This is a genomic window from Paenibacillus polymyxa M1 (genome assembly GCF_000237325.1).
GTDB lineage: Bacteria > Bacillota > Bacilli > Paenibacillales > Paenibacillaceae > Paenibacillus > Paenibacillus polymyxa_C.
In genome coordinates, this window is record NC_017542.1 from 2,683,187 (window position 1) to 2,740,857 (window position 57,671).

Here is a 57,671-nt window from a genome sequence, read left to right on the forward strand (position 1 = left end):
GATAAACTAGCTTATATGCACATGAAATAATGATTAAGAGTAGGTGTCTCATAATAAAATATATTGTAATAGACCCAAAAGGGAAGATGTGTATTTTGGTGTGAAATCCGGGACTGATAAGGAAGACCAAAGCGGAAAACTACTACTTGACACAATAAAATACATACTCTAAAAACTCCGATTTTGTCTTTCCTAAGTTCAGTTTTTTACGCAACAGACATGAGGTTGAAAAATATTTGATGTAAAGCACGCCCCATAGAGTACACACAGGGTAGTCTAAATGACATACTCTACTATGTACTCTATGGGGCATAATTATATCTGTCATTATCCATTTTAAAGATCAGGCGGTTTAATATATTTATAGAGGAGATATGCCTTCCAGCATCTTACAGCCCTTCTCTTGGCAGACAACTATTCCCCGAATGGCAAGCTCTCTTTAAGCGCCCACAGGTCATCATAGCTGGAAATACGGTAATCTGCCTTGGATAAATCCTGCTGGCCCGAGCCTGGGTTGTGTAAACCAATGCAGCGCATACCAGCACTCTTGGCTGCATGAACACCATTTCGTGAATCCTCAATAACAATACAATGGTCCGGGGCTATGCCAAGTAGTTCGGCGGCATATAGGAAGATGTCTGGTGCCGGTTTACCCTGGGATACCTCTTCTCCAGTGATTCGAATATCAAAGTAACGGCCAAGTCCCGTTTTTTCCATAATGAGATCAATCAGCGACCGCGGAGAGGAAGAGGCTACTGCAATCGGAATTCCTTTTTCCCGTAACCAGTCCAGCCACCGTTCCAGTCCGTCGATCGCCATCAGGCCCTCATATGCTGTTATGGTCTGCATCACATTTTTTCGGTGATAGGCAAGTGCCTCTTCCAATGTATTAGTAAGTTGATGCCTGTCCAGCACTTGACGCCACATGGATTCGAGTGTCACTCCAACATAGGTGTGATGCTCTTCTTCCGTCATGGGTGCACCGAAATGGGCAAAGGAGCTGCGTTCAACCTCAAAATAAATCGGTTCGCTGTCTACCAACACCCCATCCATGTCGAAAATGACCGCTTTGACCGGAACGGACGCTGATAGGTCTCCTGTGCATTCATGATTCGTCGGTGTAACATGATGAATGCTCGTCATGTCCATTCTCCCCCTTGTTAGTAGCTAATTTAGTTGCCGGAGCCATTCGATTGCAGCACAATCTTGATCGCCTGAGACGAAGGCTGAAGTGTCCGCTCGCTGATATTACATCCAAGTGTCTTAAAGGCTTCATGGTAGTCATCAAGCGGATACGAGTGGGTAATGATTTTTTTGGCGGGAATGATTTGCTGCTCAATCAGATAATGCGCCGTGGAGAACGTGCCCAGAGAATCAATCGAGCCGATGATTTTAAGGCTACGGTCAACGACCTCTTTCGGATTAAACGAGCTTATCCCATCTCTCAGCCCCACCAGCATCAAATACCCGCCGCTCGCAAGCTGGCTTAGTACCTCGGTGCCGACCACGCCTGTGGTATCCACAATCATGTCCACCTGATTCTTTGCCGGAGCCAGCCTATGAATGGCCGCCTCCAGCGTGGCATGCGCGGACCACCGTTCGGGGGCAATAGAATCCGCAATGGCGAGCCGTTCCTCCGAGATGTCAACAAGGCAACCAGTCACGCCTTTCGAAGCAAGAGCATAGCTGTACAGAATCCCGATCGGACCTGCGCCTATAATAACAGTGGTGAAGTTCGGCAGCAGGTTAATCTGGTTGATCCCGGTCAGCATACAGCTCAGCGGTTCGGTCAGCGTCGCTTCTTCGTAGCTGATATGATCCTTCAGCTTGTACAAAAAACGGTCCTCAGTCACATAATAATCGGTGAACGTACCGTCGGCGCTGACTCCGGTCTCTGTTACGGATTTGTGTGTACAATGATTTTGTCTTCCTGTCCGGCACATTTCACATTGACCGCAGTAATATGTTGGATCAATCACCACCCGGTCCCCAGGCTTGAGTGAACTGACGGCTGATCCAACAGCGACAACATCCCCGGCTGACTCGTGACCCAAGATCGTGGACGGCACGGCATGATATTTGCCACTAATGATACCTAGATCCGTACCGCATACGCCTGTCGCCCGAATCCGGACGAGTACATCGTTATCCTTTTTAATCTCCGGGATCGGTCTTTCCTCAAGTGCGACATCCCAAGCTGATTTGTATACTAGTGCAAGCATGAATAATTCCTCCTTTTGCCTATTGGGCAGATCGTTAGTGAAGAGTAGAAAGAACGGCATCAAGCCGTTTAACAATTTCGACAATCTCATCTTCTGTAGCCGTGAGAGAAGGTCTCACTTTGACCACATTGCCATAACCGTAACGGGAACCTCTGAGAATTAATTGCTGTTCCTCAAATGCACGATCGATAATTCCATTGCTTTTCACTGCATTCGGGGCATCGTCCTCATCTACAATTTCCAGTCCCCACATTAGTCCGACGCCACGAGCCTCACCAATGCAATCATGCTTGTCGGCCATCTCCGTCAGCAGGGATCCAAGCAGGTCTCCTTTGGACCGGACGGCTTCCAGAAAACCGGGTTCGGTTACAACCTCCAGCGTGGATTTGGCTGCCGTGACCGAGATCAGATTGCTGCCCGAGGTAAAGGAATGCTCGTGCTTCTCCAGGACATCAAGACGAGACTGCATCAAGACCGCTGCAACCGGGACACCGATGCCACCCAGACCTTTGGCGAGTGTAATGATATCCGGTTGGATGTCAAACAGCTCACTTGCGAACATGTAACCTGTCCGTCCAATTCCGGTCTGCACTTCGTCAGCAATCAGAATCATTCCGTGCTCGTCGCATAGCTGACGGAGACGCTTGAAATATCCTGGAGGCGGGATGATATTACCTCCGTTGCCCAGAATGGGTTCGATAATCATGCAGGCCACAGACCCAGAGCTTGCATACTCAATGGCGTCTGATATGGCGTCAATACAATGATGACCACACTTGTCTGGTGAAGAATTAAAGGGACAGCGATAGCAGTAGGGGGCAGGCACATGCAGAGAGTTTGCTGCAGTTGAGTTAGGAAAGTTTTTCCGGCGGAAGGCATTGCCGGAAATGCCTGTTGCGAATTGGGTTTGTCCATGATGTGACAGATGCAAGCTGATGATATCAGTAGCTCCGGTATATTTCTGGGCCAGTTTCACAGCACATTCGTTCGCTGTGGAGCCGGTAATATCTCTCATCCACCCAGCGTCGATACCGTTCGGGGCGTACTGGATTAGATGATCTAGGACTTCTTCGACATAAGGCTCTGTAAAAGACGAAGACATGTGAGCAAGATTGCCGACCTGCTCCTGTACTTTTGCGACGACATGAGGGTGGTTATAACCGAGCGACAAGTTGAAGGTGCCGGATACGCCATCCAAATACTCCTTGCCCGAATCGTCAATCAGAGTAATGCCTTTACCATATCTGAAACGTTCTTTGGTTAACGTATGCACGATATTTCCCCTCCATATCAGAATATACATTCTTATTAAGTCATCTTATAAAAGTGTACCACCCTATTAGAGCATCACGCGGCTGAACTCACCTCCCCAAAATAAGAAGTTTATCTTCCTTGCCCTCATGGGCAAGGGAGCACAATCTGGTGCTTCTGCGATTTCACAGATATGAGAGATAACCGCAGTAACAGAATCAGCCCGAAAAGCAAAAATGCGATAGGCCTCACCTCCCCTAAGAACTAAGCGATGTCATCCTTCCTTGCTCTGATGGGCAAGTGAATCAACTACTCGGCTACCCCGATTGTTCCACAGATGCGTGAGAATAAGTGCCAGCAGCAAAATCAGAGTAAACCCTCCTAAAATCCAGAGGCTAGCCGCCACCGGCCATTCGCTCATGCTCCAGCCTATAACATATTGAAGCACCGATCCGCCAATTCCGCCTGACGCAATCAGAATGCTGGTCGTCCGTTCGGTCATTCCTGGAATCATTACGTTGGCGTAGACAAGCGCGATACAGAAGAGGCCAGACATGAATATGCCTGCACCAAAAATGAGAAGGTATGTAGCCCATTGGCTGGATATAAATACCATAGCGACTAAGAAACAGAAAGTTCCGATTGCACTCCATAGTAGGAAAGGAATATATCCTGCTGACTCTGCAATCCTTCCTGAGAACATACGACCGATGATCATTGCAATCCAAAGTACGCTGACACCTAGCGAGGCTACAGATCCCTGAAGTTGTAGCGTTTCAGTCAGAATAGAAGGTAGGAAATTCATGAGCCCCAGTTCAAGACCCATATAAACAAAGAAGAATATAATGAAGATTCCTAGCAATACACGATGCTGTCCTGAGTAACGGGCTTGTTCAACTGAACGTTCAGTAGTGCGGATGTCTGCTTGGGTAAGGTGAGAGGAAGCGGAAACTGGCATGGTAAGCCAAAATAGCAGTAGGATAAAAGTGAGAAGGGAGATGGTGTAAAAGGTTAGATTCCATATTCCAAACCAGATATACAGGCTAACGATCGCAGGCATAAGCAGTGCACCAAGTGCAAAATAGACATCCAGCTTGGACATGGCTACGGCTTTTTGTTCTTCCGTGAACTCAATTGTAAACGCTCCGATAGATGATTCAATAATGCCTGAGCCGAAGCCAATCCAGATGGCCATTGCGATGACCCAATTCCATGAGGGCAGTACACCCAAGATAGTACATGCGATGACAATACTCCCCAAGGCAATAGCAAGCATGGACTTGCGGCCCATATGTAGAGCCATGAAGGGAGTGAGCAGAACGCCGACAAGAAAGCCGAAAAACTGCAAGAACAGCAGTAATCCACCATCGCTGTACCCCCGTCCATAGTGAGGCAGCAAAGTCGGCAGTAATGCCCCCAGCACAACGCTGGTGACACCGATTAACAGATAGAAAGCACAACTTAAAGCGAAAAGTCTCTTCAAGGCCTGTCCCTCCATAAGGTCATATTTTTTTATATGAGCATTGTTTTTACTAGAATATACCATTACTCTGGAAAAGTATATATACAATTCCACAGAAATTGTAAAAATAAATCAATAGACTCTTAATAATATGCGTCATGCTCCTTATCAACGTGATACACATCAGTTTTATCTTGAAGGCACTATATACTTTCGTACAATTGACTTTGATTTAGAAGTTGGTCCATCCTTCAAATGAACGGTTGATTAAAAACATTGGAGGGATCTTTCATGCGTTTGGGAGGAAAAGTTGCGGTCGTTATGAGAATTACAAATCCCCCTGACCAAAGTTTCGTAGCAGGGGGATTGCTTTAATATAAGTTCTAATTCACATACTTCTCTATCGTACTTCGGACTGCTCCGGGACCTGCCAGCATTTCATGAAACATGGCTTCAATCTTGTCGCCCAGACCAATCTCATATAATCGGACGCCGAACAGTTTTTCATCCTCAAGGAGGTAGCGAATTTCGGAGGTCTGATCGCCTAGCTTCGTATTCTGTAAATATCCCTGTAATGTATCCAGTAACGGGTCCGGACTGAGTGTGAAGGGAGCTCCTTGATCATCCAGTCCCAGCAAATAGCGACACCAAATCGCAATGGTCAAGGGAATAGCAGTCAAGTTGGCAGGATCAAGACCTGCTGTGCTAACATAAGACTTTATGGTTTCCCCAAAACGGATGCTCATCTTTTGAGATGTATCTGTTGCAATCCGCTGTGGTGCATCCGGAATATAGGGATTGGCGAAGCGTTCCTGCAATACCTCGTCAATGAATGCTTTCGGTTGGATAATTCCGGGATCAACCACAACAGGCAAGCCTTCCTTGTAGCCGATGGTTTCCACCAGACGACGCAAGGTGTGATCCTTCATTTCATCTGCAATGAGTTGATACCCTAGTAGACACCCGGAGAGGGCCAGCGCTGTATGTAGCGGATTGAGACAGGTAGTCACTTTCATCTTCTCCACTTTGTTCACCGTATCCCGATCCGTGAAGATGATGCCAGCTTCCTCTAGGGCAGGTCTCCCGTTTGTAAACTTGTCTTCAATGACCAAATACTCGCTAACCTCAGCATTGACAAAGGGGGCCGTATACGTATGCCTGGTGGTAACGATCATCTCCATGTCGACCAACCCCAGCTCCCGAAGAGCAGACTGTACCTGTAAGGAAGGGCGGGGGGTGATTTTATCAATCATAGTCAGCGGGAAGGTTATTTTCTCCTCATTCTGCAGATAGTCTACAAACCCATTCTCAACTAGACCTCTGTGATTCCACTCCTTGGCGATAGTAATCATACTATCCATTAACAGATCGCCGTTATGGGAGCAATTATCCATGCTTACAAAGGTCATTGGAAGCTGCCCCTTCAGATAACGCTGATAGACAAGCGAAGTAGCTATGCTCATCACATGCACCGGCTGTTCAGGACCATTCGCTAAATCCCTCTCTACAACAGCCAGATACTTACCGTCGGGCCCGGTGAGGACGTATCCTTTTTCCGTGACAGTATAGCTGGCCATCTGCAGAGTCGGATTTTCAAATATTTCAATCAGACGGAGGTAGTCGTCCGGACGATTCTTTTCTGCTACGAGGCTCTCAACGACGCTTGCGATCATACTTTTGTGAAATTTTCCGTCTGCACTCATCAACACCAGTAAGGTTAGATTGTCGTAAGGCTTATAAGTTTTGTCGATCATTTCAAAATCAAAGGCTTCGGCCGCAATTATACCTGTATCCGCTTTCAAACTATTCAGCAGCTGCTGCTGTGCATTGGCTACGAACCCCCGAAAAATATTGCCTGCGCCGAAATGCACCCATTGCGGTCTAACTCGGGTATTATGGGCTACAAGCTCCAAATCATATTTTGGCAGTTCAATACCTGCTGCTTCCCAGGCCGTCCTGTCTAAAAGGCTTTTCCGGTTAAGCTGGAGCATCTATTTCACTCCCTTGTTGTTTTGAGCCAGACTATCCCAGACACCCAGCAAGTACATAACTCCCAGTGCACGGTCATACAAACCGTAGCCTGGCCGACAATTCTTTTCTTCTCCCCATAGATGTCTGCCATGGTCTGGGCGCACATATCCCTGATAGCCGTTCTCGTGATAAGCTCTAACTACTTCCGGTACATTGACGCTTCCGTCCTTTCCACGGTGTGACACTTCAATAAAGTCGCCATTTTCGAACACCTTAACATTACGGATATGCGCAAAATGAATACGATCATGAAATTCCCGAATCATAGCCGGCAAATCATTCTCAAGATTAGTCCCCAGTGAGCCTGTGCAGAAGGTTAGACCATTATATGGACTGTTCACTGCATTTAAGATACGCCGGATGGTCTCACGACTCCGAACAATTCTCGGTAACCCGAAGATGGGCCATGCCGGATCATCAGGATGAATGGCCATCTTGATGTCAACCTCCTCGCAGACGGGGATAATGCGCTCAAGAAAATACTTTAGATTGTCAAACAGCTTGTCTTCAGTGACTTCCGCATAAGCAGCAAATAGTTCATCTAGTCTCGCCAACCGCTCCGGTTCCCAGCCTGGCATCGTGAACTTCCCTGCTCCCTTGAGAATCCGATCCACCATTTGGCGGGGATTATCGGTAATGGCAGCCTTTTCATAAAACAGAGCGTTAGATCCATCAGGTAGTTCTTTATACAACTCTGTTCTGGTCCAGTCAAAGATAGGCATAAAGTTATAGCAAATCACCTTGACTCCCACCTTGGCTAATTTGCGAATGGTGTCAATATAAATGTCAATGTATTGATCGCGGGATGGGAGGCCGATTTTGATATCATCGTGGACATTTACACTTTCTACGACCGCCGTACTAAAGCCCTTGCTTGTGATCTGCTCAGCTACCTTCTCAATTCGTTCCATTTCCCATACTTCACCCGCTACCTTATCATGTAAAGACCAGACAATACCCATAACTCCCGGAATTTGCCGGATATGATCCAGTGTAATATTGTCGTTGCCTTCTCCATACCATCTCCAGGTCATGTTCATAAAGATACCCTCCCTGATTTTATTGGCAATCTTGTATACAAGATTGGTTTGATCATAAAGTACAAAGTTTGCCCTTGTCAATGACAATTTTAGAGGGGTTCAACACATCAAAATGTTTTATAATAAGTCTAGATTTATAAAGTGAAGGCAGGAATGATATGTTTACAAAGGAAGAAATCAAGCAGCTTTTGAAAAATGATATTTTGTCGATGATCTTAAAGCCTGGTACTCTGCTCAGCGAGACGACCTTGTCAGAACGCTTCCAGTTGTCCAGAACTCCGCTGCGCGATGTATTGAAGCAGCTTGCACTAGAATCTTATATTGATATTTATCCCAAAAAGGGGAACGTTGTCTCTTATATCGATCTGGAGTCCGTAGAACAAATGAGCTACCTGAGAAGCGCAGTGGAAAAAGAGATTATGAAGGAGCTTTCTACGCAATTTGCATTAAGCGATATACAGAAGCTGAGCGAAATTCTGGACAGACAGAGGGCTGTCATTGATGAAGATCATGCTACGGATCAATTTCTCATTTTGGACGATCAGTTCCACCAAACTATGTTCCAATTGGTAGGCCGAGAATTTCTTTGGCAGCTAATTCAGCAATCAAATGTTCATTATATCAGATATCGCAAGCTGCATATGCTGCAAGCAGGGAAGCTGATGGAAATCTGGCATGAGCACCAAACCATGCTTGAATATATGTTGAATCAGGAAACGAGCAAAATGGATGATCTGGTTCACCATCATCTCAGAAAGGATATACATTCTCTCGAATTTCTCCGGCAGTTCGCTGACTATATCAAGAAATAATGCTGGTGTGTGTTATTCATTTTTTGCTTATGAGTTTAGTTGTTTGCCGTCAAGTGGTGGTTGGAATTGAAGGATTTTCATAGGAATTCGAGATCTTGTATACAAGATAGGGCGTTGTTGACACACTAAGCCCCTTGCCGCTTCGCAATTGTAAAATAGAAGGGCAAGGGCTGGAAAATGAAGATTCTATACCCCCGAATAGGCCATGAAACCACCATCGATAGGAATGACTGCACCTGTCACAAAACCGGAAGCGGTTTCATCGACCAGCCAAAGTAGCGTTCCGAGGAGGTCTTCAGGTTCACCGAAACGGCGCATTGGGGTGTGGGCAATAATCTTGGCCGAGCGCTCGGTAAGCGAGCCGTCCTCGTTGGTGAGCAATTGTCGGTTCTGCTCTGTCAGGAAAAATCCGGGGGCAATGGCATTCACCCGAATGCCGGATTCGGCTAGATGTACGGCCAGCCACTGGGTGAAGTTGTTGATGGCGGCCTTGGCAGCGCTGTAGGCGGGAACCTTGGTCATCGGGCTGGGAGCGCTCATGGAGGATATGTTAAGGACCACAGCGCCGGGTCGCCCGATCATGCTTTTGGAAAAAATCTGTGTTGGGATTAAAGTCCCGATAAAATTTAAATCAAGTACATTGCGGAAGCCAGGCACACTGAGATCGAAAAAGGTAGTGATTCCAGGCTGGTTCAGATCTTCAGGATGAAACGTCTCCAGACTCGTATTCGCACTGGGGTGGTTGCCGCCTGCTCCATTGATTAGAATATCGCACGGACCGAGCAGGCGGCGGACCCTCTCCTCAGCCTGCTTCACGCTTTCGACATCGGTCACATCGCAGGCAACCGCGATGGATTCTCCGCCGCTTTCACAAATTTCCTTTGCTATCAATTCGCCCTTATCAGCAGTACGGTTCAAAATGGCGACCTTGGCACCCTGGCGGGCAAGCTCCTTGGCCATGGAGCTGCACAACACGCCGGAACCGCCGGTTACCACAACTGTTTTTCCGGACAAAGCCGGATGCAGGGGAAGACTAGTCAATTTACATTCCTCTTTTCGTTGGAAGATAAGCCCGTATTACGCTTATACGCGTCCTACAAGCTGTCATGAATTTTAGTCTAAAACGATAACAGATGATCTTATCTAGCTTTCTTTCTAAATTCGCTAGGTGTCATGAATATCGTTTGTTTAAAGATCTTACAAAAATACATGGACGAGTTGAAGCCACATTCGTTACCAATCTCGAGTATCGTTAACTTTGTATTGATCAGCAAGTTGCAAGCATGTTGAATCTTAATATTATTTAAATATTGAATAACCGTAAGTCCCGTGACTTCTTTAAAACGATGACACAAATAATATTTGGACATGTAAAACGACTTTGCAATATCTTCGATTTTAGTGATTTTGTTATAGTTTTGGTTGATGTACGACAGAATAGGTCCAAAGTTAGCATACTTGGAAGACTGCTGCTCCACGGTTTGGGAATCCTTATTATTATTTAATAGTGATAACAGTTCAGCTAAAAGTATAAAAATACGATCACTCTCACCCGAGACGTTTTCTTTCTCCAGGGATTTCAATAGCCTTTTCACTTTCGCAACCACTTCTTGGTTCAAAGAGATGATGATTTCTGTATCAAAGCAGCCTAATAAAGATTTTATCGCCCGCTCCGTAAAATATAATCGCAAGAAACGCTCCGTGAAATAGACACATGTTCTGGCACAGCCTTGATTTTGGTAGCTTCTATGGAACAAATTTGGTTTGAACAGTGCAACATCATGCAGCTCAATGTCATAGATGGAGTCCTGGATCAAAATCTGATGGTACCCTTTTTCTAGAAAATAAAGTTCATATGCATCGTGATAATGAAAATTGGTCATGTTGTGGTCTGCATCATGGACGACATACTCGATTGAAAATAGGGGATGCATATGACTTACATCAGCAATCATCGCTCAACCTCCATCCTATAGCAATATAATATAACAAATCGATAATTCGGCAACATATTAAAAGATTATTGCTTGGTATTCAGGTATAGTTTAGCTACCAGATTTTCTTCCGAATGGACCACATGAGGAGGTTAGACACTTGAAATCACACCAAGGAACCCAGAATGAATTTGAACTGTTGAAAAGAAATCACACGGTGCCTGTTTTTGTTTCCGAAACGGAAAACAGCGCGGTGCATTTTGCCTTTTGCAATCTTATGCGAGATATTGATTGGGTTTGCGGTTGTAAGCTATTGCGAGCAAAAGAAATGGATCAAAGCAGCATCGTGATCGGCACGATCACAGACAATGAGCCGTTACTCGCTTATCTGCAAGAAAAAGGAGTATCGCTGAAAAAACTAGCGCTGGAGGATGGCTCATATCGGTGGGAAGCGTTTCTTCAGGAAGTCATTGACGGTGTCTTATATATCATAGGAACCGACAGGCGCGGTACCATCTTCGGAATCTATGACTTGTGCGAGGCAATGGGTGTGTCTCCGTGGTATTACTGGGCGGATGTACCGGTGAAAACCTACGATGTACTTTGTCTGCCTTTGGACTACTCCAAAGTAGATTGGCCAGCGGTTCAGTACCGGGGAATTTTCCTGAATGATGAGGAAGAGCTTGATGACTGGGCCAAGATTCATACGCAAGATGGCACCATCGGGCCTGCCGCGTATCAATCTATTTTCGAACTTTTACTTCGACTGAAGGCCAATTTCATCTGGCCTGCCATGCATGTGAATTATTTTAATGAGAATCCCGAAAATGGAGCACTCGCTGAAAAAATGGGGATTGTTGTAGGCACGTCGCATTGCGATATGTTGCTTCGCAGCAACCAGAATGAATGGGAGCCATGGCTTGCAGCCAAGGGTTATGACGACGCCTCATACGATTATTCCATCGAAGGCCGAAATCGCGAGATTCTACAGGAGTATTGGCGGGAAAGTGTCGAGAAGAATAAAAATTACGAAGTGTGTTATACGGTTGGCATGCGTGGAATCCATGATTCGGGATTTTATACGCAGGCCATTGATGAGGACAATTCCATGACTAAGGAAGAACGGGCAGAAGCCAAGTGTTCTCTGCTAGGAAAGGTCATACAAGATCAAAAGCAAATTCTCAAGGACGTGATCGGCGAATCAAAAAAAAATGCTTCATTACAGACATTTATCCCGTACAAAGAAGTACTAGAGCTATATGACCGAGGTCTTGATATACCTGAAGGTGTGACTCTCATTTGGGCAAACGATAACTTTGGGCATATGCGCCGATACCCGAATGAGAAGGAACGTCAACGCAGTGGAGGCAACGGTTTGTATTATCACAACTCTTACTGGGCAGCTCCAGGAACGGGGATGAGCTATCTCTTTATCAATTCAATTCCATTGGCCCATACAGAAAATGAATTGAAAAAATCGTATGAATCGGGAATTCGAAAATTGTGGATTCTGAATGTTGGCGGGTTGAAGCCCCTTGAACAGGATATGGAATTCTTTTTGCGATCTGGCTGGGAAGCCGGCAAAGAGGAAGGAATGACCAAGAATGCATCCCAATTCGTTGAATCTTGGATAAACGCCAATTTTTCCGGCAACCACGGACCTGAAGTTGCGGAATTATATGAGACATTTGCACAGGTCACTAACGTACGAAAGATCGAACATATGCAATCCAATGTGTTTTCACAAACTGTATTAGGTGATGAAGCAGGGCGTAGATTAATGCGGCTGGAGGATATTTTTCGTCGAGGCAATGCCATAATGTACAGCCTTCCGGTCCAGGAGCGGGCTGCATTTTTCCAGATGTTTCTCATGAAAATTCACGCGTCATATTATACCAACCATGAGTTTTATTTTGCCGACAGAAGCACGCTTTCTTACGAGCGCGGAAACATGCAGGCTGCTGACCGATATGTGGAGCTTTCGATAAAAATGGCGGACTACAAGCGAAGAATGCTTCATTTCTATAATGCAAAAATGAGTGAAGGCAAGTGGAATGGAATCCTCACACCGGAAAGCTTTCCACCACCGCCTACCGCCTTGTATCCTGCGCGAAAGCCCGCATTGAAAATTGCTCAGGGTGGCATGAGAATCGACCTTTGGAATGAAGAAACCACACTGCGCTTTTCCATCCATGGTCAAAAACAAAAATGGTTTGAGATTGGAAACCAGGGGAACGGGACTATTCCATTCACGATTGAGGTAATGGAAGGCGAAGATTGGATCATTCTTTCCGAAAGTGAAGGATTGATCCAAACGGAGAAAAGAATTCTTGTCTCGATCATTGATCCGCATCAGCATGCTGGAAAGACTGGACAACTGACCGTCCGAAACCATAAAGATATGACTTCTGTTCCAATAAAGGTGCAAGTTGAGGAAGGTGTAAATGTTCCTGAAACGTTTTACGGACATATAGAGGCAGACGGGTATGTGTCTATCCCAGCAGCCTCCTACGACCATAATGTTCCCGGTGCAGATTCGACAGATAAGTCTGGTTGGGTAGTCATACCGGGGATGGGAAGATATGAAGGAGCCGCGATGATGGCCTGGAACGGTGAACTACGACCCCTTGGAGGAGAGCTTAAGAATCATCCATATTTAGGATACGATATTTTTTTGAAAGAGGCTGGGCAGTTTACCTTAGAGATTCACCGTTTTCTTACTTTAAATTCGACAGGCAACATTCGTTTCGGTATCGGAGTCGATGATATAGCACCTATTCTGGTAGAATCAGAGACTCGTGACGAGTGGCTGGGCACCTGGCAGGAATCCGTTTTTAATAACGGTGAGAAGATAAGAGTGGAGCTGCCCTACCTAGCTTCCGGTATACATGCCTTAAGAATTTATATGGTAGATCCTTATGTCACGATTAACAAGTTAGTGATATATACGAATGAGCAAAAAACGTGCAATTTAGGACCGATTGCCAGTCAGCATCATCATAAGTTGGTTACCGATCACGGTCTGGAAAGTCCTACTGTGAATTGGAATGAAGTCGAACAATTATGTAATCAATTTTACGAAACTGGAGAGCATGAAGTACCTCTCCCCGTCGTTCTTTATGCCACAAGAGATTTTTACGCTACCATCGATGAGATCTTCTTGAAATGTTTTGATGTTCCGCAGACCACGTTGGGGGACAAACGCTATGTGGACATCTGTGATGCTGACGGTACAAAGGATGTTATAAAAGAATTTGGTGCGGGTATGTTTATCGAATCAAACAGCATCGTTGCGATCGAAGCCGAATATGCGTTGGAAGACTCTGAAAATGCGTATCTCACGTCCAGTAAAGACGGTAATGCTATTGATTGGAGCCACGTACAGGCCGAAACCAATGGAAGAACAGGTTTCGCCATGCATGTCTCTGAGCCTGGAAGGCAGTGGGAGAACCCGGAGATTGCTCCAGCGATGCATTACAAAATAAACATCACGAATTCAGGTAATTACCATATTTGGATTTTGGTTCGACATCATAACGGTCAATCCGATTCATGCTACTTATCGCTGGACGGCGTAGTGAGACCTTTATCCGAACAACTGGGCCAGGGCACACTGCATACGTATAACACCGCTCAAGTGTACTATTGGTGTTTACTGTCGGATTTGGAATTGACTCGTGGTGATCATCTGTTTTCGATCTTAGCTCGAAAGTCGCAACTCAGAGTCGACCGGATATATATGACACAAGGGAACGAATTACCGCCTGTGGATGCACTCTGGACGGATTCGATAAGAAAACAGCCCTAAGTTAAAGTAGCGCCTCCATGCTGAAAGAGCGGAATTTAGATACATGTTGAGATTCCGCTCTTTTTTCGATAATAGTAAAAGAAACAATTCATTCCTGAAGATTGTTTAATATGAGTTTCAAGTATTCTCTAGCTGATGGATTCAATGGTTGTAAGGGCAAAGGAAGACTGGGACTTGTGATCAAGCCACTTATTTCTGCTGCTGCTGAAACAACACGAAGGCTACCATATTGATGAAATAACGTCCAAATAGGTTCAAGTAGTGCCGAGAGTCGTTCTGCTTCGTCAGCAAAACCGTCCTGCGCCAATCGGGTCATATTTAGACACGCTTGTGGGAACAATCCGCCAAGAACTGAGAACCATGCTTCACAACCTGCATTCAAGCCAGTGACTGCAAATGAATCTCCACTTACTCCTATAGTTACATGGGGAGGAATCGACCCTCGTAGTTTTTTGATGCGTGTCTTGGCTGCTTCGGGATCAGTAGGTACTCCGGGAATCTTAATCGAACCAACATTAGGTAACTCAGAAATTCGTCCGTGCAATTCATCACTGAAATGAAAATGGGAGGTACCCGGATTATCATAGACACAAAGTGGAATGGAGAGTGAACTGGTTACCTGTTCATAAAGTGAAAATACTTCTTCATTCGTTAGTGCTTGATAGGAGATGGGGGCTAGCAGCACTGCACTTGCTCCTGCTCTTTGTGCATCTTCCGCTAATCGAAGTACTTCTAAGGTACGAATCGCACTTATACTTGTCATCACGGGAATCCCCTCGGCTGAGTGGACAGCAAGTTGAAGAACACGTAAACGTTCTTCTCGATTAAGATATGCATAATTTCCAGTTGATCCTAATGTACCAATTGAGTCTACACCAGCTGCAACTAATCGTTGAATCAGCGTCACAAATGCTTTTTCGTCAATGCCTGTCTCATTAACCGGTGTGAGTGGAAAAGCAGATAATCCGTGGAACATAAAGTTACACTCCTTTATGAATTGACCTTCAAAATACAAACACATTATAAAAATGAATAAGACGCAATTAAAGTACCAATTAAGAAACAAATAACTGTACCAATTCTTCTAGAGAACTTAAAATTGAAAATAAAGATTCTGTATCGAAATTAATGTAATGATATTACGCCTTCAGATCAGGTTAGTTGAATTAGAAAGACAAAAAGCATTCTATATTGAATGCTTTTTGTCTTTATCATGATTTGGTGATGTACCAGAGTGTGTTAAGATGCGATCTAATACTTTTCCAGTGAGGGGCATGAAATAATTGAGTATTAGCCCCCCTAGACCAACAGTTAACAAAGTTCCGATGCCAATGGGTCCATTTAAAATGAACGCTATGACCAAGAATATGAGGTAAATGAATGTTCTTGAAAAAAATAGATTTGTTCTAGTTAATTCCTGTACGATTATTGTTAATCGGTCAACTGGAATGGGCGCAAAGTTTGTCTGTAAATATGTTGCAGTTCCTAATCCAACAGCAATTAAACCAATTCCAAAACAAACAACTTTGCTGTACCATAGTTCAGGCGTTAACACATCCTGCAATAAAAAAAGCCACATATCAATACCAATCCCCGTTATAAATGCTGTTAACAACCCCAAAACTTCTGGTCTTTGTCTATTTAAAAGTGAATTACAACAGATCAAAATCAAAGCCATTATGATTTCCCAACTTCCTACAGTAAGCCCCACATTTGTGGATAGTCCTACCAAAAGCGCATCAAAAGGTGATGTCCCAAGGTCTGATTGTATAGTGAAAGAAATACCAAGGGATAATATAAAAATACCTATTACAAAAAAAACATATTTCACTTTACTCGACCTCTTTAATATAATTTTATATTGCAAATGCAACAAAGTTAGGGTAGATTAAATATATACCATGTTTATTGCATTTGCAACAAAATAGGGGCAAAGGAGTTCATTATGAAGGAAGTACTTCGTGAAATTGGGATGATAGCCAGAGCATTAGATTCGATAAGTAATATTGAATTTAAAGAATATGACCTTACAAAAGGACAGTATTTATACCTTGTACGAATATGTGAAAACCCAGGAATCATTCAAGAAAAGTTAGCTGAGATGATAAAAGTAGATCGAACAACCGCATCTCGCGCTATCCAAAAACTTGTAATTAATGGGTTTATTGAAAAGAAAGAGGATCAGCATAACAAAAAAATTAATAAACTCTTTCCAACAGAAAAAGGGAACAATGTCTATCCTTTCATAAAAAGAGAACATGATTATTCGGATAATGTTGCCTTAGCGGGATTTTCGGAAAGTGAAGTAAACACTATTTTTAATCTACTTCAAAGAGTAAGAAAAAATATAAGCGATGAATGGGAATTTGTGAAAAAAGGGAACAAAAGAATTTACTAATTGATTTATATGAAGGAGCATAAATTTATAATGAATGCGAAAATTATCAAATGCAGCCGTGCAGATTTACAAACACTCCAAGAAATAAGCATTGAAACATTCAACGATACTTTTAAAGAACAAAATTCACCTGAAAATATGCAAGCCTATCTGGAAAGAGCATTTAACTCGAAACAGTTAGAGAAGGAATTGTCCAATGTCTCTTCAGAATTCTTTTTCGTCTATTTTAATGGAGAACTTGCTGGATTTTTAAAAGTAAATATAAATGATGCTCAATCCGAAAAAATGGGTGATGAGTCACTCGAAGTTGAGAGGATTTATATCAAAAACAAATTTCAAAAACATGGGCTTGGTAAATATCTGTTAAATAAAGCTATGGAAATTGCACTGGGACATAATAAAAAGAAGGTCTGGCTCGGGGTATGGGAAAAAAATGAAAATGCCATTGCTTTTTATAAGAAAATGGGGTTTGTTCAAACGGGTGCACACTCTTTTTATATGGGGGATGAAGAACAAATTGATTTCATAATGACCAAATCAATGATACTATAATTGAATTTAAAAATGTTTTCTAGGGTTCCGCGATGTCATATCGGCTGGTCCGAGAGAAAACTCACAGTCGTTGTACTGTGTCACGGAGGGATAAAAGCCTGGGAGAAAAACTGCTGTATGCAGTATGATCTCAGGCTTTTTTTAATTGCTGCTTTGATCCATATTACATTTGCAGCGTTATCAAAAAGGAGGAAGTACAAAATGAACAAGACATGGTTATCTGTTGTAATTGCGGCATTATTTGAAGTTGCATGGGTTATCGGGCTGAAACATGCCAGTGGATGGTTATAGTGGGGAGGGACTTTGGTTGCTATTTTTGTAAGTTTCATACTCATGATTTAGACTAAAGCTTGTAGGCTGAACAATGATGGGATTTGAAGACAAACTCCCTATACTGGGAAAGCAGCTAGGGAGTTTGCTAATTTATGTTCTATGATGTCCTTCGTCATTGGGGTAATGTGACAGATTTGATTTGAGCAGAGGTATTTCCGTAAATATCCTTCGCCAGCAAAAGAATATGCAGTGTATCGGCTTGGGAGGCACCACTCTGTTTGTATATAGCAGTTGGAAGTGTTGCTGACCAATTAGCTTTATCTTCTGTAATAGCGACACGCATGCCATTGACATAAACTTTGAGCTGAGCGATTTCACTTTGATCTGTGACTGAACCTTTCAAAGCGAGAATATCGCCCTTGAGCGAAGCATTCAACTTAAGTGCTGGAGCTTCTGTTTCCTTGCGTTTAGAGGGTGGGAGAGCAGTTTGTGGGTTATAGGAAAAGGTTTCATCCTCAAGCGCTGGCGTGCGTGTTGCAATAGGACGGTTTTTGGTTGCTTGCTCATAGGAATAAGCGTATCGAAGCAGGTCGTTATCGCTATATGCGGCACCTGCCATCGTCAGGTTGACGGGCATACCGGTATCTTTCATAGCACCCATACTCACAGACACACTCGGGATTCCGTACTCGCGTAGAAGGAAATTCGTATTGGAGAAATAGTTGCCATTCTCCCAAGCCTCCTCATAGGATGTTTCATTTACATCGGAGTCCGCTTTGCCGATATTCGAATTGGCCGGGAAAACTATAAAATCAAGGTTATTTTGCTTCATCCAATTTTCAAAATCAATTTTTCGTACATTTTCAAGCCCCCGCAGCCCTTCTTGAAACTGAGGAATTTGTTCGTAAGGGGTGACGCCTTTCTTTATGGTGTCAATGAATACGTCATAGTGACCAAGGTCTCTGCCACGTTTGGCATCAACTGAACCGGGCGGATTTGGAAAGACGGTTGCAGGGTCGATATTAGCCCATGACGGGAAATTCGGATCGCCCACACTTTTAAGGAATTCCTCGGCTACATAAGGATTAAGCAGTCCGAATTCCTTTTCAGCCCACTTTGCCGGCATCAAACCGCGTTCTTCAGGTGTTTTCGCTGTTGGTCGGTCCTTCTCGCTGTTCACTTGCAAGGGGAAGTCAACTTCCACAACTTCAGCTCCAAGAGCAGTTAAATCCTTTACAGCTTTTTCCCATAATGCCTGTATTGAAGGTCTGAATTTAATCGGAGTTGTGGTTTCAGAGTCCTTACCGATATAGATTTTCGGAACACCGATGCGTTTGCCTTTCAAAGCCTGCGTATCTCGCAACTCCAGATAGGAATTGGGACGGACACTGTTGACAGAAGGGAGCCGAACGGCTTTCTGTTCTCGCCAAAAATCGCCCTTGGTGATTTTGTCCTCTACAACGATCACGTCAAGCAAGCGGAGCATGTCCTCGACAGTCCTCGTATGTGGGACGACGACATCCCGTATAGGGAAGAGCGGCCAATTCCCCCGAATGGAGATTAGGCCCCGCGATGGGGTGTAGGCAATTAAACCATTGTTCGATGCTGGTGATCTTCCAGAGGATACCGTTTCTTCCCCCATACCGAAGGCAGCGAGGTTGGCGGCTGTTGACACGCCAGATCCGTTAGAGGAGCCAGAGTACCAGGCTGCAGCCAAATAATCTGGATTGTACGGACTTTCGGCACGACCATAAACGCCTCTTTGCATTCCACCAGCTGCCATTGGCGGCATATTGGTTTTGCCAATGAGCACCCCACCGGATTTGCGTATCTTCTCTACTGTAAAGGCATCATCTTTTGCCATCAGGTTTTTGAAAGCCGGAGATCCAGAAGCAACAGTGAGTCCCTTAACCTTGTAACTGTCTTTAACCGTGTAGGGGATGCCTTGCAGAGGCCCGGTATTAATCCCCTGAGCCCTTTGCTGATCAGCCTGAGCGGCTTCTTTTAGTACGTCAGGATTCAGAACAGGGATGGAATTCAGCCGAATGCCACTAGAATCATAGGCATATACCCGGTTAAGGTACATGGCTGTGAGCTCGACACTCGATAGTGCTCCTGACTTCATCGCGTCCTGCATCTGAGCAATCGTAGCCTCTTGCAACTGAAATGTAACCAGGGAGGAGGTAGGTTCACTAGTTTTACTTGAGGATGAGAGTGAGGGTGAAGGAGCGGCGGATGCAAGCGAGCATCCCGTGAGAGTTACAATCATACCAGCTGCGATCCATTTGTAATAGCTACCGATTACATTCCTTGTACTCGCTTTTAACGTTCGTGCGCGCATAGCATTTTCACTCCTTAAAATAAGATAGGTAGGATCAAGAATTTGAATAGAGGGGAATGAGGAAAGGACTTTTTTTTGTATAAATCTTTCTATTTATACTACTTATTTTCATTAGAAATGTCAATTTTTGTAATGTTGAAAGCAAGAAAGTAAGTTTTGGAACTAGAAGCCTCCGGCTGCGTTTAGGGGCATAGTTTGTTGTTTAAACCTTTTTTTATGAAGAGGACTGTTTATTCGCTTGTTTTCTTTTTTTGATAACTATAACCACAAATAGCAACAAAGGGAGGAAAATTTGAAAAATAGGAAACCAAGTATTAAGTACAATTTTCCGACCGATTACGATGTGATGAGTATAGTTAGGCGACAAAAAAGAAAGCCCATAAATAAGTGCTGCAAGGGGAAAAATCCATTTTTTAAATACGACTCCAGTTATTTTTTCAAGTCCTATCACGGCGCCATAAAAAAGAAGACATTTTGATGATCGAGCCAAGAAAAAGAGACCAGTCCAGCTTGCACCGCCGCCTGTCCGATAACCAGAGCTAATACACCTTGAGAATATTTTTTTGCAAACAGGGAAAAATGACTTTATTTTCGAAAAAAGCTGAAAATTATCTGAAATTTATACTTAACCAGCCAGAGAATGATTTTTATATTATTTTATGCGGTTATCCTTTCCACTAAGAAAGCTGAAACATAACTTAGAGTTTGAGGTTTTTTGAGTGTTATTACATAAGATCGAATCTTAATGCAATCTTAATGCTGTAGGCAAATTCATAATACGGTACTGATTTTGCTCATGATATACTAAGGATTGAGAGAGAATTTAATAGAGGGTGGGCACAGGATGGCAGCAAAACAGAACGATGCCGGGTCCATACTTAATCGAATTACCGACATGTCGGTAAGGAAAAGAAGAGGAAGGCTAAAAATTTTTATTGGATATGCACCAGGTGTTGGGAAGACCTGTGCGATGCTTAACGCCGCCTACGAAGAGCAAAAAGAGGGTATGGATATCGTAGTTGGGTGTGTTGAACATGATGCCCGGCCGTACACTGCGGCGCTGTTGGAAGGACTTGAACTACTTCCTTACATCAAAATTTCAAGTGAAGAATCCTCTACTAAGGAATTTGATGTTGACCAAGCACTCCAGAGAAGTCCTGAACTTATTTTATTGGACGATTTAGCCCACGCCAACGCGGCAGGATGCCGCCATAGAAAAAGATATCAGGATGTAGAAGAGCTTCTTCGTGCAGGAATTCATGTATATACGACGATGGATATCCAGCAGATCGAAAGCCTAACAGATATTGTTTACTCCATTACTGGCATTTCCGTTGAAGAACGCATACCGGACAGTGTATTTAACCGTGCTGATCAGGTGGAATTAGTCGATATTGAACCGGATGATTTAATAGAACGTTTCTATAGGGGAAAGATTTATCGTGAGAATGAGAATATACAAGCTCATTTATTTACCAAGGAGAAGCTGACGGCTCTACGTGAAATTGCTTTGCGTAATACAGCAAGTCAGTTAAACCGAATCGCGTTGCAAATCAGTGATCAGACGAAAACAAATGAATGTAATACAAAAGAACATATTCTGGTTTGTTTGTCTTCGGCAGATTCCAATAAGAAAGTAATTCGAACAGCAGCGAGAATGGCGGCAGCTTTTCATGGTCATTTCACAGCGCTGTTTGTGGAAACACAGGAAGCGAGAGAATTGACAACAAAAAATAAATCGGAGTTAAGGGAAAACCTTAGACTGGCTGAGCAAATGGGTGCACAAATCGCAACGATGTATGGAGACGATATTCCAGGGCAGATTGCCGAATATGTAAAAACAAGCCATGTATCTAAAATTGTCCTAGGACGCTCCCCTTATAAGAAGAGAGGGCTTGCAAAATCCAATGTCATGGACAAATTAACGACCTTGCTTCCTAACATTGAGATTTATATTATTCCTTCTACTGTTCCTTCCTTTTATAAAAAAATGAATTATTACGCAAAATACCCGAACCTGTCGTTAGCTGACACTATCAAGACTATTGCTATCTTGGCTGTGTGCACAGTCATTGGCTTGTGGTTCAAATATTTAGAATTCCGAGAAGCCAACATTATTACCGTGTACATACTAGGGGTTCTGTTAAATGCAATTGTGACCAAGGGCAGAATGTATAGCGCCATTTCTTCGATTATGAGTGTGCTTGTGTTCAATTATTTCTTTACCGAACCTTATTATTCTCTACAGGCTTATGATTCTGGTTATCCGGTCACCTTTCTGGTCATGCTGGCTGCTTCTTTCATGACGAGTACAATGACCATGCGGATAAGAGAGCAAGCACGGCAATCCGCACATAAAGCCTATCGTACCGAAGTGCTTCTTGAAACAAGCCGGAAATTGCAACAGGCCAAAGATTCTCCGGGAATTATCAATGAAATGGCGTATCAACTGGTAAAGTTATTGGATAGAACGGTCATTTTTTATTCTGTTCACCAAGGGGCACTGTTGGCGCCGCAGGTTTTTTCAAAGAAAGAATCTGCATGTGATCCAGGGGTCTACACAGGAGGCAACGAACGTGCGGTTGCAGAGTGGGTGTATAAAAACAACAAGCGTGCAGGAGCTACGACGGATACTTTTTTTGGCGCTAAGTGCCTATATCATGCGGTGCGTGGAGGAGATCAGGTTCTTGCAGTGGCAGCTATCGTAATGGACCAGGAAGAACCATTAGAAGTTTTTGATAATAGCCTAATGCTTGCTATGCTGGGAGAATGCGCGCTGGCGCTGGAAAAAGAAAAATTGAACGAAAAACAACAAGAAATCTCCATGCAAATCCAGCAGGAACAACTCCGTGCCAGTCTGCTTCGGTCCATTTCTCATGATTTGCGCACTCCTCTTACCAGCATTTCAGGCAACGCGGGGATTCTTCTTGGGAATTCTGAGGTACTAAACGATGAACAGAAAAAGGGTCTATATACGGATATATACGATGATTCCATGTGGCTAATCAATTTGGTAGAAAATTTACTTTCCATTAGTCGAATCGAAAATGGTACTCTGAATCTGAATTTTCAGGCAGAATTAATGGAGGAAGTCATTTCGGAGGCTCTACTTCATGTGAATCGCAATAGTGTGAAGCATGTCATTCAAACGGAATTGGATGATGAATTGATGATGGCTCGAATGGACTCCCGGCTCATTGTGCAGGTTTTGATCAATATGATTGATAACGCAATCAAGTATACCCAAGATGGCTCCCATATCACGATTTCTGCAAGACGCGAGCGACATAGGGTCGTAGTAGAAATTTCAGATGATGGCCCTGGCATTTCTTCAGAAGAAGTCAAGGACAGACTGTTTGATATGTTTTATACGGCGGATAATATTCATGGGGACGGACGTCGTGGGTTAGGCTTGGGACTTTCTCTGTGCAAATCGATTGTGAATGCCCATGGCGGGAACATTGGTGTTAAGAACGATGTCCCCAAAGGGGCGGTTTTTTATTTTACCCTGCAAGCTGAGGAGGTGAATGTTCATGAATAAACCTTTTATTCTTGTTGTGGAGGATGATAAGCCCATCCGCAAGCTGATTACGACAACGCTGGAGACACAGGGCTATAAATACCATACGGCTGAAACAGGCGAAGCATCAATTTTGGAAGCAGTATCCCGGCAGCCGGATCTAATGATTCTGGATTTGGGGTTGCCGGATATGGATGGTGTAGATATCATAAAAAAGCTTCGTGAATGGTCGAATATGCCTATTATCGTGGTCAGCGCACGCAGCGAAGATCGGGATAAAATAGATGCGCTGGACGCCGGAGCGGACGATTATCTAACAAAGCCCTTCAGTGTAGAAGAACTTCTGGCCAGACTTCGAGTCAGTTTACGAAGAATTCGAGTTAACGGTGATAAGATCCTGAAGGATGCTTCCAGTTTTATCAATGGAAATTTGAAAATTGATTATGCAGCAGGATGCGTATGGATCGGTGAAAAAGAAATTCACCTGACCCCAAGCGAATATAAACTGCTTTGCCTGCTTGCCAAGCATGTAGGCAAAGTATTGACTCATAATTTTATCCTGCATGAAATCTGGGGTAGTCATAGCTATGATATTCCTGCCCTGCGTGTGTTTATGGCAACGCTAAGAAAAAAAATAGAAAAAACATCATCACAGCCAAAGTTTATTCAAACGCATATCGGAGTTGGTTACCGCATGCTTCAGGTTGGAGATGATGCTTAGGAAACATTATCCAAATGTAATTAGAGATCATGCTCTTTTGAGCGTGGTCTCTTTTTTATCTGCCATCTAAAATCTTAAGGTGATCTTTATACCTGTATGAAAACCCTAATCCTAAACTAATGGTGAAAATGTTACGCTTAACCCGGAAGTAGAGAGGATAAGGAGGTTTGGCATGAGAGATGGGCATTGCTTTGTTCGTCTATTTCATCGGCTAAACTGTCAACTGAGTGATAGGGAAAGAGGTATGACGGGATGAATGAAATTTTAACAATTGCGGGTCTGATCTTACTTGTGCTGGCGGTGTTGTTTTCTGTTAAAAAAATATATGATTTTATTGATATGCAGAAGGTGATACAGAGGGATACCTATGAGAACTATGATATCTATAGAGCAGCTCAGAAGTTTGCTTTCGGTACACCCGTCGATGAGATCAGAGAAATCTTGACAAACAGCTATGAGTTAGACGATAAGCAGATTGAAGAGACCATGCTTCTGGCTCTTCCTCATCGGACCGATACCGATGGTGGTTATCTTGCCTTTATCAAGGCTGTAAATCGGGTGCTGGGACAAGATATTTACAGCTAAATCTCAGACTTTGCTGAATCTCGCGTGATGGCTGTTCCAGCACTGAGTATCCTAGCCATGAGCCGGCCGGGAGCGTTGCCTTGTACATCTCTGAGGAATACTCCTGCCAGCTGCACTCGTTATCCGTTTCGAAGGACGGGTATTCGCAGGATGAACTCCCGAAGAAGAAATTAAGGAATTTGGAGCCGTACGGCTGTTTTGGATCGTGTGCGTCTGTCGGCTCCTGCGGGATGCTGCTTATGAATGACTATGAAGAATAAAAGTGAAAAAATGGTGATCAAATTACAAAGCCTCACTTGACATTTGTTTTAACCTGTAACTATAATTGTTTCAACGAATGGCAGTCATTAATGAAAAAAAATGGCATCTATTCAATGGAGGTCACATTGTTTCCTTGCTAGCTACCCGCAAGCGGAAGAGGCAAGATCGTTCTTTTTGAAGTCGTTGTAAATGATATCATTACAACGATAAACCTTGGAATTTGTGCGAGGACGTGGGGCTGTTGCGTGCTGGCTTGCAGGCGACATTCCGGCATTAAATATTGAAATATTTCGACTATAACAAGGAGTGAATTTATCATGGCAACTGTATTATACATAACCGCTCATCCTTTCAAAGACGGTACTTACAGCTTATCGGTCGGTAAACAGTTTATCGAAGCCTACCAGGAGGCTAACCCAGGCGATGAAGTTATTCATTTAGACCTGTACCGCATGGATCTTCCGCAAATCGACGCTGATCTTCTAAGACGTTGGGGGCAACCCCTAAGTGGTCCTTCCTTCGATGAATTGAGCGAGGAGTCTAGGATCAAAGCGGAACGGATGTGCGAGATAGTCGATCAATTCATGGTGGCGGATAAAATCGTCATAGTCAATCCGGTATGGAACTTATCTTTTCCGTCGGTTCTGAAAACGTACATTGACGCAGTTACGGTTACAGGAAAAACCATTAAGCGATCCGAAAATGGGCTACGTGGTTTGTCTGGTTTGACGGGGACTCAGCAAGGCAAAAAAGTAATGCACATTCAGGCTTCCGGTACGGTTCTCTCCCACGGGAAGTTTAAAGATGTCGAGTACTGCCACAGTTATATAAAAGCTATCATGAATTTGCTGGGTATTGATGATGTGCAGGCTATTTTTGTTGAAGGTATCAGTGAACAGCCAGACCAAGCACAGAGCATAAAGGAGCAAGCAATCCGCCAAGCCATATTGGCAGCACAAGAATTTTAACGTAACAGCCTAATGATCTCGGCACAATATCTTGCTACAACCCGATGGGTCCCTTCACTTATAAAGGTCATTTCCTAAAAAATCCGTATACATTCTTTGGCGTTGGCGGCACTTATGCAGGCAAGATCAGTGCACCGTTTGACGGGGTCGCTTTGTATGCCAATGCTGAGTATGCATCATATTCACAGTATTTTGCCAACTCTATGCATAATATCTCAGTGCGGGGGGCTTCAATCTAGGAAAGGACACGAGAAAAGTACAGTTTAACTATTATACCAATGGAGTCGGTGGGCACGAGAAGATTATCAATCTTGGCTTTGATGCTTCAACGAGCTTCCATACCTATGCTTTCGATTGGCAGCCAGGATATATTAAATGGTACGTTGACGGGGTTCTGAAACATACAGCAACCACGAATATTCCGAGTACGCCAGGCAAAATTATGATGAATTTATGGAATGGTACCGGAGTAGATAGCTGGTTAGGGTCATATAATGGAGCAAATCCGGTGTACGCCGAATATGACTGGGTAAAATATACGAGCAATTAGTATGTAATTTGTAATAAAAAAATGGTTGGTATTCTCTCGTATGGAGAATCCTAATTGTTTGCCGTATATCGTTCAAGAAGTCGCCTAATTGGCGGCTTTTTTGTGTTAACAACCTTTTGTCTTTCAAATTCTTCAGCTAACAGTTCAAAAGAACTATTTTTTAAGATATTACTATTATCAAACATCGAAGTACCGATAAACATAATAGCGCAGAAAAAACAGGTATATATACCAACTCAAAGGAGAATTACATAAAGGAGGGATCGAGGATAAAATAGCGGAGGGTTTATTTTAAACACACTAATATAAGGGGAATATAAATGTTGAAAAGAATACTATTAGTATCCATTGTTTTTTGCCTAGTAATAAGTACGTTTGGATTCACTGAGAAAACATTGCCTAAAGCTGCAGCATCCACTGGATTTGCTCATCCTGGCCTATTAATGCTGATCGCTACTTAGCGGCGGGAATTTATGGATATGAGTTGGCTAATGCAGCAGAACTTATGAGAGATTATCCGGGGTTTAATGTGGAACAAATGCAGGACATGCTTCTTACCGTATTTTACAAACCATTGAACGAGAGATTCCTTATTGGCAATGAATATGGCAATAGTCATAATGATTCATATATACAGAATTACTGGGCGAACTGGGATCTAAGCAATATGGCTGCCACCATTGCAATCGGAATATTCTGTGACCGCCAGGATATTTATGATATCGGTGTTGAATATTTTAAAAATGGTGCAGGAAATGGGTCCATTTATAATGCGATTCCATTCCTTCATCCTGATGGTCTTGCCCAATGGCAAGAGTCCGGAAGGGACCAAGCGCATACTCAATTAGGTGTTGGTTTAATGGCAACAATTGCTGAAATGGCATGGAATCAGGGAGATGACCTTTATGGATGGGCGGACAATCGTTTCCTGCGTGCTGCTGAATATGTTGCCAAGTACAACAATGGCGAGGCTGTGCCATTTACAACTTATGAATGGGGATCAGGTAGAAACGGCGCGATAAATAGTCAATCCGGAATATCGCCTGCCAGTCGTAATGAAATGCGGCCCATCTGGGCAATGATTTATAACCACTATGTCAATCGAAAAGGTCTGTCTGCACCCAATATTGCTGCCCGAATGGCTCTGGAAGGTACCGAAGGTGGTCCGAATTTAAAATATCCATCAACGTTTGACCAACTTGGTTTCGGAACTCTTCTCTACACCCGGCCTGCTGGCAGCGGAGATAAAGCAAGCATTCCTGATGGAAATGTTTCTAATGGTATTTATCGTTTCAACGTGCGTTTGGACGGCAAGGTCATGGAAGCCGATAATACGATAGAAGGTGCAAATGTAATTAAATCAACCTATGCAGGTAAAGAAAATCAGCAATGGAGTGTTACGCATCTAGGTGGCGGTCAATACAGTATCAAGAATGTGCAGAGTGGACGTTCACTCGAGGTAACAAATGGCTCTCTGGATCATGGCGCTAAATTCCAACTGGCTGCTAGTACTGACCAAGATCAACAAAAATTTGCTTTTATCTCTACAGGAGATGGTTACTATCGCATCACTCCTGTAATTTCCAATAAGCCAGCTGATGTCACAGGCCTATCAACTGCAGAGGGAGTTCCTATCCAGCAATGGCGGTATACATCCAATTATAATCAACAATGGAAGCTTGAATCTATTGAATAGCACTGATCAGTAATTTGCCTAAAAGCATCAATCTAACATCGTTTATTCAATCGGTTGAATCTCATTCAGCATTTCCTTAGTCAAGCCACTATATTGGGAAAAGCTGTGCGGCAAAAACTGGTGTCGATATTCCGTCGGCGCCAGTTTTTTATTTTGGTACTTGAAAGATATATTACTCCAAGACAATAGTCCGTCTGGTCATAAGCGCCTCCTCTTTAACCAACCTCTTTATTGTAAACAACATAAGTTGTATAGTTGATTTTGAATGAAACTCGAGTATTATTTAATCGGCAATAGTGCTTCATTTTTGCCTAGACAACATGTATAAAAAATTGTTGAAAATAAGGAGAGCAGCCTATCGCGTCTTCTTGCCACTTTGTTGCTTGTTGAACTACCAATAGATATTCAAATTTTTAACTAAAAGGAGGATTTAAAAGTGTTTGAGACTGAATTGACGCGTACTCTAAAAATTCGATACCCGATTTTTCAAGCGCCGATGGCAGGTGGCGTTTCGACGTCTGAATTAGTAGCGGCTGTTTCAAACGCTGGTGGGCTAGGCAACCTAGGAGGCGGATACTTAACGCCGGAACAACTCCGCAGCGAGATCCAAAAAATCAAGCAACAAACGGATCACCCATTCGGAGTAAACTTGTTTGTGCCTGAGCAATTTGAAGAGTCGGAAGAAGCTATCTACCGGATGACAGATTATCTCAATAAATATCGTATCGAACTTGGCACTGCTCAAAATCCATTGATTTTGAAGTCTGCAGAATCATTTGAGGAACAGGTACAGGTATTATTGGAGGAACGTGTGCCCATATTTAGTTTCACGTTTGGCATACCATCTCCAAACGTGATTCAAACCATGAAACAGCATGGAATATTCGTCATTGGAACTGCAACAACCGTTGATGAAGCCAAGCAATTGGAAGCAGGGGGTGTAGATGCTATTGTGGCTCAGGGGAGCGAAGCAGGCGGGCATAGAGGGACCTTTCTGAAAGACGCCTCCCATGATGCTTTGATAGGCACCATGGCTATTGTTCCGCAGGTCGTTGACCATGTGTCGATCCCGGTCATCGCAGCGGGGGGAATCATGGATGGGCGGGGACTTGCAGCAAGCCTTTTATTAGGAGCTTCTGCAGTACAGATGGGCACTGCGTTTTTAGCCTGTCCTGAGAGCGGTGCCCACGAAAAGTACAAGCAGAAAATCCTCTCGACAAATGAAGACTCCACTCAAATTACACGTGCTTACTCCGGCAAAGCTGCAAGAGGCATTCAAACAAAATTTATGATTGACATGCATCAGTACTCCGGTACAATCCCTGCTTACCCTATTCAAAACGCGATGACCCGGGACATTCGTCAGGCGGCTGCAAAAGCAAACAACCCCGAGTATATGTCACTTTGGGCTGGCCAGGGGCTTCGGTTAGCCAACGACCAACCTGCTGCTTCAATTGTAAAACAAACCATTGATGAAGCCAGTATTCTTGTCCAAAGTTAAAAGGCCATTATTCCGTTTTGATCTTATTTGAAGGGCGATTTCCCTGAGGTTTGGTGTCGAGATAATTTTAGATACCAGCATACTTGAGAAAATAAATGCGTGAAGACAAAGTCTATGGACTTCTGGAGAGAGAAGCAGTGGTCTTCTCTGGAGATGTACATCACACTTATAATTTACTCTCCCATGAGTACGAAATAGATGGTACCTAGTCACTTGGCTGGTTTTTTTTTTATTGAATAATAGAAAAAACATTCTAGATAATGAAAGGATAAACATGCCAGCAAACTATTTGAGCTGTTTGGTGGAAATCATAACCTGATTTTGATACACTTCTAATCGTAAATATTACTATTTAAAGAGGCAGGTAAAGACCGTGAACAATAAAAGCAAAAGCAATGCTGCTGTGCGGCTCCCGCGTGCCAAAGGCATTGATATGGCGACCGTATATACACCAAAGGAGTGCGCCCGCAAGGTCAAACGAATCGTACTAGCCGAGAAAAACCAGACAATTGTGGATGAGTTTATTACGATTTTGGGAATGAAAGAAAAGTTTGAGGAGCAGGATGTGCCCATGCCTAACAAGATCGTAATGTTTGGTCCACCAGGAACTGGAAAAACACTAACGGCTTTTTATTTGGCGCAGCGCTTGGATCTGCCGCTTATATTAGTGAGGCTTGACGCGATTATCCATAGTCATTTGGGGGAAACAGCGAGCAATGTGCGCAAGATCTTTGACTATGCAAATGGGACGCCTTGTGTTCTGTTTCTTGATGAATTTGATGCTCTGGGGCGTATGAGGGATTCAAATGATGAGGTGAAAGAGATGGCACGAGTGGTGAACACGCTGCTACAATGTCTAGACGAGTTCGGCGGAGAGAGTGTTTTTGTCGCAGCCACCAACCTTGAGGAAGAACTGGATACAGCGATATGGCGCCGTTTTGACACGAAAATGACGTATACATTGCCAACGCATGCGGATCGGATTCAATACATTGAACTGCTGATCGGGGAGAGCCTTGCTGGACAGGCTGCAGATTTGCTTGCCGGATGCAGCTTTGCTGATATTGAGCAGATTATGTTAAAAGCAAAACGAAAAGCGATTATAGAGAACCGAGCACTTAATTTTGAAAACATAGAAAATGCACTGTCGGAGTATAATCCTCGTATGAAGGTATAGAAAGAGAAAAATTCAAAAATACCCAGACGCCTATTAGCTGATTTGGGTACTCACTGGGTATTGTCATATGGCGCCAATTTTTGATTGGGTCTCATATGTATTTATGTATATGCTATGTGAAACAAATGTGGGAAGTAGATTTATAAACGACATGTTGTATTGACATGTGGACAAAACAGGATTATAGTTTTTGTTAATCGTAATTATTACTATTAAAATAATTCATCCTACAATCATGCAGGGTGAATACAATGATGTAAAAAAGGTTCATGAGAAACGACACCCCATATCTTGATCTGTGAAACTTATTCTAGAAGGAGTGCATGAAGTGATTTTATCTGACCGCACGCTGCGAACGCTGATCAGGCAAAAAAGGATGACCGTATCTCCGCTGACAGAGGAACAGATTCAGCCTGCTTCCATTGATAGTGAAGAGACCTTGATTCCACCGTTATCCTTTATGCTCGCAACCACGATTGAAACAATTCGGCTGCCGGGTTATATTACGGCTTTTGTCGAAGGGCGGATTTCAATTGGACGTATGAGCTTATTTATGAAGCGTTCCGATCCGACATGCATTTAATCTAATCACTAAAAGGAGCTAGAAAAATCAATGGCTAAAAAATCAAAAGTAGTACGTGAGAAGAAACGTCAGGAGACCGTAGCCAAATATGCAGAGCTGCGCCGTCAGCTGAAAGAAAGAGGGGACTATGAAGCATTGCAGAAGTTACCACGTAATGCATCCCCTACTAGACTGAAAAACCGTTGTGAACTGACGGGGCGCTCGAGAGGATATTTGCGTAAGTTTAAAGTATCACGGATTGTTTTCCGTGAACTGGCTCATAAAGGACAAATTCCTGGTGTTACCAAGTCGAGTTGGTGAACAGAACAGAAGTCCAAGATGAAGCAATTGCTATTTTGACCGCATGTCTTGTTGCATTACCTACCGTGCATAAGGAAATGGGGAACATTCGCCGCACAGCTCACGAGCAGACAACTGCTAACCTCTGTGGGGGGATTTCTCATGGCCTGCTTCATAGAAGATGTATAAAAAATCTACATTGAAGGGGTTTGAGCATGGAATAAACATGTGAAAAGTCTGATTGGGAGTTTGCAAGGAATGTACAGTTTAGAATTAGGACCTTAAGGGGGGGACTTACATGGAAACGGAACAAGATCCACGCATTCCGGTAACGATAATTACGGGATTTTTAGGAGCTGGTAAAACGACGCTGCTTAATCATATATTGAAGGCAGATCATGGTTATAAAATCGCTGTTATTGTGAATGAATTTGGAGAAGTGGGCATCGATAATGAACTAATTGTGGAATCTGGCGAAGAAATTATTGAAATGAACAATGGCTGCATCTGCTGCACAGTACGAAGTGATCTGGTGGATATCATGAAAAGTTTGTTGCATCGCAAATTTGCAGAGACTCTTACACCTGTCGAATATGATCGGATTGTTGTTGAAACTACGGGTTTGGCTGATCCGGGACCGGTCATTCAGACTTTTCTTGCGGAGCCACTGATTTCAAACTTTTTCAAAATTGATGCTGTTATAACCGTAGTAGACGCTAAACATGCTGAACATCATCTTGATAACGGACATGAGGCAAAGGAACAAGTCGCTTTTGCCGATTTCATATTATTAAACAAAATAGATCTTGTCGAAAAGGAAGATATTGCTCGTTTGGAATCCCGGTTGAAAAAGATGAACTCACATGCCCGATTGACGCATACACATCAATCCTTAATTGATTTGGATCAGATTTTTGGAGTTAATACATTTGATCTTGATCACAAACTCGAAGTCGATCCACATCTTCTGGAAGAACATCATCACCATCATCATGATGACGATATTTTCTCCATTATTCTCACTGAAACGAGACCTTTGGATCTAGATAAAGTGAATAAGTTTATAAACGATTGGTTGGTGGAGCATTCAGCTGATACGTATCGATACAAAGGAATTCTTAATGTACAGAAAACAAATAAAAGGGTCGTATTTCAGGGAGTTCACATGATATTTGGGGTGGATACTGACAGGGAATGGAATGTGGATGAAGACAGAACAAGCCGCATCGTTGTAATTGGAAAAGATTTGGATGAGGACTGGTTCAGAGCACGATTTAGCGAATGTGCGGTTGCCGACGGAGGCGTCTGACAAGGAGCAGGATAACGTGAGTAAGAGTGTGACACATTCATTTGTACTGCCTGACAAGGCTGAAAGGCTTCGGCTATTCGGTTCAGTTGATCCAATTCAGGGAGACAAACCTGTTCTCAAAGAAGAGATGCAAGATTTGCAAAATAGCAAAAATGATTTTCTGTTTGAGTTACAGCAAGTAGGCATCGAAAATTTGAAGTATCCTATCGATGTTATTTCGGTAAAAAGTCCTGTAAAGGTGTCCAGCATTGGCAATTTTCGACTGACTACCTCACTGGAGCGGGAATTTAAAGGCATTAATATGAGCAGATTGGCAGAACAGCTTCAGTATAGTCGCAATGAGGGACTGAGTGACCAAATTACAGATTTACTTAGACTGACGCAGCGAATTGCCGAACAGATGAATCAACAGAAATCACAACGTTATGTCCTTGTTCTAAAGAAATAAGTGAATATAGTGCACACAATCAGCGTGGTATGCTGCGAATTCAGGTACAGGGCAACCCTGGAGAATTATTGCCAAGTGATTGGAAGGAAAATCTGTTGGATGCCGCTGAATCCAATGCAAGCAGTTGCCTTCATCCCGTATTAAAAGGCCTGACGAGAAACAGGTTACAGAACGTGCGTACGAGAATCCTCGATTTGTTGAAGACGTAGTGCGGTTGGTGGCTGCTGATTTGTATGAAAAGCATTGGGTAAGTAAATTCAAGGTGGACTGCAATAATGAAGAGTCCATTCATCAGCATGATGCGATTGCACGCATTGTGTATGATAAGTCCAGAGGGCATGAATGTGCTGATGATTACTTTACTTTAATCTAGATCATCAGAACATGATAAACATCAGAGTGAACTGCACCCCAATTTTTAGACGCGATCTAACTTTGGAGGTGCAGTTTTTTGTGTCAAGTTGCAATGAAGTATTCCTCTTCGCATTCAGGTCGTGAGTGGTCATGAAACTTCAACCATTACATATTTTCCCGAATTGACTTTATGTCCGGATATCATTATTATCTTACAGTATAAGATAAATGCAGAAGGTGGTACTGCCAATGGACTATAAAGCGTCAGCAACAGAACTATTCGAGTGTATCGTCAAATCGCGCAAACCGGTGTTAGAGGAACGAGCGCATTTCTCTCGTGGTGAAATGGGGATTCTCATCGCTTTGAGTCATCAGGATGGGGTTACTTCGGGCCATTTGAGCGAATACTTGTCCGTCAGTACGGGACGGATCGCAACGGCACTGAAAAGTTTGGAGAAGAAAGGGTTGGTTGTACGACGTACGGATGCTAATGACAAACGTAAGGTGATTGTATTCATTACGGATTCAGGCAAGCAATTTATGATGGACAGGTATAACGAAGGAGTCGCATGGAGCGAGAAAATTCTTCGAAAGCTGGACGAACAGGATGCCAAAGAGTTTATCCGACTCATCAAGCTTATTGTCTCTAAAAGCTGAATTCCTATGTAGAGGACGTATGCAGGATACGTTAATTGTACCAAACACCTAAGATTTTCAGATAAAGGAGAAGAACAGAATGCTGAAGATATTCAAATATCTCAAGAAAAATGAATGGATGTTCGTGCTTTGCAGCTTGGCCTTCATCGTTGTGCAGGTGTGGCTGGATTTGAAGCTGCCTGATTATATGGCCGAAATTACAACCAAGCTGCAAACCGCAGGAACGCCGATGTCGGAACTGTTAATTCCCGGTATTTATATGCTGTTATGTGCTGTCGGCAGTATGATTGCATCTATTATTGTCGGCTATTTTGCGGCAAAGGTCGCGGCAGGGCTGGCCATGCGTCTGCGTGCGATGGTCTTTGACAAGGCCTTATCTTTTTCCATGGAAGAGATGAACAGCTTTTCAACAGCCAGCCTTATCACCCGCTCCACGAACGATGTTACCCAAATTCAAACGGTGGTTGCGCTGGGGCTGCAGGTGATCATCAAGGCGCCGATTCTGGCCGTGTGGGCCATTGCAAAGATTGCGGATAAAAACTGGCAGTGGACCGCCTCTACAGGAGTGGCTGTGGCTGTCCTGATCCTGATGCTGAGTGTCATTGTTATTTTCGCTCTTCCGAGTTTCCAAAAAATCCAACGTCTCACCGATAATCTGAACAGGGTAACACGTGAGCATCTGACCGGGCTTCGGGTGGTGCGCGCTTATAATGCAGATCAGTATCAGGAGGAGAAGTTCGGACAGGCCAATGCAGAATTGACAAATACAAACCTGTTTGCGAACCGGTTAATGGCAATGGTTGGTCCGGGGATGACCTTTATTATGTCGGGTCTGAGTGTCTCGATCTATTGGATTGGCACATACCTGATTAACGGAGCGGCCGTGCCGGACCGCGTTACGCTATTCTCTAATATGGTCGTATTCTCCTCATATGCGGTGCAGGTGGTCATGGCCTTTATGATGGTAAGTATGATATTCTTCCTGATGCCTCGAGCTTCGATTTCTGCCAAACGGATTATGGAGGTATTGAATACCGAATCTCGCATCATCGACGGACATGAGACAGCTGGAGAAGAGGGCGTTATGGGTCAGGTGGAATTTCGTAATGTCAGCTTCAAATATCCGGATGCCGAGGAGCCTGTGCTTCGCAACATTAGCTTTACGGCAAAACAGGGCGAGACGGTTGCCTTTATTGGTGCAACAGGCAGCGGCAAAACCAGTGTGATCAATCTGATTTCCCGTTTCTACGATGTGACTGAGGGTGAGGTACTTGTGGATGGCGTGAATGTCAGAAACTATAAGCAGCAGACACTCCATAACAAAATCGGGTATGTCCCACAGAGAGCCGTACTTTTCAGCGGTACAGTGGCTTCCAACGTTTCGTATGGCGATAACGGAAGAGCAGAAGTTTCGGAGAAACTCGTCAAAGCCGCTGTGGAGATTGCCCAGGGTACGGAGTTTGTCGAAAAAATGGACGGTCAATATCAAGGACGGATTTCACAAGGTGGAGCGAACGTGTCAGGTGGTCAAAAGCAGCGTCTGTCCATTGCGCGTGCCATCTACCGTCAGCCAGAGATTTACATCTTCGATGATTCCTTCTCGGCACTCGACTACAGAACAGACCGGGTCCTGCGCTCTGCGCTTAAACAAGAAACCGGCCATGCTACGACACTCATTGTGGCTCAGCGCATAGGCACCATTAAGGACACTGACCGGATTATTGTTCTCGACCAGGGCGAGATTGTAGGAAACGGCACACATGAAGAGCTGATGGCGAATTGCAGCACCTATCAAGAAATCGCTTATTCGCAGCTTTCGAAGGAGGAACTCGTACATGGACAAGAATGAACACACCGTCGGCAGTAAGCATATCAAAATGAAACAGCAAGGTCCCATGGGTAGAGGTCCTACGGAGGGGATGGGGACTGGTAAAAAAGCGAATGATTTTAGAAAAAACTTACGCCAGCTCTTATCCTACATCAAGACCTATGCGCCTATGATTATCCTCTCTATGGTGCTGGCACTGGCCGGTTCCGTCTTCAATGTGATTGGTCCGGATAAGCTCAGCGATATTGCCAACCTGATCCAGGAAGGAATTGTAACAGGGATTGATATAAATGCTATTCAGAAGATTGTTCTTGTACTGGTAGTTTTGTATGGTCTCGGCCTTATCTTTAATTATTTCCAAGGATTCATTACGGTAACCGTGTCACAGCGCCTTACAAAGAAGATGCGGACAGAACTGTCCCGAAAAATTAATCATATGCCTTTGAAGTATTTTGATGCTACGAGCTATGGTAATGTGCTAAGCCGTGTAACCAACGATGTCGATACCATTGGACAAACATTAAACAACAGTCTCGGCACACTTGTCAGCGCCTTGGCAACCTTTGTGGGTGCATTGATTATGATGCTGTATACGAACTGGATCATGACCATTACCGGGATTGTAGCTACGCTGATTGGTTTTTCACTGATGACCGTAATTATGAAGCATTCACAAAAATATTTTGTAGCACAGCAAGCGGAGCTTGGCCAGATCAACGGTCATATTGAAGAAACCTATGCTGGTCATAACGTAGTCAAGGTATATAACGGAGAAAAAGCAGCCAAGGAAGTGTTCCATGGCATTAATGGCCGCTTGTATACAAATGCATGGAAATCCCAGTTCATGTCTGGCCTGATGATGCCGGTTATGATGTTCATCGGGAATTTCGGTTATGTAGCGGTCTGTATCGTAGGCGCTTTGCTGGTGAACCAACATGTTATAACGATCGGAACTATTGTGGCCTTTATGGTGTATATTCGTCTATTTACACAGCCCTTGTCACAGTTGGCGCAGGCTGCAACCAATTTGCAATCGGCGGCTGCTGCCAGTGAACGTGTATTCGAATTTCTGGATGAAGAAGAATTGAAAGATGAAAGTGACAAGACCATGAAGCTAGATAACGCCAAAGGGGATGTTGAATTCAAACATGTTCGTTTCGGTTATAACGAAGACCATATGATTATCAAAGACTTCTCTATGAAAGCTGAAGCTGGTCAGAAAGTCGCCATTGTTGGCCCGACAGGTGCTGGTAAGACGACGCTCGTGAATTTGCTCATGCGGTTCTATGAGCTGAACGGAGGGGAAATTTATATTGATGGAACTCCGATCAGCCAATTAACACGTGAGAATGTTCATAAATTATTCTGTATGGTACTGCAGGATACATGGCTGTTTGAAGGAACGATTCGTGAGAATATCGTCTTTTCCCAAGACCATGTTACCGATGAACAGGTAGAAGCCGCATGTAGAGCAGTGGGTCTGCACAGCTTCCTTAAAACTCTGCCGCAGGGCTATGATACAGTACTAGACGACAAAGCCAATCTCTCTGCTGGCCAAAAGCAATTGATTACCATTGCAAGAGCCATGATTGAAGATGCGCCTATGCTCATATTGGACGAGGCCACAAGTTCGGTCGATACGCGTACGGAGTTGCTGATTCAACAAGCGATGGACCGACTTACTGTAGGGAAAACCTCTTTTGTGATTGCCCACCGTCTCTCAACGATTAAGAACGCCGATCTGATTCTGGTCATGAAGGACGGTAACATTATCGAAACGGGTAATCATGAGGAATTGCTGGGTAAAGGCGGATTCTATGCCGATTTATATAACAGCCAGTTTGAACATGCATCCTGAAAAATACAATTTTAGGGGAAAAACGATAGGAACACATGAAACTGGACAAATGTCTAGGGACAAGAACGTTGAAGCAAAAAAAGTCGCTACATAGCGGCTTTTTTTGTTTTATTGAACAAGCTTTTGTGTCGTGTCAAGGACAAAAGCTTGTTCCAATTATGAAGTTCATAAACATCTATGCAGATGAGGCGACTATTGATAATCTATAACGAAAATTCTCTTAATCGAGACCTTGTAGACTTCTTTCCATACCGAAGCAAAGCCAGTAACAAAAAAAAACATGGCGCTTATGCTGAAAACTTATTTGCCTCAACTCAAAAGGGACGTTTTAGCAGGGGTAAAAAAATTTTTTCAGAAGATCATACGGATTCCCATCATTACGAAGTTCCTACACAACTTCAATGATTTTAAATTAGAAGAAGACGACCCAAAACTACATCTGAGCCTAAAAGGGATTATTTATTACATGGAAACCTGGCGATGATGCTCATGAGTAACCAAACTGATGAATATAAGATACTTCAAAAGTCGGTGAGGCATATATAAAAAATTGATTGGCATCAAAAGAACAATGTTCTTGTCCTGTACAGTTGAAAGCACTTAAATAAGATTTACTAGTATCCCGGTAGAGAAAGAAATCAATTAGGCAGCCTATCGGTAAACAATGTAACGGTAATGTTTCCTGGTGTTTTATTATTCAATTTTTTAATTGAATAATAAAACGTACTTGTTTATACTAAAATAAGCTCGAAAACTGAATCTCAGGGGATAAAGAGGTGAAATATATGAAAGCAATTCAAGTTCCTGCTAAAGGTGAACCGATGAAATTAGTTGAAATCCCTATACCTGTTCCAGCCCAAGGGCAAGTACTTCTTCGGATTGAAGCATGAGGGGTGTGTAGTGGGGACGCAAGCACGATTAGTGGAGCTGCCCCAGAGTATCCAAGAATACCCGGTCATGAAGTAATTGGAATAGTTGAACAACTAGGAGATGAATTCACAAAATGGGAGATCGGGCAACGTGTAGGAACGGGGTATCATAGTGGAGACGATCATGTAACGGGCTTGACTATGGATGGTGGTTACGCGGAGTATATGGTCGCTTTTGAAGAAGCCCTGATTCTTATTCCCGATGAAGTTTCTTCTGAAGAAGCAGCACCTTTAATGTGTGCTGGTGAAACAACATTTAGTGCGCTGCGAAACAGCTCTGCACGTCCAGGCGACTTGGTTGCCATTTCCGGCATTGGTGGATTGGGCCATCTTGCTGTGCAATACGCCAAGAAAGCTGGATATCAGACAGTTGCTATATCCCGAGGAGTGCAGAAAGAAAATCTAGCAAAAGAACTCGGGGCACATTTTTACATCGATTCCGAAAAGGAGGATCCTGCTAAAGCTTTGAAAGCGTTAGGTGGAGCTAAAGTCATTCTTGCCACAGCGCCAAACGCCGAAGTGATATCTTCTTTGGTTAATGGACTAGCGACAGAAGGTGAGCTTATTATCGTAGCTGGATCCAGAGAACGTTTAGAATTGTCAGCTATGGATTTCTTGAAAGGTCCCCATACAGTGAAGGGATCATTTACTGGGAAAGCCAAAGAAATTGAAGCTGCGGTCCGGTTTAGCGTCTTGACTGATGTCCGACCTATAATTGAAGTTTTTCCTTTAGAACGGGCAAGCGAAGCGTATGAAAAAATGATGGCAGCAAAAACACGGTTTCGGGCAGTTTTAAGTATGTCTGCTGAAAACAAAGCCAATAAAAGCTCGCCAAGGAAAAATGAACATAGATAAAGCGAGGACAACCTATACATTAGAAAAATGAACTTGAATCTTTACTTGACAGTAATTATTGCTCAATTTATAATTCAATTATTCAATTGAACAATTTATTGGTTGGAATATATATTGGAGGGAATCCTTATGAGTGCAACTGCATTAACTAATCAGACTTTCAACAACCAAATTCAGTCTGGAATAACCCTGGTTGATTTTTGGGCACCTTGGTGTGGTCCTTGTCAAATTCAACTTCCTATCATTCATCAATTGGCCGATGATCTGAAGGAAAAAGCGACTATTGCTACTATTAATGTGGATGAACAGACGGAGTTAGCCACGCGTTTTGGAATTAGAAGCATTCCGGCGTTGCTTTTGTTCCAAGATGGTAAACTGATGGATACAATGATTGGGATTAACCAAAGAGATGTTCTCGAGGCAAAAATCCTTAAACTTATGAATTAACGAATCAGATAATCGGTAACAACTCTAAACATGTTGCCGATTATTTTTAAACGATGTAGAAAAATCAATATTTTTGTCAATTAACTACCAACTAGTAGGTAAAAAATAAGGAGATGTTAAAATGGAATTTGAAAACAAAACAGTGATTGTAACTGGCGGAGGAACAGGAATTGGAAAGACTACAGCACAACGTTTTTATGAAGAAGGAGCGAACGTAGTCATAAATGGCCGTCGAGAGGATGTATTAAAGAAGACCGCTTTGGAAATTGACCCATCCGGTAAAAAAGTGATTGTTGTATCAGGTGATATTAGTTTGCCAGAAACGTCGAAAAAACTGGTCCAAGCTGCTGTAGAAGCGTTTGGTGGAGTAGATATACTGGTGAATAACACAGGAAAATTCAATCCAACCCCTTTCATGGACCACACTGCGGATGATCTGCAATCATATCTGGATACCATCGTTAAAGGGACGTTTTATCCTTCGCAAGCTGTGATTCCGGAAATGAAAAAAAGAGGCGGGGGAGCGATTGTGAATACCGGATCAATGTGGGCGATTCAAGCGGTTGAATCGACGCCATCGTCTGCATATTCAGCAGCCATGGCAGGAAGACACGCACTGACCAGAAATTTAGCTGTGGAATTGGCTGGGGATCACATTCGAGTGAATGCAGTGGCTCCCGCTGTCGTCGAAACTCCGATTTACAATACATTTATGAGTGAAGAACAAGTGGCAGAAGTACTACCAAGTTTTAATGCCTTTCACCCCATCGGACGAAATGGCACAACGAAGGATGTCGCAGAAGTGATCTTGTTTTTGGCTAGTGATTCGGCATCTTGGATTACTGGTGTAGTCATGCCTTTGGATGGCGGTGTTACTGCACGTCTTCGATAATTCTTTGGGGCTGGCCTTAATTAGATTAGCCCTTCTCTCATTCACTATTAGAGTTAGACCTTCGAAAGAAGAACTTTTATCTATCTAAAGGAGCAAAGTATGGAAACTCAATTGAATAGGGATGCCCCTGTAATAATAGTTGGTGCAGGTTTATGTGGACTTCGTGCAGCTGCCTTGCTCAATACACATGGAATAAGATACCTCATCTTGGAAGCACGAAATCGTATTGGAGGAAGAGGCTTGAGTGTAGAGGTTGAGGGTAAGCCTGAGCTTGGAAAATTCGATCTTGGGCCAACGTGGTACTGGCCTCGTTATGAGATAGCAATGAACCAACTAGTCGAGGAACTCAGCTTGCAGACGTTTGAGCAGTATAATGAAGGAAGAATGCTAGTAGAACGATCCAGAAACACACCACCGCAACAACATGATTTGTCCGCAGAAGCGATGGAATATTCACTTCGGTTTATAGGCGGAGTTCAGTCTCTAATTGATGCACTGGCTGCCCAAATACCATCAGAAGCAATCTATCTGAATACCAAAGTAACTTCTATTCATCAGGAGGACGATAGCAGGGTGAAGATTCAAACTGATGCAGGGAACTTTCATGCAAGTTCGGTTATAGTTGCTCTACCCCCACGGATCGTTGAACGAAATATTACGTTCTTCCCCAAACTTTCTGCTGAACTAAAATCGAATTTAATGAATAAGCCAACTTGGATGGCCAGTCAAGCTAAGATTATTGCTGTTTATGACACCCCCTTCTGGCGTGACCAAGGTCTCTCTGGATTCGTATCGAGTTGGGTTGGCCCTTTGAGGGAAATTCATGATGCCTCGCCTTCTACAGGTTCTGGCGCACTTTTTGGTTTCTTTGGTCTTCCTGCAAAAGCTCGCTTGAATATGGGGAATGAACAATTACTTGAGCTTGTGTTGGAACAATTGACACGACTTTTCGGTCCAGCAGCAAAACATGTAAAAGGGACTTTATTTAAAGATTGGTCTTTTGATGAACATACAGCCGTAGAGGAAGATACAGATCCACTTCTTGATTATCCGAGTTACGGACCTATCATCGACGGAAAGGGCTCAAGGCAAAATATTTATTTTGCTGGAACTGAAACAGCTTATAGGCAAGGCGGTCATCTTGAAGGTGCCCTTCGATCAGCTGAAAGAGTTGTCAATGAAGTCATCAAACATTTATCCTAAGAAAAATATTCGATTGAAAGGGGTTATAAATTGAATTTTATTGAAAAAAGGGTTTGGTATAAAAGAACAACCTGAAAGGACAATTTAATAAATGAATAAAGAATTATTATCAATAGAAGAGATAGATGCTTTTATTCAAAACAACCGACTAAGTATGTTGTATTTTTCTCAGGAGAATTGCAATGTATGTCACTCTGTTTATCCCAAATTAAAAGATTTGCTTACTAAATTTCCTTCTATAAAACTTGCTCATGTTGACACAAGTAATGTAGAAGAGGTTGTAGGCAAATTTTTGATCTTCTCAGTACCTACAATAATTATGTTCATTGATCAAAGAGAGTCGTTCCGTGAAGGTAGATTTGTTCAGTTGGGACCTCTTGCAGCTCGTTTACAACAATTAAACGATTTTTGGTTGAAGAGCAACTCGGGGTTGTAATAGGGAGAGGAACAGGGAGTGGAAAGACTAGCGCATAACGTTTTTTGAAAAAGGAGCGAACCTAGTCATACATGACCGTCGAGGTGATTCTTTGATAATTCTTAGGTCCGATCGCGAAAAGTGAGTAGCCTTTTCTTTTATTGTAAGGGGAGGAGGAAACCTTGACAGTATACTTACTGAATGGTAGATTTCATTTATGAATATCAAGAAAAACACTGTACAAGAAATTATGGACATAGGCCTCACCTTGGTTCAAGAGCGAGGATACAATGGCTTTAGCTATGCTGACATTGCTGAAGCGATAGGCATTCGGAAAGCAAGTATACATTACCACTTTCCGTCTAAACAGGATCTGGTGCAAGCTGTTCTGAATCGATACCGTCGAGAGTTCATGGACAAGCTTCAACAAATTAACGATCAACCTCTGAGTTGGCGACAAAAGATACAATCTTTTTTTTTGTTATATCGTGAACCTTTGGAAAACAATACCAAGCTTTGTTTATGTTCAATGATGGCTGCTGAGTTGAACTCTTTTCCAATTGAAATTCGAGATGAGTTAAACTTATTTTTTGACGCCAACACACTATGGGTTGAGAATGTGCTTGATCAAGGCAAATCGGCTGGCGAATTTACATTTTCTAACGCTGCTTTGGAACAAGCAAAGATCCTAATTGCATTTGTACAAGGTGCCCAGTTGTTATCCAGAACTTCAAGTGAAAAAGGATATTTTGATTCGCTTGTCTTAAACTACATGGCGACTTTGACTCAATAAAAAAGTTTAAGATGTGAATCTACCGTTGAAAAACCACTTATTCATTAAAAGATGGATAGGTGGTTTTTGCTATGTTGAATATCTTTATGACAAGGTATTGTATTCAAAACCGTTCCATCTATTTTGCTCATAAAAAAAGATCTCAAGCCAAGTGATGGCTTGGAGATCTATAGTTAAAACATAGGAAGCAGGATTAGTGGGGCAGAAAATGTCCTTGCCATTCATTGATCCCTTCATCCATGCGGTACGCTTTATAACCTTCTTGTTGCAATTTTTGAACTGCCAGTGCGGAGTATACACAAAGTGGTCCCTGACAGTAAGCGATGACTTCTGCATCTTTGGGGAGTTCTTGCATCAATGTATCAAGCTCGGTCATTGGCATTGAAATTGCTCCGGATATATGACCCATTTCAAAGTCTTCTTTAGAACGTAGATCCACCAATAGTATGGAATCGTTATTCACTTTCTCCATAACCTCATCCATAGTCAAGGTTTGAATGCCGTCAAGGTTGTTCAGAAAATCCTCTTTCAATTTTGCGATATCAGGAAGTTGTTTTTCGCTTATGCGCCAAAGGGATGCCATGAAATCAATAATCTCCGGATCTGCTAGTGAGTAAATGGCATAAGTCCCTCTTTTAGCGAATTTAACAAGTTTTGCATCAAGTAAAATTTGAAGATGACGTGATACATTGGCCATATTCATACCTGTACATGCCGCCAATTTCTCTACAGTTTTTGGACTTTGGGACAATACATTTAAAATCTCCAGTCGCTTGTCACTCGACAGACATTTTCCGATTCTTGCAAGTTGTTTATACAGATCTTCTTTTAATACATTTGCTGAACTCAATGGTTCTTTCATGATGGTCAACCTCTATTCTGAGCTTTTTTAGCGTTATCATACGACTACAACTATCTTCAATCATTTATTACAAAAATGAATCAATTAAATACTCAAATTGTATCATGTTCTTAAATGTAATCAAAGTCTAGGTAGGGAATGTTTACTTGACGAAAGAAATAAGCATGACATATAATTCAATTGATCGATTGATTATTTGATTTATTAATAATCGACACATTAATTAATGGAGGTTCGAAATCATGGCAAAGGCATATCTTCAAATCACATTAAAAATTAACGCACCAGAACGCGAGGCGGCTACAAAGGTTTATACAGCATATAAGGAGCCTTTTCTTTCAGGCATCTCTGGTGCTGTGTCTAAAGAATTGTTAGTGCGTGACGAGGATGTTCAGGTTCTGCATGGCTTTACTAGCGAGGCAGATGCTAAGGCCTACCTAGAAAGTGATCTTTTCACGAATGACGTTGTTGTTGGACTCAAAGACTTGCTTCAAGCTGAACCGGAAATCCGCATTTATAGTACATTCTAGAAACCCTGTTGTGCGAACTAACTCTTTTGAAGAAATAAAAGCTAATACTTAAAAATTGTAAACCGACATTGCAGTCTCGCTATGTCGGTTTATTTTAATCAATCATCAGATTAAAACTGTTCAGATCAAGTGATCAGTTTACTATGTTGAGGAGTAGTATATATAAACTTAAAGGAGAACATCAATATGGCAAATCAAAAACTTAGTTTGAATACAGTTTGGTACGGAAATGCAAAAGGCAATGGCATCATTAAAAGCGAAAACTTCCAAACTCAAATTGCTATCCCAGTCTCAAAAGGAGGAAGTGGGGAAGGTGTTGAACCTAAAAAGCTTCTTATGTCTTCTGCAGCAGCCTGTTATCTAATGACTTTGACATATATGTTGGAACAAAATCGTATTCCCGTATTAGGATTATCCATGGATACAGAAGGAAACACTGCTCCAAATGGTCAATTGAGCATTACTCATCGTCCACATATTGTTTTAAAGAAATCAGAAGCAACCAATCAAGATGTTAGCATGGCAGAAACTCTAATGCGAAACGCCGAAGAAAATTGCCAAATTGGCCAACTTCTAGTAAAAGCAGATGTTCAAATAACAATTGAAGGTCATGTTTCCTTCGAAGCTGAATAGGGTTTCAACTGTATACAAAGTGGCTTTTCGTAATTTAGGAGAAAATAATGGTAGAAACGATTCCAGAAAACAAGCAAACATCTGTACAAATTCCACCTTCAATTATGGAGTATATGGAATCACCGCTGAAGCACCTTCAGTTGCATGCCAGAACAATGAAAGTTGTAGTTGCTTCACAAATTTGCGGTGGAGCTGGCCTAGCTGCAGGCATCCCGTAGGTCGTTACTTGCACAAGATATGCTAGGGATTGACAGTTTCTCGAGAGTTCCCACAGGCCTTTTTACATTAGGTTCTGCTGGTGCAGCGCTCATGGTAGGATTCAAAAAAAAGGAATTATGATCGGTGCCTCAGTTATAGTGCTAACACAAATTGTTATGATTGCGATCATGACAATGGCTCCCGTTCATATGCAACATCATGGTCATGATTTAAGTAAAATCGGCCTTGTTATTGGAATCCACGTGGCTTCTATGTATTTACCGTCTGTAATCACAGGAGTACTCGTTGATAATTTTGGATACATTTTTTATGGCTTATGCTTCTGGCTTTACCTTGATGTTGTCTGGTTTGTTGGCTGCCTTCGTACCTGGTGATTCGATGGGTTTACTTACTCTCGCGCTGGCTCTTCTGGGATTAGGTTGGAACTTTGGTTTGATTAGTGGGACTGCGGCGGTTGTCGAGGCAACCCCATCCAATGTTCGTGCAAAAACTCAAGGAACAGTGGATGTACTGATTGCATTATCAAGAGCATCTGGAGGAGCACTATCTGGTATGGTTGTGGCACACTCCAGTTATCATATACTGTCTTTAATTGGATCAGTTTTGTCACTGTTCGTTATTCCTGTTGTGGTTTGATTTCGTAACAAGCAATCTTTCACATAATATTCAGTATACAATCAACAAAAACCGTTCTTCTAGTTCATAGTGTGGCTCGCTACGAACTAGAAGAACGGTTTCTTTGCACCACGGGACTACGAACGAGCTGGATATTTTATCAAACACGATGATTTGGAAGAGGAAGGATATTGGGCTTTCAATTTTGCGTAGATTTGTTGCTGGCATAGCCGATATCATACTTACCTCGCTAATCAAACTACTTGGTTTGCACTGGCGGCTATTCGTTATAGAGAATGCTTGCATTCTTACTGTGAAATATTTGAATGAAAAAGCGGTAACACAACCCCAACACCATCTTCTTCTACGAAATCACATATGAGATTCATTCCACTACGGTAGTTTCACATATTAGTCCATATAAAATAAAAAAAATTTCGGGCTATATACACTTAAATAGATACATTTATCCATACTTCTCTAGTTGATAATTCAACCAAGTATATTTACAACCTCATACATGCTAGATAACTTCGAGTTAGTTATATGAATATAACTAATTGAAACCCTAATCTCAATGTGAAGGAGTATAGATTAGCGAGAGTCGGCTTTGTGTAGTGGGAAAGGATAGTGGTATCTACCATATTAAACGGTTTCTATATAGGACCGTATTTTATACATTTTGTTTAAAAGAGAAATTTTTTTAATTTCTTGTGAACCAAATCAAATCCTTGATGATCTAATTTATAGATAAACTTTAAAAGGAAAGGGGGAACCATTGCATGGATTTAACAGAGAAAGCAGAGCTTGCAACACAAGGAGACAAGGAAGCTTTTGTGGATGTTATACGAGCTGTCCAACAAAGTCTATATGTAATAGCAAGATCAATCGTTAAAAACGAAGAAGATTGTGCAGATGCTATACAGGAGACCATTGCCAAAGCTTTTTCAAATGTACATAGACTGAAAGAGCCTGCTTATTTTAAAACATGGATCATTCGGATTTTGATCAACGAGTGTAATCGGATTATCAGGAAAAAGAAGAGAGTATCCCCTGTCCCTTATGATATAAGAAAGTCATCATATAAGAGTGATTATGAACAAATCGAGCTGTTTGAGGTAATTGATGGACTGGATGAACAACTTCAAACTACAGTGACGCTTTTTTATATTGAGGATTTATCGGTCAAAGAGATATCCAAAGTGCTTAATGTATCCGAAGGGACAGTAAAATCACGCTTATTTAGGGCCAGACAGCAATTATCCGAGTTAGCCCTTGGGGAGGGAGAAGCCAAGTATGAACTATCATGATCCGGTTGACCCTATTCTTAAACAATTTCTAAAGTCCAGAGCACAAGATCTGGTCATTCCTAATACAGTAGAGAACGCGGTGGGATACGCCCTTTCATCACTTTCTGATCAGAATATGAAAAAGAGATCCTTCCTTAAAAGATGGAGATGGGCAGCAGCGGCCGTTGCTTTCTTTTTCGTTCTGGGTGCAGTTTCTATCCTTACCGTTCCTACATTTGCCGAAGTATTCAGGTCTTTATTTGCCAAGGACAACCCGGATATCGGACTTATGCGTGCACAGGAATTGGGATTGGTGATTCATCCTCATATTAAGGTGAAGGACAAAGGTTACACGCTGGTGATTAATGAAGCTGTTGCTGATCCTACCCGAGTGACAATTGCACTTCAACTTTTTGATGAAAATGGGAAGCATGATCGCCACAAACTGGCCATTGGCGAAGCGAATAAGATTACGATCAAAGATGATAAAGGAAACGTAGTGGGCAGTATGCACGATATGGGGTACACGAGTGATTTTTATTATATGGTTGATTTCTTTAGTGATCCGCTGAAAACAGATAAGATCACGATAGAAGGGAGTATTGGAACGCTTGGACAAAGGAACGAAACCTTAATAAAAGGAAATTGGAACTTTAGCTTTGATATTGATATGAAAGAGGCAAACAAGCAGAACAATATAGAGGAGTTGGCAGGTAGTTACACAACGCCGCACGGAATGGCGATTACATTAAAAAGACTAACGAGAATGGTGCAAGGAGTACGTTTCGAACTGGAGAGGGAACTTGATGATGCGGCAATGACAAGATCCTCCGGTGATTTATGGAAAAAGCAGATGTTGAGCTTTCATTTCGAAACTACGGGTGGGCAAGAGATTCACTCGGTGAATCCAAGAAAAAAGAATTACAGGGACAGCTTAATGACATCTGATCGTAGAGTTATTGGAAACGGAAAAATGCATTGGAGTTATACCTTCAAGTACCTGCCTGAGGATAAACCATACCGCTTTGTTCTGGATGCATATTCGGTTGCAGAAATGGACGGAAATAAGATTTCCTTTAGACCATCGGAGCTGACTAAGCCCAAAACTTTTAAAATAATGAATGATAGACTGGAGTTGGTTAGGGCTTCACTTGAGAAATCGCAAGTCAACAAAGGCGCATAGGAAACTGTCATCTCATTCTACGGGAAGATGGATAATGAAATAATGCATGAGGAGTGGAGAGCATATGATTCAGCAGGTAAGCAGTATGACGTAAGTGCGGTGGGGGGATCATCGTTTGAAAATACGCTGACTGATCATTGGAGAGAGGGATATATCAGTATGGGGGATCGTAGGGCAAAGCAGCCTTACGAATTCCGGATTATGAAGCTAGATCCAATTCCAGAGGAGCTTACCCTGGTAAGGGAAGTAGTGGATAAACGATACAATGACCCTAACTGGTCATTATTGCTAGGAAAATAGAATAAACGAACTACTTAAATCTTCAATACCCTATGGATCCAAGTCTTCCATATTCCTCATCATGGGTGTCTCCATTAATTCCTTCCCAGAGAGGGTATATAATTTATTTGCTAATCCTATATAGCGATTGTTCTGATCAATATAAGGGCTTCGGGGGTTGTGAACAAGACTGCTTTTTAATGAAAATCTGTGCACTTAACTTTAAGAAAAAAAGGACATTTGGATGTAGATGTAACTTTCTAAAATTTATCATGCACTAAAATCTTTATCAAAATGTCTTCTTCACCAATATAGTCAATCTTTTGGACCACATCCTTATCCATTATGATAATGTGGTCTTTTTTTAGTTCGATTTTCCATTATTAATATACTGGGTACAGCTGCCTGTATACATATAGTTGATTTCCACAAAATCACGCGTATGCAGGTTTTATCCCTTCTGATCACAGCGCAGAAGGTTTACTCGGTCGTGATGCGCTCATCACAAAAACGATTCGATTTGTATAAAGTAATCATCTCAACGACAAATATGTTCAGTACTTTTGCTGTGTCAATCTTCACTTCATTATTAAAGGATTAACTCGTCAAAACTTAAAAAATAGCAAGTTTCTTGCCACATGGAGACTTGCTATTTTATGTTTTTGGGTCAATAAGTTTCACAAAAGAAATGGTCCAAAAGTTATAAATTTTCTGAAAATCTAAACTTTTAATGAAAAATCCAAACGTTTCTATTAATAAAAAAATAAAGTTTATAGCTCAAATGAGAGAATATTTAACCTAAATCGAAATTCTGAGAGAAAATTTAAAGAAAATTTTGCTCGGTAATTAGTTCAAAAGATCTAAAAAAATCACTATCTATTTAAAAAGTGAAGAGTTATTAATTTTGAATTAATTCAGCTTGAGTAAATAAATCCCATAATTTAGGTAGTTAAAGAATATTGCTGAAAAAGTTGAAATTTGTCGGATGGTGTCAGGATCGGCTTGTTATATTTGTGTTAATGATATGTAACGTAAAATGTGTTTTGGTACAAGGGTTTTGGACTTCATGCAAGCACACAGCATTTTTATTTTATCGATTATAAAATCAAAAATTTTGTTCTAAATCATATTAACTTGTCGTAGTTAGTATTCAATTTAATAAAAAAGTGGAATTCTTGCATTTAAAGATATAAAAATAATAGAATAATATGGGCTGTTTATTAATTTTATGAAATCTATCAAATTAGAACTTATGTCCCATGTTAATCGGTTTTAAAGTTTGTATATTTAAAATAGCTAGAAAGTATTGGGAGAAAAGAAGATATATAAGGATTTATTGTTATATTGTGGACGGAAAGAGGATGTGAGAAATTTGTATGGCAACTCGGTCGTCTCTTGTTTGGTTTTTAAAAAATTTCCGGTAAATCCGTCCCACGTCTTCCATATTTCAAAGACAACTCCAATTTTATTCAGATTAATCTTTCACCAAAGAGCTTCGTTTGATGCAGAGAACACCGGAAGAAGTACTGTAATTCATCCATGTACAAAATCAGGAAGTCATAAGCGCAGTCGTGAGTATTTTTAGCTCCTTTCAGCCTAGAATTACGCTCCTAATCACGCTGCAGCAGTTCATGCGTCTCGTAGCATCGATACCCTCAAGCCAAGATTCAGACAGCACACATCACGACACACTACGTTGTTAACATTGCGGCAACCATTCTACAACCCACCACCAAGATTGCACTCACAGCATAATTCGAAAATGTTCCCATTCCATGCACATATTCATACATCCAGAGTCAGAGTTTTTTCACCATGACCGCCCAACTAAAAAAAGCTTGCACTGCGAAAGTGTGAGCGATGAAAAAGAAGATGTGCTTATTCGATTAAAATCAGCTCTTCGAAGCTCCGGGGGGTTGAAGGAAACCAGCTTTCAGATAGGAGAAGGAGAAACGGTAACGATTGTCGTCGCGTGCCGTGGCGGCAAAAGCACGATCATCAAACTGCTACAACAAGTATGCGAACTCAGATCTCAATGGTATATCAGGAGTGGTCGCTTTTGCCGACTTCCATTGGTAATTCAATGCCGGAAAAAAGGATCGCATGACCGTTTCTTGCCAAGGGCGGTCATTTTAGCAGAGTTACTTTTACACATATCTATTTTGCGAGGAGAGGGACGTATGACTCAGCACGATGTTCAATTGTTTGCATTAAGCCAGCCACAGCAACGTATTTGGTACACGGAGCTTGTGTATCCCAATCGCAACACGTCTACGATTATTACTACTGTTAAAATCAAGGGAACGGTTCGCATAGATGCATTGCAGCAGGCAATGAACCGGGTTATTGCACGAAATGATTCTTTTCGTATCAAAATCACGGTTCGGGACGGCATTCCCTATCAATATGTTGAGCCGTTTGCTACTCAAAGCATAGAAACCCTTCAGGTAACCCAGGAGGAAGCTGAGCTATGGGTGAGCCATCATAACGCACAGCCGTTCCCCTTACTGGATTCGCAGCTGTATCGGTTTGTTATTTTGCAGCTGGGGGCAGAAGATACCTGGTTTAGTTTCAAGATGCATCATATTATTTCTGACGGCGTTACCATGGAGCAGGCCATTAATGAAATTACGGGAAATTATATGAATATTGTGCATGGTACAGGTTCAGATGCGCCGGTCCCAGCGAACTCATATCTCGATTTTATTCAGACAGAGCAAAGCTATGAGCAATCAGAACGCTATCAAAAGGATAAGATGTACTGGACGGAGAAATTTGCCAATTTGCCGGAGGTTACAGGTTTAAAATCGTACAATCCGCTCACAGTAAGCACGGCTGCACGCCGGGAGACCTATACACTGGAGCACGAATTATATCGTGGTGTCACGGCTTTTTGCGAGGCGCATAACATCAGTATTTTTACATTTTTTCTGGCTGCTCTGTATATTTATTTACATAAAACGACAGGTGAACAAGATTTAACGGTTGGTACATTGTATGCTAACCGTACGTTGAAGAAGGAAAAAAATACAATGGGCATGTTCGTTAGCACTGTGGCTACACGTTTGCAAGTTGAGCCGGAATCCGAGCTGCTTACTTTCCTACAGGGTGTTGGCAAGGAGCAGTCGTCCATTTTGCGGCATCAGCGTTATCCGTATAACAAAATCATACAGGATTTGCGTGAACAACAAAGCGGCACGGATATTGGCCGCCTGTTTGGCGTTACCATTCAGTACCGTACGCTGAGCTTCTCTCGTTTTGATGAAGCTGTTCAGCAGGTGCATACCGATTTCTGCGGAGATACGGTGAGTGACTTTGATATTGCCATGATTGACATGCTGGATGACGATAAACTTGTATTGCAACTGGATTATCGGACCGAGCTGTTCAGCGAGCAGGAAATCGCCCGAATGATTCACCAATTTTTGAGTGTGGTAGAGCATATGGTGAAAGGGCCACAGCAGCGGATTCAGGAGTTGTCACTGATGAGTGACAAAGAGCGGGCACAAATTATGAATGTATTTAATGCGACCACAGTTCCCTTTCCAGACGATGTGGGGATTCATGAGCTATTCGAGAAACAGGCAGAATGTACACCAGATCAGACAGCGGTTATGTTTGGAAGTCAGAGTCTGACTTATCGGGAACTGAATGAACGGTCGAATTCATTGGCACGAATGCTTCAAGCACAGGGAGTAGGACCTGACAAGCTGGTCGGCCTGATGATGCAGCGCTCAGTGGAAATGATCGTAGGCCTGCTGGCTGTTCTAAAAGCAGGCGGTGCTTATGTGCCGATTGATCCCGAATTTCCGTCATCTCGTATTGAATACATGCTGGAAGACAGCAAGGCTGCAGTGCTTCTGACCAGTCGTGATTTGGCAGAAGAGCACCATTGTCAGGCCAATACCATGTTTCTTGAGGATGCAGAATTGTATCAGGGAGACAGCTGCAACCTGGAGGTGATTTCTCACCCAGAGCATTTGGCTTACGTCATCTATACCTCTGGATCGACTGGTAATCCGAAAGGAGTTATGCTCCAGCATCGTTCGGTACTCAACTTTATTACCGGGATGCGTGAAATCATTGACTTTGAAGCTGGTAAAACCATTTTGTCACTCACGACCATTTCATTCGATATTTTCGTCTTGGAAACTATCTTACCGCTATTGGCTGGAATGACGGTTGTGCTTGGCGATCACCAGCATCAAGTGGATCCTCAGGCGCTTGGTGAGTTGATTACCCATCATTCTATTGAGATGTTGCAAATGACACCATCCCGGCTGCAGATGCTGCTGGATCATGAAGCTGGTTCCCGCGCGCTGCGGGGCGTAAAGGAAATCATGGTGGGAGGTGAAGCCCTTCCTTCCAAGCTGCTCGCAGCACTGCAAGAAATAAATGGCCCCCGTATTTATAACATGTATGGACCTACAGAAACGACGGTTTGGTCGACCGTACAGGAACTGACTCATGCTCAAGAAATTAATATAGGACGTCCCATCGCGAATACCCAAATATATATCATCAATGCGAGTGGGGAATTGCAGCCAGTCGGTGTGCCGGGCGAGTTATGTATAGCAGGGGAAGGCTTGGCCCGTGGGTATTGGAATCTGGAAGATCTGACGGCAGAGAAATTTGTAAATAATCCGTTTGCCGGAGATAAAGCAGGTTATGAACGGATGTACCGTACAGGCGATTTGGCGAGATGGACACTGGACGGCAACATTGAATATTTGGGACGGATGGATCACCAGGTGAAAATCCGGGGCTACCGGATCGAACTGGGCGAGATCGAATCGCAGCTATTGCAGGTGGAGTCGGTACGAGAAGCGTCCGTCGTGGCTCGTGTGGACGAAACAACGGGCCAAAAACAAATGGTGGCATACTATGTGGCCAGTCAAGCAATGGAAGCCAGTAAACTGAGAAGTGAGCTGGGGCGGGAGCTACCAAGCTATATGGTGCCGTCGTATTTCATTCAGTTGGAGCAGATGCCGTTGACACCGAACGGTAAAATCGACCGCAAGTCCCTGCCAGCACCGGAAGGCAGTCAGCAAAGCGGAGCGGATTATGAAGCGCCCCATACTGCGCGGGAACAGGCACTCGCAACGATCTGGCAGTCCGTCCTGGGCGTGCCAACCGTCGGTATTTTGGACAATTTCTTTGATCTGGGCGGCGATTCCATCAAGGCGATTCAAATCGTATCCCGTGCGTTCCAGGCAGGCTACAAGCTGGATATGAAGGATCTGCTTCGGTGTCCAACCATCGCAGCATTGGCACCACTTATGACAAGTCGTATGGCAGATCAGGGAGAAGTGAGCGGGGAAACGGCATTGCTTCCGATCCATCATTGGTTCTTTGAACAGGAGCAAGTGGACGCGCATCATTTTAATCAGGCGGTTATGCTGCACCGGGAGCAGGGCTTTGACGAAGCTGCTTTGCATCAAGCGTTAATCCAGTTGACGGAGCACCACGATGCACTGCGGATGGTGTTCAGGAAGACCGAGCAAGGCTACCAAGCGTGGAATCGCGGAATACAGGAAGGCGAGCTGTATCATCTGGACGTGCTGGACTTTAGGGATTTGACGGATGAAGTCACCCTGAGCACGAAGATTGAAACGAAAGCAACTGAAATTCAAAACAACATAAACTTGTCTGAAGGACCGCTGGTAAAGCTCGCTCTGTTCCGTTGTACTGATGGAGACCATTTGTTGGTGACAATCCACCATTTGGTGGTCGACAGCGTATCATGGCGTATTTTGCTGGAGGATCTGGCATCCGGCTATGAGCAGGCTTTACGGGGCGAGTCTGTTCGCTTGCCGAATAAGACGGATTCTTTCCGCCTGTGGGCAGATCAACTGGCAGCTTATGCGAACAGCACCGCGTTGGAGAAGGAACGTGCGTATTGGGAGCAGGTGGAGGAAGCAGGGAAGAGTCTGGCATCCTTGCCTATGGATTACACTCATAAATCTCAGGCCAAGCGACAGCTTCAGGATGATCGAACACTGACCGTAGCGTGGACGGTCGAAGAAACGGAACAATTCTTGAAACAAGCTCATCGGGCCTACAATACAGAAGCAAACGACCTGCTGCTGACAGCTTTGGGCATCGCCATTCAGGAGTGGGCAGGCATCCGTCAGGTGCTTGTAAACTTGGAGGGTCATGGACGGGAAGCCATTTTGCCGGATATGGATATTACGCGCACGGTCGGTTGGTTTACCAGTCAATTCCCAGTTGTACTGGATATGGGCGAGGACCGGAATGTGGGACAGCGTGTCAAGAACGTCAAGGAAGGGCTGCGCCGTTTGCCGCATAAAGGGATTGGATACGGGATTTTGAGATATCTTGCTGACGGAGAAGGGAAAGCAGCTTTTGTTGCCGAGCCGGAAATCAGCTTTAACTATCTTGGACAATTTGATCAGGATTTGAAAAATAATGCTTTCCGCGTGTCACCTTATTCCATCGGAGCTTCCATGAGTGACACGTTGACCAAGCGGTATGCGCTGGATATCAACGGTATGATCACGGACGGTGCACTGGAACTGGCGATCACCTACAGCAACAAAATGTTCATGAAAAAATCAATCAAAAAGCTGGCTGATCTGCTTCAGGAGAGTTTACGTGAGGTATTGGCTCACTGTGTGGGCAAAGAGCTGCCGGAGCTGACCCCAAGCGACTTGTCCTTCCGAGGACTGACGGCTGTAGAGCTGGATCATATTGTAGAGCAGACGGCTGCTGCGGGAGAACTGGAAAACATTTATTCGTTAACACCCATGCAAAAAGGCATCCTGTTCCACGGCTTCATGGAGCCGCAATCCGGGGCATATTTTGAGCAGGCGACATTTGATCTACAAGGCAGCTTTCAAGTGGAGGCTTTTGCCGAAAGCCTCAATCAACTGGTGGAGCGCCATCAAATATTCAGAACGAATTTTTATAGCGGCTGGAATGAACAGCCTTTACAGGTAGTGTACCGCCACAAACCTGCCGGGTTCCGTTTTGAAGATATACGCTTGATGGGACAAGAAGAGCAGGACGCATACATTGCTGATTTTGCTGAGCGCGACAAAGCCGAAGGCTTTCATTTCAGCTCAGGCGAGCTGATGCGGGTGTCTATTTTACGTACAGGCGAGGAGTTGTACCGTTTTGTTTGGAGCTTCCATCATATTTTGATGGACGGCTGGTGCTTGTTCCTGGTTGTAGGGGAAGCATTTAATACGTACTTTGCCATCCTCGAAGACCGCAAGCCAGAGCTTGCCCCGGTAACACCATACAGCGAATATATTGAATGGCTGGATCGGCAGGACAAGACGGAGGCTGAACGGTTCTGGCGTGATTATTTTGCGGGCTTTGAGCAGCAGACGGTATTGCCGCAGGTCAAACAGCTGGACGGTCACGCTAAAGCATATGAAGCGGACAAGCTTTCGTTTACACTGGGCCGTGAAGTGACGGAGCGGATGAACAAGCTGGTTAAGCAGAAGCAAGTGACGGTCAACACACTTTTGCAAGCAGCGTGGGGCGTTGTGCTGCAGCGGTATAACAACAGCCGGGATGTGGTATTTGGCAGTGTCGTATCTGGCAGATCAGCCGATATTCCGGGCATAGACAAAATGATTGGGTTGTTCATTAATACGGTTCCTGTACGGATTCACAGTGAGAAAGATATGACATTTGCTGGGCTGATGAAGCAGATCCAGGAGCAGGCACTGGCTTCCCGTGCCTATGAAACCTATCCGTTGTATGACATTCAGGCCCTGACCGAGCAGAAACAGGACTTGGTAAACCATATTATCGTGTTTGAAAACTACCCGGTGGAACAGCGCATGGAGCAGATGGGTAGCCGTGGCGCGAATGGCTTTACGATTGCCAATGCTTCCATGTCAGAGCAAACGAACTATGATTTCAACATTACGGTTGTGCCGGGTGATGAAATTCATTTCCATTTGGAGTACAACGCGAAGGTGTTGGAACGTGCAGCTGTAGAGCAAATCCGTGAGCATTTGCTGCATATGATTGAAGAAGCGATTCACAGACCAGATGCACGGGTAGATGAGCTTCAATTGGTGACTGCTGCGGAAAAATCAAAAATCATCGATGGTTTTGGATCAGTAGGCGTA

The 57,671-nt window shown here is 43.1% G+C and carries 42 protein-coding genes, 4 pseudogenes and 1 riboswitch (1 of these 47 cut by a window edge); of the genes and pseudogenes, 34 read left to right on the forward strand and 12 right to left on the reverse strand.

Going from position 1 to position 57,671, the window contains the following annotated elements; translation table 11 throughout:
* Positions 1–414 precede the first annotated feature (414 nt).
* The 6 genes from PPM_RS12135 to uxuA all read right to left on the reverse strand — a co-directional run bounded on the left by PPM_RS12135 (position 415) and on the right by uxuA (position 8,006).
* On the reverse strand, positions 415–1,143 hold the full coding sequence (locus PPM_RS12135) for an HAD family hydrolase (protein WP_014599753.1): 729 nt from the start codon (positions 1,141–1,143) through the stop codon (positions 415–417).
* A gap of 29 nt (positions 1,144–1,172) precedes the next feature.
* Positions 1,173–2,222, reverse strand: a complete 1,050-nt coding sequence (gene gutB1 / locus PPM_RS12140) for a 2-amino-2-deoxy-D-mannitol dehydrogenase GutB1 (RefSeq protein ID WP_013371158.1) — start codon at positions 2,220–2,222, stop codon at positions 1,173–1,175.
* A 34-nt stretch (positions 2,223–2,256) separates the two neighbouring features.
* Entirely contained in the window at positions 2,257–3,525 is a 1,269-nt protein-coding gene (locus PPM_RS12145; RefSeq protein ID WP_254207958.1) for an aspartate aminotransferase family protein, read from the reverse strand.
* Positions 3,526–3,747: 222 nt separating this feature from the next.
* Positions 3,748–4,956, reverse strand: coding sequence for an MFS transporter (locus PPM_RS12150; RefSeq protein WP_013371160.1), 1,209 nt, complete (start codon positions 4,954–4,956; stop codon positions 3,748–3,750).
* 362 nt (positions 4,957–5,318) lie between these two features.
* A complete protein-coding gene (locus tag PPM_RS12155) occupies positions 5,319–6,926 on the reverse strand; it encodes a mannitol dehydrogenase family protein (protein ID WP_013371161.1) in 1,608 nt (535 codons plus the stop codon).
* Positions 6,927–8,006, reverse strand: coding sequence for a mannonate dehydratase (gene uxuA, locus PPM_RS12160; RefSeq protein ID WP_013371162.1), 1,080 nt, complete (start codon positions 8,004–8,006; stop codon positions 6,927–6,929).
* A gap of 158 nt (positions 8,007–8,164) precedes the next feature.
* Here uxuA and PPM_RS12165 point away from each other — a divergent pair, with 158 nt between their 5' ends.
* Complete coding sequence (locus tag PPM_RS12165) at positions 8,165–8,818, forward strand: GntR family transcriptional regulator (RefSeq protein WP_013371163.1); 654 nt, start codon at positions 8,165–8,167, stop codon at positions 8,816–8,818.
* A gap of 186 nt (positions 8,819–9,004) precedes the next feature.
* Here the strand turns inward: PPM_RS12165 and PPM_RS12170 are convergent, their stop codons facing one another.
* Positions 9,005–9,859, reverse strand: coding sequence for an SDR family oxidoreductase (locus PPM_RS12170; protein ID WP_013371164.1), 855 nt, complete (start codon positions 9,857–9,859; stop codon positions 9,005–9,007).
* 98 nt (positions 9,860–9,957) lie between these two features.
* Positions 9,958–10,773, reverse strand: coding sequence for an AraC family transcriptional regulator (locus PPM_RS12175; protein WP_013371165.1), 816 nt, complete (start codon positions 10,771–10,773; stop codon positions 9,958–9,960).
* 139 nt (positions 10,774–10,912) lie between these two features.
* Between PPM_RS12175 and PPM_RS12180 the strand changes: the two genes are divergently transcribed.
* Complete coding sequence (locus PPM_RS12180) at positions 10,913–14,560, forward strand: glycosyl hydrolase 115 family protein (protein ID WP_013371166.1); 3,648 nt, start codon at positions 10,913–10,915, stop codon at positions 14,558–14,560.
* A gap of 88 nt (positions 14,561–14,648) precedes the next feature.
* Here PPM_RS12180 and PPM_RS12185 read toward each other — a convergent pair whose 3' ends face one another.
* The gene (locus tag PPM_RS12185; protein ID WP_013371167.1) at positions 14,649–15,536 is read right to left on the reverse strand and encodes a dihydrodipicolinate synthase family protein; all 888 of its coding nucleotides are present in this window, start codon (positions 15,534–15,536) and stop codon (positions 14,649–14,651) included.
* 210 nt (positions 15,537–15,746) lie between these two features.
* Positions 15,747–16,391, reverse strand: coding sequence for a YczE/YyaS/YitT family protein (locus PPM_RS12190; protein WP_013371168.1), 645 nt, complete (start codon positions 16,389–16,391; stop codon positions 15,747–15,749).
* 114 nt (positions 16,392–16,505) lie between these two features.
* Here PPM_RS12190 and PPM_RS12195 point away from each other — a divergent pair, with 114 nt between their 5' ends.
* Complete coding sequence (locus tag PPM_RS12195; protein WP_013371169.1) at positions 16,506–16,958, forward strand: MarR family winged helix-turn-helix transcriptional regulator; 453 nt, start codon at positions 16,506–16,508, stop codon at positions 16,956–16,958.
* A gap of 30 nt (positions 16,959–16,988) precedes the next feature.
* Positions 16,989–17,510, forward strand: coding sequence for a GNAT family N-acetyltransferase (locus tag PPM_RS12200; RefSeq protein ID WP_013371170.1), 522 nt, complete (start codon positions 16,989–16,991; stop codon positions 17,508–17,510).
* Between the two features lie 8 nt (positions 17,511–17,518).
* Positions 17,519–17,617: riboswitch (guanidine-I (ykkC/yxkD leader) on the forward strand.
* Between the two features lie 338 nt (positions 17,618–17,955).
* On the opposite strand, the gene PPM_RS12205 is transcribed toward PPM_RS12200, so the two are convergent.
* Positions 17,956–20,124 carry an amidase gene (locus PPM_RS12205; protein ID WP_013371172.1) on the reverse strand — a complete coding sequence of 723 codons (2,169 nt, stop codon included), beginning with the start codon at positions 20,122–20,124 and terminating at the stop codon, positions 17,956–17,958.
* Positions 20,125–20,968: 844 nt separating this feature from the next.
* Between PPM_RS12205 and PPM_RS12215 the strand changes: the two genes are divergently transcribed.
* The 22 genes and pseudogenes from PPM_RS12215 (at position 20,969) to PPM_RS12320 (ending at position 43,953) form a co-directional block, all read left to right on the forward strand.
* Positions 20,969–23,665 (forward strand): sensor histidine kinase, encoded by a 2,697-nt coding sequence (locus tag PPM_RS12215; protein WP_013371175.1) that lies wholly within the window; start codon positions 20,969–20,971, stop codon positions 23,663–23,665.
* The gene (locus PPM_RS12220) at positions 23,658–24,365 is read left to right on the forward strand and encodes a response regulator (protein WP_013371176.1); all 708 of its coding nucleotides are present in this window, start codon (positions 23,658–23,660) and stop codon (positions 24,363–24,365) included. The genes PPM_RS12215 and PPM_RS12220 overlap by 8 nt, the downstream gene beginning before the upstream one ends.
* Before the next feature lie 252 nt (positions 24,366–24,617).
* Positions 24,618–24,950 carry a hypothetical protein gene (locus PPM_RS12225; protein WP_013371177.1) on the forward strand — a complete coding sequence of 111 codons (333 nt, stop codon included), beginning with the start codon at positions 24,618–24,620 and terminating at the stop codon, positions 24,948–24,950.
* A gap of 578 nt (positions 24,951–25,528) precedes the next feature.
* Entirely contained in the window at positions 25,529–26,179 is a 651-nt protein-coding gene (locus PPM_RS12235) for an FMN-dependent NADH-azoreductase (protein ID WP_013371179.1), read from the forward strand.
* Between the two features lie 101 nt (positions 26,180–26,280).
* Positions 26,281–26,412, forward strand: a pseudogene (locus tag PPM_RS30025) (arabinoxylan arabinofuranohydrolase); the annotation flags it as partial.
* 2 nt (positions 26,413–26,414) lie between these two features.
* Positions 26,415–26,729, forward strand: a pseudogene (locus PPM_RS28500) (family 16 glycosylhydrolase); the annotation flags it as partial.
* A 484-nt stretch (positions 26,730–27,213) separates the two neighbouring features.
* Positions 27,214–28,425 (forward strand): RICIN domain-containing protein, encoded by a 1,212-nt coding sequence (locus PPM_RS12240; RefSeq protein WP_231860492.1) that lies wholly within the window; start codon positions 27,214–27,216, stop codon positions 28,423–28,425.
* A gap of 436 nt (positions 28,426–28,861) precedes the next feature.
* Positions 28,862–29,926, forward strand: a complete 1,065-nt coding sequence (locus PPM_RS12245) for an NAD(P)H-dependent flavin oxidoreductase (RefSeq protein ID WP_013371185.1) — start codon at positions 28,862–28,864, stop codon at positions 29,924–29,926.
* A gap of 373 nt (positions 29,927–30,299) precedes the next feature.
* Positions 30,300–31,103 carry an AAA family ATPase gene (locus PPM_RS12250; RefSeq protein WP_013371186.1) on the forward strand — a complete coding sequence of 268 codons (804 nt, stop codon included), beginning with the start codon at positions 30,300–30,302 and terminating at the stop codon, positions 31,101–31,103.
* 328 nt (positions 31,104–31,431) lie between these two features.
* Positions 31,432–31,686 (forward strand): dCTP deaminase domain-containing protein, encoded by a 255-nt coding sequence (locus PPM_RS12255; protein WP_013371187.1) that lies wholly within the window; start codon positions 31,432–31,434, stop codon positions 31,684–31,686.
* Between the two features lie 30 nt (positions 31,687–31,716).
* On the forward strand, positions 31,717–31,986 hold the full coding sequence (rpsN, locus tag PPM_RS12260) for a 30S ribosomal protein S14 (protein WP_013371188.1): 270 nt from the start codon (positions 31,717–31,719) through the stop codon (positions 31,984–31,986).
* A gap of 277 nt (positions 31,987–32,263) precedes the next feature.
* Complete coding sequence (locus tag PPM_RS12265; protein ID WP_013371189.1) at positions 32,264–33,274, forward strand: CobW family GTP-binding protein; 1,011 nt, start codon at positions 32,264–32,266, stop codon at positions 33,272–33,274.
* Positions 33,275–33,302: 28 nt separating this feature from the next.
* Positions 33,303–34,095 (forward strand): annotated as a pseudogene (locus PPM_RS12270) (GTP cyclohydrolase, FolE2/MptA family).
* Positions 34,096–34,325: 230 nt separating this feature from the next.
* Positions 34,326–34,733, forward strand: coding sequence for a MarR family winged helix-turn-helix transcriptional regulator (locus tag PPM_RS12275; RefSeq protein ID WP_013371190.1), 408 nt, complete (start codon positions 34,326–34,328; stop codon positions 34,731–34,733).
* A 79-nt stretch (positions 34,734–34,812) separates the two neighbouring features.
* Entirely contained in the window at positions 34,813–36,582 is a 1,770-nt protein-coding gene (locus PPM_RS12280; protein ID WP_013371191.1) for an ABC transporter ATP-binding protein, read from the forward strand.
* Positions 36,569–38,419, forward strand: coding sequence for an ABC transporter ATP-binding protein (locus PPM_RS12285; protein WP_013371192.1), 1,851 nt, complete (start codon positions 36,569–36,571; stop codon positions 38,417–38,419). Before PPM_RS12280 ends, PPM_RS12285 begins: the two co-directional genes overlap by 14 nt.
* A gap of 893 nt (positions 38,420–39,312) precedes the next feature.
* The gene (locus PPM_RS12295) at positions 39,313–40,203 is read left to right on the forward strand and encodes a zinc-binding dehydrogenase (RefSeq protein WP_013371196.1); all 891 of its coding nucleotides are present in this window, start codon (positions 39,313–39,315) and stop codon (positions 40,201–40,203) included.
* 129 nt (positions 40,204–40,332) lie between these two features.
* Positions 40,333–40,650 carry a thioredoxin gene (gene trxA / locus PPM_RS12300; RefSeq protein WP_013371197.1) on the forward strand — a complete coding sequence of 106 codons (318 nt, stop codon included), beginning with the start codon at positions 40,333–40,335 and terminating at the stop codon, positions 40,648–40,650.
* 121 nt (positions 40,651–40,771) lie between these two features.
* On the forward strand, positions 40,772–41,542 hold the full coding sequence (locus tag PPM_RS12305) for an SDR family NAD(P)-dependent oxidoreductase (RefSeq protein WP_013371198.1): 771 nt from the start codon (positions 40,772–40,774) through the stop codon (positions 41,540–41,542).
* A 99-nt stretch (positions 41,543–41,641) separates the two neighbouring features.
* Positions 41,642–42,745 (forward strand): flavin monoamine oxidase family protein, encoded by a 1,104-nt coding sequence (locus PPM_RS12310; protein ID WP_013371199.1) that lies wholly within the window; start codon positions 41,642–41,644, stop codon positions 42,743–42,745.
* A gap of 91 nt (positions 42,746–42,836) precedes the next feature.
* On the forward strand, positions 42,837–43,181 hold the full coding sequence (locus PPM_RS12315; protein ID WP_013371200.1) for a thioredoxin family protein: 345 nt from the start codon (positions 42,837–42,839) through the stop codon (positions 43,179–43,181).
* 196 nt (positions 43,182–43,377) lie between these two features.
* Positions 43,378–43,953 carry a TetR/AcrR family transcriptional regulator gene (locus tag PPM_RS12320; protein WP_013371201.1) on the forward strand — a complete coding sequence of 192 codons (576 nt, stop codon included), beginning with the start codon at positions 43,378–43,380 and terminating at the stop codon, positions 43,951–43,953.
* Positions 43,954–44,146: 193 nt separating this feature from the next.
* Here PPM_RS12320 and PPM_RS12325 read toward each other — a convergent pair whose 3' ends face one another.
* Positions 44,147–44,815: an ArsR/SmtB family transcription factor gene (locus PPM_RS12325; protein ID WP_013371203.1), complete on the reverse strand. Its 669-nt coding sequence runs from the start codon at positions 44,813–44,815 to the stop codon at positions 44,147–44,149.
* Between the two features lie 242 nt (positions 44,816–45,057).
* Between PPM_RS12325 and PPM_RS12330 the strand changes: the two genes are divergently transcribed.
* The 8 genes and pseudogenes from PPM_RS12330 to PPM_RS12370 all read left to right on the forward strand — a co-directional run.
* Positions 45,058–45,345: a hypothetical protein gene (locus PPM_RS12330; protein ID WP_013371204.1), complete on the forward strand. Its 288-nt coding sequence runs from the start codon at positions 45,058–45,060 to the stop codon at positions 45,343–45,345.
* Positions 45,346–45,531: 186 nt separating this feature from the next.
* Complete coding sequence (locus PPM_RS12335; RefSeq protein WP_013371205.1) at positions 45,532–45,978, forward strand: OsmC family protein; 447 nt, start codon at positions 45,532–45,534, stop codon at positions 45,976–45,978.
* 47 nt (positions 45,979–46,025) lie between these two features.
* Positions 46,026–46,196, forward strand: coding sequence for a hypothetical protein (locus PPM_RS30615; protein ID WP_013371206.1), 171 nt, complete (start codon positions 46,026–46,028; stop codon positions 46,194–46,196).
* A gap of 105 nt (positions 46,197–46,301) precedes the next feature.
* Positions 46,302–46,833: pseudogene (locus PPM_RS30035) on the forward strand (MFS transporter); the annotation flags it as partial.
* 761 nt (positions 46,834–47,594) lie between these two features.
* A complete protein-coding gene (locus tag PPM_RS12355) occupies positions 47,595–48,122 on the forward strand; it encodes a sigma-70 family RNA polymerase sigma factor (RefSeq protein WP_013371208.1) in 528 nt (175 codons plus the stop codon).
* Complete coding sequence (locus PPM_RS12360) at positions 48,109–49,284, forward strand: DUF4179 domain-containing protein (protein ID WP_013371209.1); 1,176 nt, start codon at positions 48,109–48,111, stop codon at positions 49,282–49,284. Before PPM_RS12355 ends, PPM_RS12360 begins: the two co-directional genes overlap by 14 nt.
* Positions 49,285–49,311: 27 nt before the next feature.
* A complete protein-coding gene (locus PPM_RS12365) occupies positions 49,312–49,584 on the forward strand; it encodes a hypothetical protein (protein WP_014599758.1) in 273 nt (90 codons plus the stop codon).
* 2,159 nt (positions 49,585–51,743) lie between these two features.
* Positions 51,744–57,671, forward strand: the 5' portion of a protein-coding gene (locus tag PPM_RS12370; protein WP_043921404.1) for a non-ribosomal peptide synthase/polyketide synthase. It continues 36,324 nt past the right edge of the window; only the first 5,928 of its 42,252 coding nucleotides appear in the window; its start codon is at positions 51,744–51,746; its stop codon lies off the right edge, out of view.

Coding starts and splice junctions, on each gene's coding strand:
- PPM_RS12225 (WP_013371177.1), top strand. CDS start 24,618: ATGAATGAAATTTTAACAATTGCGGGTCTGATCTTACTTGTGCTGGCG.
- PPM_RS12355 (WP_013371208.1), top strand. CDS start 47,595: ATGGATTTAACAGAGAAAGCAGAGCTTGCAACACAAGGAGACAAGGAA.
- PPM_RS12155 (WP_013371161.1), bottom strand. CDS start 6,926: ATGCTCCAGCTTAACCGGAAAAGCCTTTTAGACAGGACGGCCTGGGAA.
- trxA (WP_013371197.1), top strand. CDS start 40,333: ATGAGTGCAACTGCATTAACTAATCAGACTTTCAACAACCAAATTCAG.
- PPM_RS12205 (WP_013371172.1), bottom strand. CDS start 20,124: ATGCGCGCACGAACGTTAAAAGCGAGTACAAGGAATGTAATCGGTAGC.
- PPM_RS12195 (WP_013371169.1), top strand. CDS start 16,506: ATGAAGGAAGTACTTCGTGAAATTGGGATGATAGCCAGAGCATTAGAT.
- PPM_RS12135 (WP_014599753.1), bottom strand. CDS start 1,143: ATGACGAGCATTCATCATGTTACACCGACGAATCATGAATGCACAGGA.
- PPM_RS12330 (WP_013371204.1), top strand. CDS start 45,058: ATGGCAAAGGCATATCTTCAAATCACATTAAAAATTAACGCACCAGAA.
- PPM_RS12200 (WP_013371170.1), top strand. CDS start 16,989: ATGAATGCGAAAATTATCAAATGCAGCCGTGCAGATTTACAAACACTC.
- PPM_RS12175 (WP_013371165.1), bottom strand. CDS start 10,773: ATGATTGCTGATGTAAGTCATATGCATCCCCTATTTTCAATCGAGTAT.
- PPM_RS12280 (WP_013371191.1), top strand. CDS start 34,813: ATGCTGAAGATATTCAAATATCTCAAGAAAAATGAATGGATGTTCGTG.
- PPM_RS12185 (WP_013371167.1), bottom strand. CDS start 15,536: ATGTTCCACGGATTATCTGCTTTTCCACTCACACCGGTTAATGAGACA.
- PPM_RS12215 (WP_013371175.1), top strand. CDS start 20,969: ATGGCAGCAAAACAGAACGATGCCGGGTCCATACTTAATCGAATTACC.
- PPM_RS12235 (WP_013371179.1), top strand. CDS start 25,529: ATGGCAACTGTATTATACATAACCGCTCATCCTTTCAAAGACGGTACT.
- PPM_RS12145 (WP_254207958.1), bottom strand. CDS start 3,525: ATGTATATTCTGATATGGAGGGGAAATATCGTGCATACGTTAACCAAA.
- PPM_RS12305 (WP_013371198.1), top strand. CDS start 40,772: ATGGAATTTGAAAACAAAACAGTGATTGTAACTGGCGGAGGAACAGGA.
- PPM_RS12165 (WP_013371163.1), top strand. CDS start 8,165: ATGTTTACAAAGGAAGAAATCAAGCAGCTTTTGAAAAATGATATTTTG.
- PPM_RS30615 (WP_013371206.1), top strand. CDS start 46,026: ATGGTAGAAACGATTCCAGAAAACAAGCAAACATCTGTACAAATTCCA.
- PPM_RS12285 (WP_013371192.1), top strand. CDS start 36,569: ATGGACAAGAATGAACACACCGTCGGCAGTAAGCATATCAAAATGAAA.
- PPM_RS12310 (WP_013371199.1), top strand. CDS start 41,642: ATGGAAACTCAATTGAATAGGGATGCCCCTGTAATAATAGTTGGTGCA.
- rpsN (WP_013371188.1), top strand. CDS start 31,717: ATGGCTAAAAAATCAAAAGTAGTACGTGAGAAGAAACGTCAGGAGACC.
- PPM_RS12335 (WP_013371205.1), top strand. CDS start 45,532: ATGGCAAATCAAAAACTTAGTTTGAATACAGTTTGGTACGGAAATGCA.
- PPM_RS12265 (WP_013371189.1), top strand. CDS start 32,264: ATGGAAACGGAACAAGATCCACGCATTCCGGTAACGATAATTACGGGA.
- PPM_RS12220 (WP_013371176.1), top strand. CDS start 23,658: ATGAATAAACCTTTTATTCTTGTTGTGGAGGATGATAAGCCCATCCGC.
- gutB1 (WP_013371158.1), bottom strand. CDS start 2,222: ATGCTTGCACTAGTATACAAATCAGCTTGGGATGTCGCACTTGAGGAA.
- PPM_RS12315 (WP_013371200.1), top strand. CDS start 42,837: ATGAATAAAGAATTATTATCAATAGAAGAGATAGATGCTTTTATTCAA.
- uxuA (WP_013371162.1), bottom strand. CDS start 8,006: ATGAACATGACCTGGAGATGGTATGGAGAAGGCAACGACAATATTACA.
- PPM_RS12275 (WP_013371190.1), top strand. CDS start 34,326: ATGGACTATAAAGCGTCAGCAACAGAACTATTCGAGTGTATCGTCAAA.
- PPM_RS12325 (WP_013371203.1), bottom strand. CDS start 44,815: ATGAAAGAACCATTGAGTTCAGCAAATGTATTAAAAGAAGATCTGTAT.
- PPM_RS12365 (WP_014599758.1), top strand. CDS start 49,312: ATGGATAATGAAATAATGCATGAGGAGTGGAGAGCATATGATTCAGCA.
- PPM_RS12360 (WP_013371209.1), top strand. CDS start 48,109: ATGAACTATCATGATCCGGTTGACCCTATTCTTAAACAATTTCTAAAG.
- PPM_RS12320 (WP_013371201.1), top strand. CDS start 43,378: ATGAATATCAAGAAAAACACTGTACAAGAAATTATGGACATAGGCCTC.